Genomic DNA, 57,237 nt, shown 5'->3' with positions numbered 1-57,237 from the left:
AATTCTTGATCTGTTTCATTTTCATTCTGATTTGTACCCACCTCACACCTCCTTCAAACCTTATCAAAGTGTTTCTGGGGTTGACTTTTTCTATTTAGCGTTTACTATAATAATATGCTGAAGAAATGAAGATCTGTCGTTTCTTACTGTAATTTATATGGAGGCAAGATTATATGAAAAAAATCGTTTTGACCGGCGGCGGAACTGCCGGCCATGTTACCCCGAACCTGGCTCTGCTCCCTTCCCTCCGCGCAGAGGGGTTTGAAATCCGCTATATCGGTTCCTATAACGGTATTGAGCGCAGACTCATCGAGGATGCCAAAATTCCCTATGACGGTATATCCTCTGGTAAATTACGCCGCTATTTTGATCTGAAAAACTTTTCTGACCCCCTCAGAGTTCTAAAGGGTTATTCTCAGGCCAGAAAACTGATTAAAAAATACAGACCGGACATTGTATTTTCAAAGGGCGGTTTTGTCGCTGTCCCCGTTGTTCTGGCTGCAAAACACTATAAAGTTCCTGTTATCATCCATGAGTCTGATATGACCCCGGGACTGGCAAATAAAATCTGTATCCCAGCCGCAAAAAAAGTCTGCTGCAATTTTCCCGAAACACTCAGCTTCCTTCCCAAGGAGAAGGCTGTGCTTACCGGTTCCCCTATCAGGAAAGAGCTGCTCACCGGTGACCGCCTTGCAGGACTTCAGTATGCGGGTCTTTCTGCTAACCGCCCCGTCATTCTGGTCATCGGCGGAAGTCTGGGCTCTGTCACCGTAAATCATGCAGTCCGCAGTATTCTGCCCCGGCTTTTATCCCAGTTTCAGGTGATACATATATGCGGAAAAGGTAATCTCGACGAAAGCCTGACAGGATTATCCGGATATGTTCAGTATGAATACGTCGATAAACCTCTGCGCCATCTGTTCGCTGCCTCGGATCTGGTTATATCCAGGGCAGGTGCAAACTCTATCTGCGAAATTCTGGCTCTGAGAAAACCTAACATTCTGATTCCTCTTTCTGCCGCTGCCAGCCGCGGAGATCAGATTCTGAATGCAAAATCTTTTGCCAAACAGGGCTTCAGCGCTGTTTTGGAAGAGGAGGTTCTGACACCTGATACACTCTTCCAGGCAGTTTCCGAAACCTATAAAAATCGTCAGTCCTTTATCAATGCGATGGAGACAAGCACATTAAACAATGCTGTAGAAACCATTATGGATCTGATTCATGACTGCATGAATTAGATTGAATGTCAAAGATCGCCTTATTCTCAAGGAGCCTTTTCAGCTCCTGCCTGGCCCGGAAGATGCGGGAACGGCATACCGTTTCCGCAATTCCCAGGATCTGACTCGTATCTTTGATTGTTCTGCCCTCCAGAACATAAAGAATGAGAACGTCACGCCAGTCCTTTTTCATCCCGTCCATCAGATCCCTGATTTGCCTGTAAATGTCATTTTCCATCACATAATGAAGCGTATCCTTATCCAGAAGCTTTTCAAGCGCTGATACTATTTCAATATGCTCGTAAGTGCCGAATGAGCTGCATCGTTTATTTTTTCTGCAATAGTCAATCCATCTGCACCTGAGTATCATGGTAAGAAGAACACGCTTCTGCCTGTCACCAAATTCCAGAGAATATCTGGCATAATATTCCAGAAATGTCTCGTGAACCATATCCTCAATATAATCACAGTCCACGCCAATCTTCACAGCATACTTCTTCAACGGTATCAGATAGTTTTCATATAGAGCCCGCAACAGTTCAGCATCCCTCTGTTGCATACGTTCTCCTATGCGTCCATCTCAGACTTGAGCATGCCGCTTATCTTCGTCAGCTCCTCCTGCTCCATCTTTCCAGGTTTCCAGGCTACCATTTCCGGCCCATTCTCATATCTTGGAATCACATGGACATGGAAATGAAAGACGGTCTGACCTGCGGCCTCTCCATTGTTCTGAACAACATTAAATCCGGCGCATCCCAGCGTCTTCATCATCGCCTTTCCAAGTCTTCCGGCAAGCGGAAGAATTTTTGCTGCAACTGCATCATCCAGCTCACACAGATCCCTGTAATGCTGCTTAGGAAGAATCAGGGAATGGCCCCTTGAGGCAGGACCGAGATCCAGTATCACCCTGAAATCACCATCCTCATAAACCGTAGCGGACGGAATCTCTCCATTCGCTATCTTGCAAAAAATACACTCTTTCTCTACCATTGGAACCACTCCTTTTCTGACTTACTTAATAATGTCTGTATATTTTTTCCTGGAAACCCAAACATAAAATGGTATTCCCAGCAAAATTCCAACTAACAGGCCTCCCACATGAGCCGCATTGTCCACACCGGAACTGGTAAATCCCAGGTACAGTGTAAAAAAAGCCATCACTGCAAGCTGTCCGCTGCTCAAATCTCCCAGCCTTCCTCTATTCATGAAAACAATCCACATCAGTCCGCCCACAACGCCAAAAATAGCGCCCGACGCACCTGCTGACATGGTATACCAATCACCCATCTTCAGATCAAATATCAGGGAAACAATATTAGCCCCTAATCCACAGAGCAGGTAAAATAAAAGATACCTGACCCCTCCCAAAATCTGCTCCAGCCTGTCACCCAATATGAACAGGACAAGCATATTATTCAGAAGATGCCTGATACTAAAATGCAGAAATACAGAGGTAATTAAACGGTAATATTCTCCATTTTCTACCACAAGAACAGGAATTACGGCTCCATTTTCATAAATCCATTCCTTGTCTGTCAGAAAGCTAAAAACATCCGGGAGGAGAAAAATAATGATATTAATTATGATAATAGCTCCATTTACCCGTGATATTCTTTCAAACCTATTCATCTATTAAAACATCCCTTTAAATTTCCTGATTACAGCCGCCATCCGTTCCATTAAAATTTTTATTCTCAACTTTAAACCTCAGCATCATTCAACATCAGCAGAGGCACGCCCGCCCCTTTCGTGTTTTTGACGCCTCCGGCGGAATCTAGCGCCCGGATTTCAGCAGTACATGCTGAAACCGGCATGCGCAGGTATAATGCCCGCCCTGCGGTCATTATACCATATATTTACTGTCAATTCCATGATTATTCCCCTAAAACAATAGAAAAATACTGAAAAATTATTCTCTCTGTCGTGTAACAGAACATTGCTGAAGATGGTTCAGCTCTCCCTAAATCGGTAACTGAGCCCTGCTATCTGGACGGTATCCCCCTCTTTTACGCTTACCGTTTCATTTGCTTCCATCTTGTATCCATTTACTGTAGTTCCATTGGTAGAATTCATATCTGTAAAAATGTAAACTTTTTCTTTTTTGTCAACTCTGAGGTGAAGGCGGCTGACTGTGGGATAATTGAGCACATAGTCATTCATCTCCTCATGTTTACCTATCAGAAAGGGAACATAGGGAATTTCAATATCCTCTCTGTCTTTAGAAGAGCTTTCGAGACATGCTCTGTGGCCTTCGTATGCAGATGCCAAATCATTTAATAGCTGTGTATCTTTCTCACACTGTTTTTCCTTCTGTCCAGAGCTCTCTATATCCGGAGAGCCTTCGTCAAAAGACTGAAACAGAATTTTCCACTCGTCCTGCTCCCTCTGTCTCTCTTTTCCGCCGCTTTTGAACTCCTTTTTCCCTTCTGGCTCTGTTTCTTTTAGGCTCCTGCTTCGTATGGACCTTTTTTCTCTCCCGCACGCCTCTGGACATTCTTCCCTGCCGCTCTCCCGTGAGCCCCAGTCAGGTTTTTTCTCCCTTTCCTGTTCCATAAAAAACAAATCAGACGGCTTCTGAGAAAGGGAAGGGTTTGTGCTTGTCTCTTCTGCTGCTGTCTCCGATTGTTTAAAATGAACAGATAAAACTCTCCCAACCAGATACAGCAGGGATACAATCACAAGTGGCAAAACCCCATAGTTTTTTAGCCCCGACATTCCTTTAAACAGGTAGATGAGTCCTTCCAGGAAAAGGATACCGAGAACCAGCCTAATGGGATGAAAAAATTCATTCTCTCGTTTTTTTACCTCACTGCTTTCGTTTCTTTCGGAAATCTGGTCAAACATAGGCTCCCTGTTCTTTTTCCATATCTTTCCCTGATGCTCTCTCCCGGTATCTGTACTTTTCCCCTGGCACTCTGCCCCGTCACGATTCCCGCTCTCACCATCCCCTTCTCTTTGAATATCTCTGAAAGACCTGCAGGAGCTGTCTCTGTTTCCTCGATCCATTCGTTCCCGGTTTTCAGGTGCATCCCATTTGTCCCAGGCTTCTTTCCTATCTTCTTTCGCTGAAGCCCCGGCCATCTCCCATCTGTTTTTTCCTCTCTCAACTCCTGACAGATATTTCAGAAGATCTTCCATCCCATAATTTTCTTTGAGGCTCTCATGGTAGAGCCCATAGGCCAGGACAACACTCCTGTGATCCTGATGGTTAACCTTCTCAAGAATATATTGGAGCAGTTGTGTAAAAGCATCCGGAAAGCTCTGGCTGTATCCCGGAAGCAGGCAGAAAAATACCGCGAAATCCTCCGGTTCTACGTAAATATAGTCTGGCTCCAGAAGAATCTGCTCTTCTTTCAGAAGATATTCCTCTGTACGGCGCAGCATTCCAGCTGCAGAGAGCAGGATGGCCCGAATTTCGTCATAGGATATAAGTCTTCCTTCCAGAAGCCTTGACAGAGGCTGCTTTGAAGTTATCTCATAGCAGTATACATCCCCTTCCTCCGTATGCTTCTGGCGGAATTTTAAGAGCCCCTCAATATTGTTTTCTGAAAGCATTTTTCCCACATAGCTGTCTGCCTGAAGCTCAGGATCACTTAAAATCATGTAATTGTGGTTCATTTCTCTTCGGTAGCTTACCCTCAACTGCTCCACATTTCCACCTCCCGCTCTGCACGCAGACAGAATCGTTTTCTGCTTTTTGCAGTTATTTTATTTTTCCCTCTCTTTATTATTTCGCTCTTTTTTCATTGGCATAAGAATCAGCATTTTCCTCCGTTTCGCTGACAATCTCCCTCACAGGAAAAATCATGCTACGGAACTGATTCGCAACCGTCGCAGAGTAAACACCCCTTATATACCGATCGCTCTCACGATTCTCAGAAACTTCTGAGGTTCAAATCGTTTAATACTCACTGTTCCTTCCTCCTGACCCTGTATATTTGTAAAGACTCCTGTCAAATTTTCTCCCTTTTTTTCTATACTGATAGAACTTCCCCCTAAGCGGTAATAAGAGCGGAGGGCCCTGTTTGCCCACTCCTCACACTCTCTTATGGAGCTTTCTCTATCTATACCTGTCTGTGCCATCTCTGCTGCATCCATAAGAATCAGCATACCGGCTGTCCTTTCATGCACCCGAAAGCCCTCTCCCAGAATAGCAGCACAGGTAAACAGTACCACCGCCATCACTATAGAAGCCTCCACTGTAACGGATGCCTGAAGTCCTGTTCTCCTCTTTCCTTCTGTTCCCTGTCTCTTTATCTTCTTCATCCCATTTCTCCTGTTCTGCGTTTCTTCATCCCAGAGATTCTCCTGTTTCCCATAAGGAAAAATCTCAAATCACAGCCATAAAAGCGAAAAGTCCCTTTTTTCTCATTTATACGAGCCCGGATGGAATAAATATTTGCAGGATCACTGCTGCCGGAATAAGAAACGGCAGAAAGGGAAGTCTTATATCCTTTACTTTTTTTCCAGCGCAGAATCCCCAGATGAGCATTCCAAGTCCCCATGCGCTGCAAAACAAAAGACCGCAGAACAGCAGCGCCAGGCACTTCCAGAATCCTAAATACAATCCTGAAACGAGAAAGAACAATCCGTCTCCCTTTCCAACCGCGCCTTTGGTACAATATGATATGATCAAAAGACCTGTCCCTGGAAGAAGTGAAGCCGCCTGACCGAACAGCTTTCTAAACACCTGTTCTCCCTCTTTCCATCCCCCTGTCCCGAGATCTCCTGCCGCCCATATAACTCCTGCCGCTGCAGCGACCACAAAAAAGATCAGCGGTATTTCCTTTTCTTTTAAATCTTTCCATGCGCATGCGCACAGAAAAACAGCAAATACTGCCTTCATGTCTTATTTCCTCCACAGTAGGAGCAGGCTCCCAGATGTTCTGCCTGGCTCAGGGGAACTTCTCTCACATAGCTTACCACAGACGGGCAGTCCGTCCGGCTGTGATAATGGGAGCCGTTTGGCATAATATAAACGGTATCTCCCGCGCCGCAGGCTTTTCCACACACGCTGCACGAGTAATATTTCCCTCCCGACTGATTTCTCAGGTTTTCTATACTTTCATAGGAGACAGCACGAAACTCATTAGTCAGATAATGGCATTTTCTCGAGAGATGATAGCGCCCCATGGAAGAGCCGATATATACCATCACTTCCTCTGCTTTTTCTGTTTCCTTCCCGCGGTTTCTGTCACCCTCACTGCCAATCCATGCTCTTCTGGCTGTCCTGGACGACGCCTGTATTCTGCTGATATGAAAGACAGAAAATGGAATTTTTAAATCGTATTCTGCCGCAAGGATGATATTTTCCCCGTCTTCCATCAGGGATGCCTCTGTGATCCTCAGATTTTCAATTCTTCCTTTTCCTGCAATCCCCTCTATTTTTTCTCTTAAATACGCTCTGACAGCCATTCCGGCTAAAAGGCCGGAAAGCTCTTTTTCCCAGTTTTCACTCTCCTCTAAAACCGTGTCATCTCCCTGATCCAGCCTGTAGAGAATATAGGCATACTGACTCATCTCTCTGGCTGTCACTTCAAGAACAGTCTGAACCTTCTGCCTGGTTCTCAGCATTTCCATTGGCATCATCATACACACTGAAAAAAGTACAAACAGGGTAAGTCCCAGAGCGGCTTCTACTGTAAGGCTCCCTGATACAGTTTTTCTTCTCTTTCCCATCTTAAATGTCATTCTCCATACCCCCTCCTGCTCTCTGCACGCCCGGATTTCTGCAATCACTGCAGTCAGACTGTTTAAATGAAAATTATCTGTATCTGAACCATTGTACCTGGAGAGGTCTTACAAACATTCAAAGAGGGAGGGGGTATGGAGAATAACCTCTAACTGCTTGCTCCTAATATTTTTTTGCTGCTCTCTTTCTGACTGTGGAAACTGTACCCTTAGCTGTACACTCTGCCTCCACACTGACTGCACATCGATTCATTCTGAAACTCTCCTGGGTACCTGACAGATTATACTGGATGAGATCCATCATGCGTTCATTTCTCTGAATTCTGTCCTGAATCAGCAGAAATCCTTTTAGATAATCTCCATAATCAGGACCGTCTTTTCCACCGCCTTCTGAAATTTTTTCCTTTTTATCCACAAAATTGAAAATCTCATCCAGATTCAGCCTCCAGTCTTCTTTTCCCTTAATCAGCGGAACTCCTTCCCCCTGAAGCAGCGCTCTCACATCCTCCACTGACTCAGCAAATGCCCATACTCCCATAATAAAAAATGCCGCTATATCTGCAATGGGTGTCACACCGGCAGCCCCTGTCAGCGCCAAGGCCAAAAGTCTTGCCTCTTCCCGTTTTTCACTGTCACCTAAAATATGAATCAAGTTCATTCCCTCTCTGACCGCCAGAAGTTTTTTGACTGTCTGGCTCAAATTCTCCCTATCCTTCCTTTTTCCGTTAATGATATATTCCTGTTCATAGAAAAGCTGTCTTTTCTGTTCTCCTTCCTGCTGCTCGTTTTCATATCTCGGAAAATGGACCTCCACATATTTATTTATGAGAGCTCTGTCAATAAGCCCTTTGGCACTTACAGAATCAAGTCCCATTTTATATCCGTCTTTTCCTCCTGAGGGCAGTTCTCCCATTTTCATTTCTCTTTCAGATATCTCTGCTCCTTTCGGAAGCACAAAGTCAAGCAGATCCATTTTTGCCATATTGTTTATTTTTTGGAGGATTCCCAGTCTCTGTCTGTCCTCAATTCCTGCCTGGTAACCTGGGGTGGGAATGCGGCATCGATTCAGGCTGCTGCGCACATTCTTCCAGAGTTTCTCCTCATCCAGCTCGTCGTCCTCGTCATCCCCTTCCCATGAATCAATGTACTCCTTAACTTCCACAGCTCTCTCTATGGACTCCTCCACAATCTCCCTGTTTTTCTGTGTCTCTTCCGCAATCCGCTCTACTTCCAGTCTCCTCTCCCCTTCTGCATCTGTATAAGAGCGATAGGAATCCATCTGGCCTTTCAGGGCCTCCCACGCTGTCTCGCCTATCTCTTCCCGCTTCTGCTCTGCCTTCCGTTCTGATTCATCCAGCTCTTTTTTGAAAAGTTCCGCTGTCAGCTCATATTTTTCCATCAGAGCAGGGATCCGCTCCATCTCCCCGGCCATTTTTTCTGCTGTCTTTATAAAAGCAGTCCCCCGGCACTCGCCAAGCTCGTCTCTGCACTCATCTAACATCTCCTGCTGCCTCCCAAGGGAATTTTGAATCTCCTCCAAGATCTCCTCCAGCCGAAATGCCTGTTCTGAGTGAATCTGGTAGCTTTCCTTTACGGCATGAATCCCATCAGACGCTCGCATCACCTCTGAAAACTCTGTCAGCGATGCCTCATCTCCCAGATCTGTGAAAATACCGAATTTCATATAATCGAGAATTTCCTCCTCCAGCGGACTTCCTCCGTCCTCTGTCACCAGTACCTCGTCTTTGATCTGCGTATTCTCATTTCTCAGCCCATAGACCGAATCACATTCCAGATATTGATTCAGATACTCAGAAAATTCATCTGCCAGGGCTTCTTTCCCCTCTGTTTCAAGAAGCAGCAGATGGTACCTCTCCCAGGCTTCTCTGTGATATTTGCTCATAAGAGAATCGAGAGAGGAGTTCATGGCAGTCTGAAGATACCAGCCGGAACCTGCCAGACGGGCAGAATGGAGAAGTGCGCACATAATCGATATCATGCAGAGCAGAATCATGCTCAAAAACACTGTGACGCTTCCATTCAGAGCTCTGGGGCTTTGTTTTCCGACACCCTTATCCGATCTGTTTTCCTTCCTCTCTCCCATAATTCTCATACTGAATCTGGAATCTCCCTCCTGCCTAATCACTTATACACTTCTTTTGACTGACTGTTGATTTCTTTAAAAATTGTCTCCAGAAGCTTATTAATCTGCTCTTTAAAAATGATCACCAAACCGATCAGAACCACCATAAAATACACCCCTCTCTCGGAAATGCTTGATTTTATTGGCTCTAACAGAATGTAAGCACCGTTCATTGTGTTTATTTTCAGTTTTTACTAAAATAGCAGGCCCCTTTTATTGGAGCCTGCTTTATTATCGATTAAGAAACCTTTTTCAATTATTACGCAGAATTTCTAATTCTTTTTTTAATGACCTGTTTTCTTCCTGCAATTCCTGATTTTGTATTTCTAACTGTTTAATAGTCTTTTTTTGTAAACTGAGCATCTTCTTCAACGTGGTTATCTTTCCTGACATTACTTGATCTACAATAACCTGTTTGGGATTATAACATGCCCCTTGTTGTAGTAATGCTTTATTCACAGCATCTCGTACTTCAGAATTGCTGTAAAAAAATCCTTTAGATAACCCTGTATATTTCGCTAAAGCAGCAATTGTGACTTTTTCTTTTCTCTCAAGCATTTCATCAATAGTTCTTTTTGCAAAAGCGATTTTTTCTTGGCTTTTCTCTCGATTAATAGATACCATTTTATCATACTTCATAGCCATTATCCCTCAATATTTCTCTCAATTTAGAATTTGTATAACTAAAATCTCAACTTTCCTTATTTTATGCGACTTGGCGGTATGCCTTGCCACTCTATATGTATCCTTTTCCCTTGTTTTTGCCCTTATGAGGTATCTACAAGGGAAAGTTTTTCTTATTCGATTTTATTCTCCAACCACCTTATCAAGTAGTCGGGCTGAGTTTCGCTTACCTTCTCGGTTAGCGTGTGCATAGACATTCATAGTGGTACTTACATCCGAGTGTCCAAGTAATTCCTGTACATCCTTTGGTGCTGCTCCATTTGAGAGCAGGTTTGTGGTATAAGTGTGTCGCAGGGTGTGGAAGTGGAAATTATCATCAAGCTCCGACAATCGTTTCCTTGCTGTCCTTAAAGCTGTCTCAACCGTTGCAGGGGCTTCGTATGCTCCGTCCGGTCTGATACATACAAGGTCAATCTCGTTGTAATCAAGCGGAATGTCCTCTGTGCCATCCAAATGATAAAGCTCATAGTAGATACGATTCTTTTCCTTAACTTCCCTGTAGTAGTTCCTCTGATAGAGTTCTCCGTAACTGAATACCTGCTTTCTCTGTTCCTTTTTCGCTTTCTTTAAGATGTCAGCGAGCGTATCACAGAAATCCACGATACGGACTTTCTTTCGCTTTGTCGGACCAATCTCGGTCTTGTGCCTTGCTCCGTTGTAACGGACACTTCTTCGTACTGTCAGATACTGTTCCTCAAAGTTAATGTCACTCCAAGACAGTCCGCATACCTCTCCAAGTCTAAGACCTGTGTAGTACGCTATCTGTACCGGCAGGACAGCAGGCTTGTTTCTTTCTTCCAGATACTCCATAAGCGTTTGATACTGCTCTGGTGTAATCGGGTTGATAACCTCTGCATCCTCATCATTATCAGAAAACAAATCCACATCTTCCTCGGCTTTCCTACGCATTACCACATACTGCATTGGATTGAATGTGATGTACTGCTTTGGAAAGACTGCAAATCGGAAGGACTGTTGCAGGACTGCGTGGAAAGAACGGATATAGTCGATGGTGTAACCCTTTGACTTAAAATTTCCTTCCTCACCGCCAAATGCAAGTAAATCCATAAACTTCTGCAAATGCTCCGAAGTGACTGTCTTTAGTTTTCTGTTTCCGATTGGGTGTTGTTTAATCCTGTTTACTGCCTGTAAATAGTTACCGACTGTACCGTTGCTAAGTGAACCCGTTTTCAAATCTTCCTCTGCCCATACATCTAGCATCTGTCCGAGTGTGAGGTTGTCCGCTTTGGCTAGAAATTTCTTTGCGTCATAATCCTCCATAGCCTTGCGTAACATTTTCTCTGTCTCTGATTTGCTCTCCGTACCTGCAAATTCTTTCTGAACCAAGTTACCACTTGCATCCTCCACATAAAAGCGGTAGTACCATTTCTTGCCTTTCTTCCTTACAGAACCTTTTGCCATAATCGTTTCTCCTTTCGATATCGGCAATCGGAACTGGTGAAATGCTTCTTGCGTGTAAGTATATCATAGCTCCGTCTGCCTATCTATACCGAATCGGGATCTTTTTCTGATAAAAGATTGGCTAGTCGATTTTTCGCTGTCTCAGGATTCTTAGAATACAGTCTTACAATATCGCCCATATCGTTCAATGCGTTGACGGTGTGGGTGATTTCTCTAAGGAACATAATCTCATTGTATTCCTTATTGGATTCAAACCCCATTGTCTGGGCGAGCATTTTGTTATCTGTATTTCCTTTGAAATTCTTACAAGCGAACTGGAACGAATCCACGAACAGCTCGTATTCCCGTAACATCAGTAGTAGCAGGTCTTTGGAAAAATCACTTTCGGACTGTTCCATATCATAAGGGAGCTTATTCAGAATGGAAGTCATCACATCACGAATCTGTAATTCTCTTTTATCCGTAATGTCTGTTTCGTATTCGTCCGTCTCACCTTTCAGCCATTCCACAGATACATGAAGTGCATCTGCCAGACCTTCTAAGGTCATTTTCTTGGTGTTATCAATCGTTCCTGCTTCGTATCTCTGAATGGTTGAGGCTGTCACGCCCATTTTTTCAGCGACATAAGGCTGGTTCAATCCTAACTCCTGTCTACGGCTTTTTGCTCTGCTACCGATTGTCTTTCGCAATTCTTTATCTTTTAACATACTTGCGAACCTCCTTTTTCGGTATGTCATTACTATACCACATAACACGATATATTGCAATACGCAATTCTATAAAAGATGATAGAATTTCGTAAGGCTTGACATAGCGTTATAAAAGATATATACTTTAATCAGAATTGCGTAACGCAAGTTTTAAAAAAGGCTAATCCTTTCTTCAAAAAGGAACATCCTCTGATATACAAGACTTGTAATCCTACGCAGGAATGAGGTGATCGAATGACAGAATTAAAGTTTGCTCTCTCCATTGAAGAAGCTGCCGACTATACAGGTATCGGAAGAAACACTCTTAGAAATCTTGTGGAATGGGAAAAGCTGCCTATCCTTAGAGTGGGAAGAAAAATCTTAATCCGCAGGGAACGATTAGACGAGTTTCTGATTCTCAATGAGGGGAAGGATTTACGAGACAGACACGCAGTAAAAGCGGTCAAGGGAACAATGAAAAATGAATAAGGGACAGTCCTAAGACCATCCCTCTGGTATGTATCTGACTAAAAGCCATGATATACCTACACGCAAATAGATTATATCACGGACAAGTCCTCAGATACAACCAGAACTTTTGGAAAATGAGGACAAGATGGATGTGAATGGGTGCAATCGTCCACCCAGTTATAGCTTGTTGGTAGGACAAGTCCACCCAAGATGCAAAAGGTGTTATGAATAGTCCACCCAAGCCAGAAAATGAAGTGGGTGCAACCATCCACCCAAGTGAAGCCGACTGGTAGGACAAGTCCACCCAACTTACAAAAAGTGCTGTGAGAAGTCATACCAAGTGTAGCTATGAAAAAAGCTGTCCGACCTATGACAAAAAGTGTACGCTACTATGATTTTGAGTGTCCAATCTATGGGGTACATTTTCAAAGAGTTAATAGTAAAAAGCTCTATTAAAATCAAAATGTAATAAAACAATGCACTATTAAAAATGAAATTTAATAGGAACTTTTACTACCACTTCCTTGCCAGACACAGTTTAAAAGTAAGCGAAGTAACACAATGCTATTGTCAGGGCAAAAATGCTAACGAATCGTGCTATTGTTTTTTCGATTTTAATAGCAGACTTCTACTGTTTCTACGGTTTTTGCTAAAAAGTCTGAATAATAGAACAATGCTATTGTTAAGGCAAAAGTGCTAACGGATTCGTCTATTGTTTCGCTGATTTTCATAGCAATCTTCTAGCATTTCTGTTAAGAAAAGGGAGTGCCGGATACGGCACATAAAAAGTGTGCCATTAAAGGCACAAAATTAGGTGCTGAGGGAACAGTTACAGCTAAAAGTGAACTTCATAAGCAAGCCCTCGGCGTTTGAGAGCGAAATACACCCATCGCACAAAACTTCGTTTTGTACTCTGTGTATTTCGCTCTGCGAGGCTTAGCCGCCACAAGGCGGATGTGTTCGCAAGACGAGTGCCTATGCACTCGCTCACAGGGAAAGTTTACTACTCACATCTCATCTATCTTATCTGTCCTCTTTTCCAAAATCAAAACTGGGAAAGGAGGAAATCGCTATGCCAAGAAATTCATTTGTGCAGATGTCAAAGCTCCATAATGTTCGTGGAAGAATCTATTATATCTCCAGTGACAAAAAACAGGAAAATCTCTATGCGGTATATGAAACCACAGACCGAAAATTTTGGACAGAACTTGCCAAGTGCAATCAGGCAGAATTTAAGAAAAGCGGTACAGAGGGAAAATGTATCGAAGCAAGAGAATTTATCATTGCCCTGCCGGAATCCTTTGTGGATTATCCGCCAGACGGACTATTAAAATATATGACGGATAAATTCAAAAGTCGGTATGGTGTTGATTGTATTGCAGCACTCCATCATAACAAACGAAAGACGAATTATCATATCCATCTTATCTTTGCAGAACGAAATTATCTTGACGAACCGATAGAAAAGATTGCCACCAGAAATATGTTCTATGATGAGAAAGGTAATCATGTTCGTACCAAGAAAGAAATCCTAGACGAGAATGGAACTATCCGTAAAAGGTGTAAGGTGATCAAGAAAGGTGAGGTCTACGAAAGACAGATGTTTACCATCAAGGACGCTCGCTTTAAGCAGGAACATTTCTTAGATGAGGTCAAGGTATTTTATACCGATGTCATCAACGGACTTGTCAAAGATGAGAAAGAAAAGCTGTCTGCATTCAAGCGTGGGGATGTCTATCTTGCCACTAAGAAAATCGGTAAGAACAATCCAAAGGCAGATAAGATTACACTCAATAATAAGGTCATACAGGACTGGAATCGTACTGTGGATCACGCTTTGGTATCGGGGATGGAGCGAAAGGAAATCTTAAAGGTAAAGCAGGAACAGATTTCAACTCCGATTAAGGAATCCATTCACAAGTATGGCAATCATCCGGAGCTTTTGTTTATGATTATCTTTCGGGCAATCGAGCTGTTAAAAGAACTCATAAAGTTGCTGATACAGAAACAGGAACAACAGAAAGCCAGAATCTCCGACCTTATGGAGCGAAGAAATGAAAAACAAGAGAAACAACCAGCTCCATCCGTTACACAGACAGACAATCAGACAATTCCTGCTGTGACCCAACCATTCAAAGCACCTGCTACTACTACCGCAGAAAAGACCGTTATTCCGCCAAGACCAAGAATGTCTGAGCTGGCACACGATTATGAGATGCGACTTGAAGAGATTATGGAGAAACTTAAACGACAAAACAGAGCCATTCATACGCAGGAAGTGAAAAAAGACCTTATTGACGAGGATTTGAAGAACTGTACAGGATTATTCCAAGGAAAGAAACGAAAGGAATTGCAGGCACAGTCTAACAAATACGCAGAAACGATTAAGATTATGAAGCAGGGATTATCCCATATCGTGCAGGATTACAAATATCCAACGGTAGATGCGTTCCTGCAAGTCTATAAACAAGGCAAGTCCGAGTATGAATCCTATGTCAAAGCAAACAAGGAATGGAACTCCAAGTATGGAGAAAACTCAATCCATCGAAAGCTGGCAGAAAAACAGGCAGAAGTTCAGAAACGGGAACAGGACAGAGATTTTAACTATCGTTCGCCATCAGACAGAGGAGCTAGATAATCTAATTAAATTCAAAAAAGATAAAGACCATCAAATTCTTTATCTTTTTTGAATATTTATGAAAAGTCATCCTGCTATTTAAAGTGTCTCATTAGATTTTTAATTGTTTCGACTATCATAAGAATGATTACGCAGAAAAAGGAATAAAACAATGTGGTATTCATCTTCGTGTTTCCAATTTTATAAAACAGCAGAAATCCAATGCTAACAATTATCACAGAAATAAGTTTATGTATCCATTTTTGTTTGGTGGTTAAACATATTTTATGGTTACTTATAGGTGCAAATAATATACACATAAGGACAAGTATCAAATATCCTAGTACAGTTGGCTTTAAATAGATTATAGCCCACTTATCAAGACAACCGAGAAAAAAGCTGCCTAAGATACATGTTAACTGCGTTGGAGCATGGGCACCTCCGGTATAATGTCGTAACAATGAAAAGGTAATTACCCAAATTAGGGTATAGCCGAGTGTATGTGATAAAACTCCCCATACGAACAATAACACTATGGTTATAAAAGTATTCAAAAAACATTCTAAGCCATATATGTATATTTCTAATTGATCCGCAGAAACATCCTCCCCGGATAGTTCTGCTAACTTATTAGCAATAGATGTAGCCCACTTCGTAATCATTCAAAATCCCCGCTTGTATCAAATCTTGTTGTATATTTGGCAAAAGCACTTATCACGTCTTTGGAATAAGAACGTGCGATTTGTGTAGTTAGATGATTTGACAATTCAATCGTTCCTGATGTAATACGATAGATATGTGCCATATTTACAATATAAGAACGATGGGTTCGGATAAATTCACTTGGCAAATGGACAATAATCTTATTTAGGGTAGACATTTGTTCATAGCATTTGCCGTCTACGGTCAATATATCCACATAATGTAATCTGCTCGAAAATGTCAATATATCTGCATAGGGAATACTTACAATTTCCTGCTTGTTTCGGTATATGTAGGTATTATTAGATAACCCCTTCGCGATTTCATCCAAACACAGAAAAAGAGTATTTTCCTTGACGGGTTTTAGCAAGTAGTTTAAAGCTCTGACTTCATATCCTCGGAATACATATTCTCTAAAAGCTGTTAAAAATACAATAATACCTTGATAACCAGATTCACGAAGGCGTTTAGCAACCTCAATTCCATTCATTTGCCCCATTTGTATGTCAAGGAAAAATGCTGAAGCCTGTATAGTTGTGCCTTCAGAATTTTTTGAAAAATATTCTTCGCCCGATTCGTATTCGTCAATTTCAATATCCCAATCATATTGCTGCCCGTATTTTCTTATTCCATTTTTCAGCCGTTCTGATTCGATCACAGAATCTTCAAGTATGGTTATTTTCATTTTCATAGTAGTTTGTTATTCTCCTTATCCGGTATCATAATATGTACGGAAAAAATTTTGTTATCAGATGTAATCTGCAATACGCCATCTGCCTTTTCTACAAGCTCTTTTACTCGTCTTATCCCAAGTCCATGTTCTTTTCCTTGTTTAACACTCAAAATGTCTCCATCAATGCTACCTTTTATCACACCATCATAATTATTTTCAATGTGAATCAGTATCATATTCTGGTAAGGTTTAATATAAAAATAAATGTATGGATGCTCGGTTGGATCAGAGATTATAAGTCTTTCTCCTGCTTCAATGGAATTATTCCATATATTTCCAAGTATGGATGAAAGCTCAACAGAATCAAGCGGAAAATTTTCAGGAGCCATAATAGAATATTCTGTCTTAATTCCGTGTTTTTCAGCATAATCAAGTTTTGCGGTAAGTATGCAGTCAATAGCAATATTTCCCGTTGCTATGGCACTTTGCGTAGTTGCAAGAGTGTTATGGTATTGCTCTGTATATGCTATAAGTTCATCCCATTTCTTGTCTTTTGCTAATACGTTGATTGCATCCACATAAATCTGCATATCATGTTTCATTTTTCGTAATCGTTCAGTTGTCTCAGATAAGCTATTGAACTCAGTCCTTTCCAGCTCATAAATCTTTTGTTCTTCCAGTAATCGTATGTTTTCTTCTTTTGAATAACCTAGCTGGTATATGTATAGCATCAATACTAAAAATAAAATAATAAAAAACAAGTCAACCAATGATAGCCTAGCTGAAAAGGATGAATCACCAAATTTATCAACAGATTCCAAAGTCAGCCTTAATATGTAGTGCCCGATTGCAAGTCCAGAAATTGCGATGAAAATATATGCAACTTTTTGGAACGGTGAAAGAGATATGTCTTTGTTTCCAATAGAATGAAATAACAAGACAAAAACAGCTATCATTGCCAAATATAACATGGTATATGGCTTCCGTAATGTTCCACCTAATAATAGCTCCAGAGACGCTCCTTTATAAAGAGTAACGGGAATAAAGAACGAAATCTGTTCTGCAACTAAGCAAATGATGGAATACGAAAAGCCCCAAAAGATACGGCGAATTATACTATCACGATAGAACAATACTGCATATCCAATGTCCAAAACACAAGATGACATCAAAGTGCTGTAGGATGATATTCCCATTTTATTCAGCGTGCATAACACAGCAAACTGAAATGATACGAAAAGAAACATCAAAACTGCTTGATGTTTATAATTTGCTCGAATACGCAATTTTTTATGGATAAATATTATAAACAATGCCAGTTCTAAGAAATTAACAATATATTCCCATATTGAGTCAATATATAGCATAGCTACCACTTCCTTTAATCATTCTCCGTCATATTTTATCATCAATAAAGTAGGTACACAACATAATATGCTACCGTTTGTGCATAGTGAGCTACCATTCATGCATAGAGGTATTGAAAAGTATAAAGATTTTGTTATATTCAAGGTATACTACTACATCTTAAGTATTCTGAGAATCTATAATATGGAGTGGAGATGATAAGATGTCGTACTTTAGGAATATTAACAGGATATATAATGTGTACTAGTATGTGTTGCGTTTCAATTTTCATAAAGATAACCTTTAAGAATAATTGAAGATAACCGTTGTTACATGATTGAAAAGGAGTGAAGGAGTATGCATTTTAAAAAATCTGTTTTAAAAAATCATTTATTGTATAGCATTATAACTTTAATGGCTATAGCAATGCTATTTCCTATTACGGCATTTGCACAAGCTTATGTACAAACATGGGATCTTGTTGATTCTGGCAAACATCTAGACTATGACGGAAACAGCACTTACATGAGTTATATTAACACTGGGGCTGCCACATGGAATGCATATAAATCTGGAGTAATCAGAAAAGACAGTGCTTTTGTTGTAGAAGATGTATACGTAAGCGATGTCAATGCTTCGAATGGATGGGCAGGCATGACATATTCTAGTGGTAAAATTGAACTCAATACCTATTATATGAGCGGTTATAGTAATAGTAAAAAACAGAATGTAGCGACACATGAATTGGGACATGCATTAGGGTTGGATCACAGTACTTCAACAGATGTTATGGATGCAGCAATTACGGGACATACTAGTACGCAGGCATTATCTCAAAATGATAAAGATTCATATGATGCCGCATATAATAATTATTAGGGGAGGGAGAACGCTATGAAAAAATCAAGTATCTATGGTATTTTGTCTATTGTTCTTATCGTAGGAATGTTTTTTACAGGATGTGCATCCAAAAATAATGCAAGTCAACTGAATACAAATGTATCTAACTTGCCAATCCACCAGATGCACGCATCTTTTGTATATGATACTGATAACATTCGCGAAGCTGTTGGTATCTGTGATTACGTATTTGTAGCAAAGGTTGTCAGTTGCGATGGAACCGAGTATCGAAATGTTATAACGACTGAAGATGAAAAAGGAAATCCTAAGGAGGTCGGTTCGCCTTACACTAATTATACTATTCAGGTTCTCGAAAATATAAAAGGTGAACTTATTACAGATAAACCTATTCCTATTGTTAAACAAGGCGGAATTTCAGAAAAACAAGATGCTATTTATCTGTTTGAGAATGATTCACTGCCTTCCGAAAATTCCATTTATATCTTTTTGGCATATGCACAAGAGGATGGTTCGTTACTAATTTCTGGTCCAAATTCAAATGTAATGTGTAACGATTCGAATATGTATTCTATTAATTCTGTCTCAGAGGAAAAATCAGTTACAGAATACGATGAGTTTATTACATATAAAGATGCTAATGATAATGAGATTATTCCAGTTGATCGAGAGCGTTATAAATCTATATATGAGACTGACAATAATTAATCATTATTTCTGAAATATATAGATTAAAGATGGCAGGTAGGTGCTTAACCTATCTGCCATCTTTTCGGTTTTATACCTATATGTAGAACAGTTCGTGCATGTTGGGCTACCATTCGTGCATAGAGGGATTGAAAAAATTAAATACTCTGTTATATTAAGCACATACCATGGTAAACAAATAAAGTTGTCTGTAATTGTCAGACAATTAAGGAGGGGGGGGGTGAAAACGATGGACAATAAGCAAGTAAACAAGGCACCCCAGAAAAGTGCCCGTCTCGTACTTCAGGCAGTGACTGCTATTGCTCGAAGTAATGCAAATTCATTGTGCCGTGGTTTGTTGTATGAACCAAAAGTACCAACGCAGTTAAAAAAATAAGATTGGGAGGAATTGACTATGATGTTAAAAAGTTTAAAACAGAAGATTGCAAAAGTAGGTATTGGTTTGTTTTGTGCAGGATGTGTATTTCTTTCTTCAGCAGCATATTCTCAGGCGGCATCTTACACCGCTTATGCACTTAAACTGAATAAGACTAATAACTTTACCTCTATGCATGCAAAAACAACATCCGATGATTACATCACAAATGAGGTAACAGCAATTACCAATACCTCTTACGCAAATTTCTGGGCTGTCAATAACAGCAAGAGTAAAATATCTAATAAGTATAAGCAGGGTGTTGGAACAGGATCTTGTAATTTAATCTTTACCAAGAGCGGTTATAATTCTACTAACACACAGGTCGGTATGGGAATGGAAAATTATCAATCTCAATTATCAACTGCATTTGTAAGTGGAAATGTAGATTTTAGATAACAGAAGGGATGGGCATAAACCTCTTCGTGGGTTTATGCCCTTTTGGTAAAGATTATGAAAAAAATGGTTCTTATAGAAATCAAACATTGTATTGATCGTGCAGAATATAAAGTTGTTTTTATTGCTCTAATGATTTTAAATATTGCTTCGTATATTTTATGTGTAAAAAATGATATAGGAAAAAGTTATCAATTTATTCGTTCAGCAAATGAAAATTTCGTATTACAGGGCACTGAAGCGGCATATATTCCATATATAATGTATCTGTTATTGCCTGTTTATGCAACAATTATTGCATCACTTTCCTTAATAAGAGAAGAAAAAAGCAATAGTTCAATCCTACTTATTCAAAGAATCGGGAAAAAGAAATATTTAGCAGGAAAATTATTTGGCATTCTGATTGTAACCTTTTTGACAATAACAATACCAATGCTCATAAATTTATTATTATGCCACTTGACATATCCAATACATGGATATGACAGTGCTTGGGGAGAACCTGATTACGCTATAGGTTTGGTATCATATAACGCTGACAATTTTCTTGATATGGTGAGATTGCAACATCCAACTTTATATAATCTAATATACATTTTTAATTACGGAATTTTTGGCTCGGGATTAGCTATCTTAGCTTATGCTCTTTCATATTATAACAAAATGAAAGTTCTATATTTCGCAAAGATACCTGGTGCTTTGTTTATATTCTATATTGTTTTTAATTTGATTGTTTCTGTCTTTGGGCTAAATGAATTCTCTATACAAGGTTATATTATGCCTAATGTTCATGGAAATATAATAGGAGAAATTGTTCTGATATTGCTTATTTTTGGATTAAGTATTGGCATTATACAGAGAAAAATAAAAAATTATGAAGTTATATAAGAAAAAAATTTTGAATGTTAATGTTGGAAAATGCTTACTAGTATCACTTATAACATTTGTAATTAGATATTTTTATGCTAATGTGTACTTGGGGTTTCATAATAGTCTGGTTACAATAACAGAAGGAGTACGTTCACAAATATATTTTGGGGGAATACTAATAGATCATTCGTTTGACCTTATATCTTTATCATTTTTTGCGATTTTGTTTATCCTTGAGATTTGTTATCTTACAATGGACTTATTTAATGATGCAAATGATAACATGGTAATTCTACTTCCTCGTTATGGGAAAAAACACATAATTTATAAGGATATATTAATAAAAATGATATTACGTGACTGTATTGTAGTTGTTTCCGATTATTTGTTTTTTCTTTTTGTAGAGCATACCTCTAATGGCTTAGAAGATTTCAAAGTTATTTTTATGCTATTGATAGAGATTTTTCATTTGCAAATGATTAGTTATTTGTTTTCATTTTGGAAAGATTCAATTATAGGATACATCGTTGCATTTATTGTATTTTTTATTCCAGTAATGGTGTGTGGATTTTATTTTTCAATGGGAAATGTTATATGGAAAATTTGGCATTATTCCTTGCTACATATTCCTTTATTTAATTGGCATAACAAGCTTATTATATATTATGTCGAAGAAAATTACGAATGGACTACAAGCAATATAGATTTATTGAATTTTAAGTCAAGCTGTCTCATTTCAGTTATATCATCCGCTGTTTTGGTGTGGATAGGTAAATTTCTTTGCGAAAAAAAACAAATATTGTGAGGTGAATGATATCCATGAATTTATATGTAAAATCTATTTCAAAGTCAATTAAAGGTGAAAAAGTGCTTGATGATATCAGTTATACATTTGAATCTGGTAAAATATATGGAATATATGGTAAAAATGGTTCAGGTAAAACAATGCTACTCAGAGCCATTGCAGGTTTTATAAATACAGACAAAGGATACATAAAATATAATCACAAGGCATTACATAAAGATATGGATGTTTTACCAGATTTAGGAGCTGTTATTGAAAATATTTCTTTTTGGAGTATGTATTCAGGATTTGAAAATTTGAAAATGCTTTCCAATATAAAAGGAATTGTATCAGATGAAGAAATATATGAAATAATGATATACTTTGGTCTTGATCCCAAATCAAAGAAAAAAGTAAATAAATATTCATTAGGAATGCGTCAAAAACTAGCTCTTTGTCAAGCACTGATGGAACATCCAAAAATTTTGCTTTTGGATGAGCCAACTAACGCATTGGATCAGCATAGCATTGATTTATTTCGTGAACGTATATTGGAAGAAAAAAAGAATGATACCATTACTATACTGACAAGCCATAATAAAGAAGATATTGAAATATTAGCGGATGAGAAGATATGCATGGAATTTGGTAAAATTAAGGAGTTGATGTAATGAAGAAATTTGTATTAACTATCTGTGTTGTAATCATTTGTATGGTGACAGCCTTATTCTATGGAAAGACTGGGATAAAAACAACTACAGGGGTTCATGATCCTGATATTGCTTTATCAGAAAATACAGCTATGGAAATTTTCTATACAGGAGGGCAGAAAACTTCTTACTTTAACAATGAAAGTAATTACTCATTGGATGATATGGAAAAAGATTCTTCTTTAATAGCTCGTATAACTGTAACAAATTCTCGTGAAATGAGTTTACGATCAACAAAAACAATGGTAAAAATAGAGGAAATCTATAAGGATAATTCTGCTAATCTTTCAGTAGGTGACTGTATTTACATTATAGAACCTGTATCATTTGTTAGAGGTGAAGAATTTTACACTAACGGATGGCAATATCTGAAGACCGAAGATACTTATTTAATATTTTTAAAAAATCTAGGATGTATTGATGGGTATAAATACACCAAAGAGGAAGAAAATTCATTTATGCCTGTATCGGAAATATATTCAAAGAGAAATCTAACTCATGATGAAAGTTGTGTGGTTTTTGATTCGGCGGAAACTCTCTATTCAAGTATATCTATGTTTGCATTTTTGACCTCAGAAAAAACTATAGTAGATAATTATGAGAAAATATGGAAAAACATTACAAATTCAGGTAAGTATGAATGATTTAATTATTTATGAATGAATCTCTCCTATTCTATTTCCTGTGAGAAGCGTATCAATGTTAGAAATTCATGGAGATACTGAATTAAGCAATATGGAATCATTCAATCTTAAAGAAACTAAAAATGGAGATAATAGAAATTGAATAAAAAGAAATTGGCAAAGAGTGTTGTAGGCATTGCTTTAATTGTAAGTGTAGCTATACTTATCGTTGTATGTGTTGGAAAAATAAAGCACATTCAGAATAAAAAAAATATTATTGGTACATGGAAGAATGCAAATGCAGAGGAAGTGTTTACCTTTCAAGAAAATGGAGGACTTGTTGTAAACAAAGATATGCCCGAATTGGGTATTACCTGTGGCAATGCATTATATAGCATATCTTCCTCAAATATGATTTTTGTGGAACAGAGAGATAATAGCGTGAATTTTGAGATAGAAGTAGATCAAAACGAATTAACAATCTTCTTTATGGGTCATAAATATTGGGAATTAACAAAATAGCAATTGCATATAAAGCGATACTCATGATATCCATAACCATAAAATATAGAGCCGATGAATCACTCGTTATTTCGATTGTGAGTTATCGGCTCTATTTCATTATTTATGGAAGGGCTAAAGAAATATCGTATTTTATAGAAATACTTTTGACAGATTTCTTCTCATTTTTATGTTCTTTTATCAAGTGCTATACCATTCCATATTCATCGCATTCACCCAATCTTGCATTTCTGAATCAAGATACAAACGGGCATATTCTAGTGGATTGTCAATCGCCAGTGCATCCAACATTCGTTGAGAGTTAGGAGTAGTAATCAATCCATCTTCTGCCTTGCCACAGTCAATCCGAAGTATGTAGCCATTGTAATAATTGATGTCTATGATGTTGTGATATTTATTATATTCTGCATGAACGATATTCATATTGCAAAGTCCTTTCTCTTATCTGTTTCAGTTGTAGAAGCATCTTGACCAGTTCCAGCCGATTATGTGATTTATATAATGTTATTAGCTGTTACCGGATTTTGCTTCCCTTGTTTTTGCCCTTATGAGGTGTCGTAACACAAGGGAAAAGGATATAACATAAGGGAAAGTCTAAGGGAAAGCTCACTTGCCAAAACTGTAGTAAAATCAAGGCATTGCGGATTTTATCGTAACACTTTATAATACCAGTTAGGTGTTAAAGAATTGTAGGTATCAAAATTGTAATTTTCACTCTCAAGTCTCATAATTTCTATTCGCAAATCAATCATCTTTTCTTCAATATCTTCCGGGATATGTACAACACCTGCGTGCTCTTTTAAAATATGTTCTTCTTTTTTTAATGCTTGATTTACCAATTGAGCCGCTTCTTTATTTCTGTAAAAATAGCTTCTTGAAACTCCAGCCCTTTTAGCTAAAGCTGTTACATTGATGCTCTCACCAGATTTAAGCATATTTTCAATCTCTATTCTGACTATTTCTAAATTCTGCTTTGCCTTCTGTTTCTTCATCCGAACTATTTTATCATACTTCAATTTTAGCTCCTCCTATATTTTTTTCAGTAAAGCAATTTCTTTTCGATCCAACCGTTTTTTCAATGCATCTACCTCTTTTTGAAGATCAGTACACCTTTGAGCAAGCTGCGCATTTTCAAGTTTCAGCCTCTGGTTTTCAGCTTCAGACTTTCCAAAATCTTCCCTGATAGCCTGTAGTTTGCTATCTCTTACAAACTGATTCCGTGCCGTTTGCCCTTCTCTAATTGGTGAAATTTGCTTAGTAACCTCGTCCAACTTCTGGCGTACTAACATATTTTTATAAAAGAAACCTCTGGATAAGCCCGTACAACGAGTTAGTTCCGTCACAGAAACTTGAACACCTCTGGACTTCATATCCTCTATCGCCTGTATGGCCTTTTCAACTTTCTTCTCACTCTCTGCTCTGTTCACGGCTATCATCTTGTCATATTTCATAGCCATCCCACTCCTTCACAATATCCAGCAAAATCATATCAATCCTTTCTCTGGCTGCCCGTGTTTCATCTGCCATCATTTTGTTCCCGATTTTGCGGTAATAAGACACACTTTGCAAAGTTTTATGCCCAAGGAGCCTTGCGATCATCCAGTCATCGATATGCATCTCTGTTAATTTTTTTCCATAGCAATGCCTGAACATATGGGTCCCAAAGTTTAGCAGCTCCCCGTTCTCATCCCGTATATCGTTTCTCCTAATCAGTTTCATAACCTGATTCTGAAGCATGCTATATTGAAATGGCTTTGATGGGTCATCCTTCTTTACAAAAATATATTCTGTTTTTCCATACTGCTGTTCCGTGTAGTCAATAGCTTTTATAATAAGTCGGGCCACTTCATCACTAATAGCTTTTTTGTATGTGATTGATTTTACCTGCTCAATCCTTATAAAATACCGGTTTTCTCTAATACTCAAACAGTCTGTTTTCAGCGTAAGCGTATCTGAGATCCTTGTTCCCAGCAGTTGGTGAAGAATCAGAGCTCTGGCTATTTGCTCATCCATCTGGAAGATATACTCATTCAATCGCTTTATGGTTTCATCCGAGTAGAAGCGAAACAGGTATCTCGGCGTACTTGGGAAATCATTGCTTATAAATAAACATTTAATGTCCTGTCTGTCATAATGATTACCAACATCTTCTATTACCCGCCTTAAGCTATATAAATCGGTACGATAATTTTTCCTGTCTTTTGCCTCGGTCTGGAGATAGATCAAATACTTTTCTATGATATCCCGTGTTAAATCCAGTAAGGATTGTATATCCGTGTGCCTTAAAGCCAGGTATTTGCAAAACCTCTTGGTCGCTGTCATTTCAGCAATAATGGTTCCTAATGCTTCATATTTTAAATGCATAAAAATTGCCGCTTTGACTTCCTTACGGATAACCTCTTGATTGATTGGCTTAAAACTTATAGTCTTTACATTCTTTATTGGATTTATCCGAAGGGGGAAGTCGAACTTATCCAGCCGCCAGATGTCCCTGTCCTGTTCTGAGCATTCTTCATTCTTTTGGGAATACTCCAGAATTTTTTTCATATGTTTAACCATATTTGGAGTTTCTATAGCTGTAATTCCAGAAATTTCCCGATACTTCTTACTCGTAAGAGCGTATCCTTCTTCAAGCATCCAGCTTTTTAACTGCAGAATGATTTTGTTCTCATCTTTATACCTAAGCGCCTTAATATCTTTATCAATCAGGAAGTGACAGATATTATTATAATAAAGGATTTCAGAAGCCAAGCTGCTTGGTGCAAGCCTCTTTCCTCTTTCCCAAATGAAATCCTCCAGCAGGCTCTTTACCTCTTCCGAGGGGAGTCCATCTAAATCAAAGTAACGTTCTTTTCGAATCCGCATTTTTGATTTCTGTTCTTCTGTAGCATTGATATAACAATCCAGCTCATAGATATGTATCTTATTTTCCAGTTTTCTCACCTCTCTTTTTCGGTATAATCCCAGCTGCAAGGGCGTTACCAGGCTGTCTAAAATAGTCCGTATTGGCTTGTTCTATCCTCTTTGGCATATAGTCTATATACTGCTTCGTCATATCTTCATTGTTATGACCCAAATAATCGCGTATTGTCTGAATAGATACTCCATTATCATAAAGACCGCTTGCCATAGTATGCCGGTAATCATGAGTTTTAAATTTATCTCCGGAAAGGCACACGCCATATTTCTTACAGTTTGATCTAAAGCCTTTGAGGAATGTTCCTGTCCGATATGCACCTCCATCTTGTGCTTTAAAAAGGAATTCCGTAGTTTTAATCTGATGCTTTTTTATATAAATCTTCATGATCCGATAAAGTACCAACGATATTGGAATCATCTTCTCCGCTTTCATCTTAATCTGATATACTTTGAGCCAGGCATCTTCTCCATCCCAATAATAAGCACCCCCTTTCAGAGTACAAACCTCGCTGATTCGCAATCCGGTTGCCCATAGGTTTAAGAAAATCAAACGTTGGACTTCCGGAAAATATTTCAGCTTGTTTAAAATCTCCATGTACTTATCTTCTTGAACGCTCCGGTCATGATGATAAGGATGGGCTTTTAAACTATAGTAGCCAGGATCAAAGACTTGCTTCTTAATATATCCTTTGACATTCAGATATTGGAAAAACTTATAAACATCAAATATCTGTCTGTTTACTGTCTCCGCCTTATTTCCCTCATCTATAATTAAAGTAAAGTATTCGCCTATCTGCTCATCTGTAACTCGGCATATAGATTCCATCCCATCAAAATAGATTAAGAACCTTTTTATATAGCTAAGCTGGCTTCGAATATTATTGATTGTCAGGTTACCGATACCCACTTGATACCTCATATATTCCTGCAGCAGTTCCCGATTCTTCAAATTCAACACTTCATAAAATGTAAAACGATACACAGGATTGCTTGGATTGATTCGTTCCGGTGCGAAATTGAACCGTTCCAGATACCAAACATTCGCATGCCAATGAATTTCCTGTCCACTCATAAATAATATTTTGCGGCTGTTATCCACAATCTGCATGCTGTTTTTCACATTGACAACTTTGCCTGCAACAATTGTTTCTAACCCTTGTATCTGAGCTATCTCAAGGCATTCGATATCTCCGATTTCTTTCTCTATACAAAATTCGTACAGCCACTTTAAAGGAAGCAGATACCGAACCCTACGGTCCTTGCCGTCTTTTATATTTTCCAGTGCATAACATAACACTTGAAAGACCTGCCTCTTTAGCTTTTCTGATGCATTCCGGCTAAAGTCCCACACCAATTCGCTCTTATCATGAATATACTCAAACTCTGCAGCCAGATCCTGATCTGGAATATAGGGCAGGAAAATCACTTGTTTTTCATATTTAAGCTGCATTCGGTTTCTTCCTGAAACAGTTGTCATCTCTTTTCTGATATCAAATTGTTTGATTCGATCCAGTGCTTTTAAATACTCAAAAGTTTTAGATGAAGATTTTGTTTTCTTTAATTCACTTTCATACAGTTTCCGGATACCATAATCCACTTCTCTGATATGATGTATCCCTTGGCGTATCAAAAAGTTCCTGACATTCCCTTTCAGCTTACTTTGGGCTGTATCACACTGCTCAATTTCATTTATCAGTTCTCCGTATTCATTTTGGATAAGTTCCTGCTTAAGTCTCCGTAAAGATCCTGATAATTGAAAAACCTGATTTTTTGTAAAGCGGCCTGTTTTTATCAAAAAGGATTTATAGTTACAGAAATCTTTTTCTTCTATTAGCAGAACATCATATATTCCTGCCTCTGCCAGGTAGTACTCTGCATATTCCCAGCCTATACTCGGTGCTTCATTTCCTTTTGTCAGTTGAGTGCGAAGGTAGTCCAACTTTTCTTGAAGTTCCGTATTTAATATTCTTAATGCAGGCACATAGTTCCCTCCTTAAAGCAACTTATCAACTCCATATATGGATTGATGCTGTCCATAAAATTTTTCACTGACTTCAATCAGCTCTTCATCTGAAATATTCAGATATCTCATCGTTGTCTCTATATTTCGATGTCCCAGTGCTTGGCTTATAAGTTCCAGTTTCCATCCCGCTTTTCTTCTGGCGTTTGCAAAATAGTGACGAAGCATATGAGGAGTTACCTTTATCCCTGTTTTCTTTTGCAAACGTTCCATTAAGGCATACACACCTGTATCTTGCATAGGCTTTCCCGCATAGTCCCCGGCAATGTTAATAATCAAATACTCCTGTTGAAAGATAAGGTCTTGATATTCCTCCATATAGAATTGCAAGATTTCAAATGTTGCATCACTGATTTTAACCTTCCGATACTCTGCATTTTTTGCTCTGGCCTCATTTTCATTATCTTCACGGAAGTTGACATATAATAAATGCCTCTCATAATCAATATCTGTCGCATACCTGACTCCTAAGAGTTCACCGATGCGAAACCCTGTTTCCGCTAATAATAAAAGCAGGATTTGATCGCGGCAATTGGCACATGCCTTTAATAGCCTCACAATCTTATCCTGCTCGATGGTTTTTCCTATATGCCCTTTTTCCTGTAAATACCCGTGAAAACTATTTCGATGGATGGTTCTTCTTACTCCCACAGAATTATTTACAATAATTCTCATATCTGAAAGAACCTTCAATTGCTTCACAGGCTCATCCTGTCGTCCCGCAAATCCATAAAATCGGAATACCTCTTTCAAATATGCATTACATGTTTCATTACACGGATTCTTTTTGAGATTATCCCCACTATGTAGTCCAGCTTGCAGCCATATTAAATAATCTGTAAAATGTTCCTGCTGTTTGTCATATTTCATTTCCCATATATCATCCAGTCTAAGAGAATATTCGTCCAGATAATTCAGATAATAAGAAATTGCTCCAGCACTTCTTCTGACTGTATTTGGGGATAGCCTTGATCTCTTTTTATGCATCAAGTACTTGGTGGGTAATAGTACGATATCCTGGCTTTCCACTTCACGAATAAAGTAATATTTTTCGTGGTTTTCCATCTGCGAATCTACGATATATCTTGCCACATTACCCTCTCCTTTCCTCTAACGCTATACACAGTATATTGCGTAAACGTCCATATAGCTATTCACAAAGACCACTGAAATTAGGCCCTTTCTATTCCCTTTATCCAAGCACTACCAACAAAGCCCTTCAGTCTATCTGGTAGCTTCCAGCAATACGAAATGCTATCGACAGAAGTACAATAAATCCAACTGTCAACCCCAGCAATATTCCCAGTACCCACACCATATTGTCACCTCTTCATTTCAATAATTTATTACATCCCCATCTCTGCCGTTATTACCATCTGATCTTCCTCTTGAAAGTATTCATCTGCAGTATTACGGCTTATCGCAAGAATAGATCCGGCTTCTTTTTCTCCCATCTGAATAGGTGCCAGATAACCAATTATCTTTCGACACAGTTTTTGGTCTGGACAGGTATCAAGAAAGACCATGCTGGTATTCACTACCAGGCGATCCAATACATCCGTAATAACTATTTTTTCTGCGTCATATCCCTTTTTACCAATAAAATTTGCCATATTCTCTGGTGCCAAGGAAATCAGGTATTCCTTCCTGGGACCGCCATCCAATGGATACACATAGGCATAACCCATACTTTCAGAATCCATAATGTCCTGAATCATTTTTCTACTATCTGATGTCATAGCCCTATCCCCTTTCTAACAGTATCTCAAAATATCCTGCCTTCCTGGGGCGACCATATCTCTACGTTTAGAGATTCTGCCATAGCCTGTATCTGTGCCAGCTGCATAGACGAATAGGACAAGGGATTTCTGTTTATAACCAGCATAACATTTGCTCTCCCCTTTTTTGCCACCTCTATGAAATGTCTGAATCCCGGACGATCCATAAGCGGTCTGCTTCCGCAGTCACTGGAACTTCCAATGGTTTCGAATTCCCCCTGTTCTGCATAATCATAAAGGCGTTTAAACTGCTCTTTCAGTCTGCCATGAGTATCTTCTGGTGCATCAATGGCACAGTAGATCCATGCTTGTTTTATCTTCTCCACTTAATCCCTCCCCCGTCTCTCTCCTCTATTACCATAAGCACCATCCCGTCTCAAAATTTCATTAAGCCCAAAGCTTACCGCAATGGCATGGTCGATCTCATGCATGGTGCTGACATTCAATCGCCCTATGTATTCCCGCAGTCGTGTTCTGTCTATTGTCCGTATCTGCTCCAACAAAACCATGGAATTGTTATGCAGTCCTTGCAGATCATCTTCTAAGCGAATATGCGTGGGAAGGATACGCTTCCCTTGACGGCTGGTGATCGCCGCCGCGATCACAGTAGGGCTGAATCGGTTACCCACATCATTTTGAATGATCAATACCGGGCGTACTCCTCCTTGTTCGGAGCCGACAACAGGTGTCAGATCCGCATAGTAGATATCACCTTTTCTAATACCCACATCAGAACCTCCTTTCCGGCTTCATATCACAAGGACGGCGACAGGTGGAATCGGACTGTAAAAATCTTTGCCTCCATGTATGGACACCTGCTGCCGTAGTTTCTAATATGAAAACTTACTTGTTCTTCGCTTCGCGTGGCTCCTATTCGACACTACTCCCCGGAGCCGGATGCACTTTATGCACCCTTGGGCGGTAAACACAGACCGGCCTCGGCTTAAGGCCGTCATGGGCATTTCACCCCTCCGAGGATCTCTCCGAGCCGTCCTCATTGCGTGATCCCGCTTCTTGCGGGGCTGTGACTGGACGGAAGTATCATGATAGGCTGTTCAGGTCATGGCAGGCAGCCGGCCGAGGCTGCTTTGGGATGGATAGTTGCCGCTCTGCACCTTTGATGCTTTTCTTTTAACAAGTACTCTGACTACCTGCAGGTGGTCCTCGCGTATCCTCCGCAATGCTTTCCCTTTTGGGCTTGAACAGCTAAAGTATCTGTGTTTCCGGATATGACCGTCATGAACGGTATTTTTCAAGGAGCGGATGAGGGAAATTGACCCTCTCAATTACTTCCACGTTGGCAGACCGGTTTGACAACCCACGAGAACAAATTTTTTTAAAAATTTTCCATCAGATGACGCAATCTCTTTAAAATGTTTTGTCTCCGCTTATTGACAGCATTCTGGGAACATCCTAATTCTTTTGCCAGACACCGCTCCGTCCGTTCCTCAAAATAGAGCTGAACGATCAGATATCGGTCATCCTCAGACAGGCAGAGGATCGCACTGTACAGTTGCTCGATCTCCATACGGAGGATGGCCTGTTCCTCCGGTCCGGGTCCTTCGTCCCTGAACTGTACATCCGCTTCTTTCATCCGCTCGTAGGAATCTTCCCTACTCGGAATAACGGTCACGGTCTGCTTTTCCATGTCTATCACGATCTGTTCATTTTTTAAGTCATACTCCTGATACTGCATTTTTCTTTCCGATATCTTCAACACAGCAATAATTTCATTTTTTGCTTCCGGATAAACCTTTTTAAAGTCCGGAAGCCTATATGGCTTTGCCATTGCTTGTCCTCCTTCATTCTCGAATTGCGCGAAAACGAAGGACAAGCGGCGGGCCACGGCACCGTGGTTCCTGCTGTAGGCAACAAAAAAGAACGACTATACAGTTTTCTTTCGCTGTACAGTCGTTCTTTTCCTGTTTTACATGTTCTGTTGGTTCGCTTCTGTCGCCGCAAAAATCAGCGGAAGAAGCATCAATTTTTTTGGCTGTTCACCGTTCAGCCTGTTTAGGTGAGTCGCAATAGAATGTCGCTGCTTTTGATCAGCAGCGGCGCGGAATTAATCCAACGCATAAAAATGTCCCTCCTGATATCAACGATATCCGAGGGTTCTCTTATAAGCATGGCATATGTACCCGTCAAAATACCGTTTTTTTTGACGGGCTTCCATCTGGTATCAGGATACCAAGGAATAGGGAATTTTCAGGGGTGCAAACAGAGAAATCTTAGGGAATTTTAAAGCAGCCGCAGCAAACTTGCTACGACTGCTCTTTATTCTCATCTGTTGAGAATCGATACCCGATTCCCCACACATTTTTTATATACTCGGCTCCCGAAGGTGTCAACTTTTTCCTGAGCGATTTTATATGGGCCTTTACTGTTTCATCTACATTATAAACGGAATTTTCATCCCACACCATCTGATACAGCTGCTCACGGCTCAGTACCTGACCCACATGACTTGCCAGGCAAAACAGAAGATCAAATTCCTTTCTTGTAAGCTGAAGCTCTTCTCCGTTTAATGATACCTGTCTGCCAATTGGATCAATAACAAGATTTCCACCAAAAATCAGTGTATAGCCTCTCTGGCAGTCCTTACAGCTTCTCATATAATTTTGCATCAGGCACTCGGCTCTATCCCATGAAGCGGACAGACCATCCGGCTTGTCAAGGAAGTTATCCGAAACGATCCCTAAAGCATCATGATTATGCTTATCATTGACCATTCCTGACAATATCAAAATCGGTACCTGATGACTACTATGTATCTTGGATAAAAAAGCAATGCTTTCCTTCCGTGAAAATGAGCTGTCCAAAATTACCAAAAAGAATTGTTTTTCAAGAAATAGATACAATCCTTCATTTATGGAATGAACTATAAATAGTTTGGTATTATCCGTTTCAAGCCTCTTTTGGATGTCTTTAAAAGAAAGCGGATTCTTTGTAATGATTAAAATCTTTTTCCCCATAAATCATAACCCACCTCCATCGTAAAAAAGATAGCCCTCAAAACCTATTAATGAATAAAATTGGTATATTCAGCAATTTCCTGGACAGGAACAGGTATCCTTCCTTCACTCAGTTCAATACATTTTAAAAAAAATGCCATATTATTTCCCAGTGTTCTCATCGTCTGCATTCCCTCCAGATCCTTTCGTACCTCATCTGGATTTGTCCCATGAACCATATTCCAATATTGCGAAGTTATAATTGGCATTTGCATAAGGCCAAAATATTTATTCATCTGATCCCATGTAGCCGTAGTACCGGCACGCCGTGCTGACAATACCGCAGCCGTGGGTTTCAGATAAAATCTTCTGCCTCCGCTCTGCAGATCTGAATAGAATGCCCGATCCAAAAATGAAGTGATTGCCCCTGTTGCGCCTGCGAAATATACAGGTGAACCAAATACAAATCCATCATAATCTCCAGCTATCTCAAGAAACTCATTGACTGTATCGCTGAAAACACATTTGCCGAGCTTCCTGCATTGGTGACAGGCAATACACCCTGAAATCGATTTATTGCCGATCCAGAACAGATCCGTATCAATCTCATTTTTATTAAGCGCATCTGATACCTCACAAAGAGCTGTATATGTGCAGCCTTCTTTATGTGGGCTCCCATTTACAAGCAAAATTTTCATGCCATATTCCCCTTTATTCGTCAATTTATTGTAGTTTCAATCTCGTTTTTGTAATGCCCGACTACCCATTTAAGGATATCATCCTCCTCGAAAACCACATTGCCTCCTCCATGATAATTGCTTGTAACACCATGTTCTGCAAACCATTCATCGTCCGGAGTCCGGATCTGGAGCATCTGAGAAATATCATCATCACTCCAGCCAGCCTTCCTATAAGCGTCATAAAGATGCTCGTAAGCCTCCCTCGCACGCCTTGATCCATAATATTCATCATTTTCAGCCATAAAAATATAAACTGATACAGTATTTTCTGCTATTGGGGCATACTCTCCATCCCACTGAGATGCACCATGGAGATATGCAGCATAGATATCCGGCCGCATAGAGACAGCCTGAGACATAGTTTCTCCCCCTGCGGAATAACCCGAAGCATAGACCCTGTCCGTATCCACGGAATAATGATTTATGAAATATTCCGTAAGCTCTATCGCCTGCCTTGCTGACGTCTCTCCCCAGTCCTCAAGCTGGGCGGAAACCACAATCATGTCCTCCGGAAGCTCTGTCCAACATAAAAATCCTCGCCAGTTGAGGTTATTTCCTGAGGAATCCTCACCAAACCACATCATGTCATAGCCGGGCATGGTCATCATGAGGGGATATTTCCTGCTTTCATCATAGTCCTCCGGAAGATAATAGCTGTAATGAATGATTCCTGTTTTCCCCTCAAGGATCTGTTCCGCTATCAGTCCAGTTTTGATACTGCTCTCAGTTGCTACAGGCACTTCCTCTGATACCGTCCCTTCATTTAAAGCAGCAGTGTCAATTACCTGACTTACCCCCGCCGTTTCAGCTGAAGCCTCCACTGTCTTCCCGCAACCGGAAACCAGAAGCATCAGACTCAGACAAAGTGAAATAAAACATGAGCTTTTGCTGAAAGCAATTATCTGATAGCCTCTCTTATGTTTTCGATCCAGTGCTCTGCTCATCTCATGCTCTCCTATTACACGCTCCTTGTCTTTCCCATGTTTGTAAGCATTTCCACAGTGGCAGGATCATAGTGGTCAAAAAACAGGCTCTTACCCTCGTCCAGAGCCCGGATCGCATTCATATCATCCTCTGTGAGCTTAAAATCAAAGACATCTATGTTCTGCTCCATGCGCTCCTTGTGCGTGGACTTTGGGATGGCCACCACATCCGACTGGATCAGGAAACGAAGGGCGATCTGAGCTGCGCTCTTTCCATACTTTTCACCGATCCCGACCAGTACCGGATTTGTAAAACAGCTCTTTTTGCCCTCGGCAAAGGGGCCCCAGGCCTCGTGCTGCACTCCGTACTTCTTCATATATTCATGGGCGATCTTCTGCTGTTGGAACACATGTGTCTCCACCTGGTTTACCATGGGGCTGATCTCCGCAAACTGACACAGGTCAATCAGCCTGTCAGGATAAAAGTTAGATACGCCTATGGCTCTCAACTTTCCGGCCTTATAGGCCTCCTCCATGGCACGATATGCGCCATAGTAGTCCCCGAAGGGCTGATGGATCAGCATCAGGTCAAGATAATCGGTCCTGAGATTTCTAAGGGACTTATCTATGGAAGCCTTTGCTTTCTCATAGCTGGCATTGGACATCCAGATCTTCGTGGTGAGGAAGAGTTTCTCTCTTTGCACGTTACACTTTGCTATAGCCTCTCCCACAGCCTCCTCATTGCCATAGGACTGAGCAGTGTCGATGGAACGATAACCCACCGAAACAGCCTCCAGCACGCAGCGCTCACACTCTGCATTTGAAACCTGAAAAACTCCGTATCCAATCCGCGGCATTCTCACGCCATTACTTAATGTTGTATATTCCATAATATGTGTCTTCCTTCCTGAGTAAGAGTATTGATGTCTCTCTAAAATACAAATCCTTACATATTATTAAAAATATCCTCCAGCCAGTCAGCATAGTCCCTAACCCAGCCCCCATCTGCTCCGAAGCCGTGGGGCCAGCCATTCAGTACGATACGGCCGGTAGGAATATCCATACTGCTGATAACACCGTATTGCTGTTCAAACTGGCGGTAAAACGGATCCTCCGTACCATAGACATAAAATGTGGGCGGAAGTTCTCCTTCCGACAGCCACTGTGGATCCATATTGCCGACGCTGAGCCTGCCGTAAAACGAATATATCATACCTGCTGCACTTGCATGGGCAGGGAAAGCGTCCAGTTCATCAGGCACATAATCTGCATCAAGGGAGCTTCCATTTACCATCTCATCATAATGCATCAGAAATTCTCCAGCCTGAATGCCTCCCGCAGAAAAGCCCATGACCGCTATATCATCAGGATCTATCCTGTAAATGTCTGCATTTTTTCGGATAAACCTTACTGCTCTGGCCACATCCAGAGCGCCCTCCTCCTGGCTATAGGGACTCAGCCTGTAATCCACGATAAAGGTCTGAAAGCCAAATTGTCTCAGGGCCGCTGCGGTCGGAAGAGAATCGGTGTAGTTTCCACGAAACTGATAGGCACCTCCTGCCATCAGTACTACCGCACCTCTGGGCTCCGTGCCCTCCTCTACTGGGATCGAGGTTACAAACGGCCTAAAATCCCAGTCATCAAAGTAACCCCTCATATCTTCGGTAAACCTTGTTACCGCAGGCATATTTCCCTCTTCCCATAGGTAAAATGCCTCTATCCTGTCAGCCTTTGGAACTGCATTCAGTACCGTGATCTCAGTTTCCGGTTCCGGCATCCTCCTGAGCATAGCGGTCCTTCCCATATCGCTTATGCGTCCGCTTCCATAGTTATAAGCTTCTGGGAAATCCTCAGGTGTTGCTACCGTATCCTCCGATGTACCCTCCCTAAGATCCTGTCTCTGTTCTAAGCTTATCCCTGTACTTTCATCTGTACTCTGTCCTTTTAACATTGCTTCTTCCACTGCCGAAAGGCCCTCCATCAGCTTTTCTCCTTCCGAAGCATCATTTTCCTCCTGGTATAATACCTGCTCAGTCGAGGTCTGTCGGAAGCTCCCATTTTCAGATCTACATCCTGTAAGACATGCTACTGCAACGAAGAATACGGCAATGATTGATCGTTTTCTCATGTTTTAAGGTGTTCCCTTTCAGTATTATTTTTGCTATAAGATGACAGTAGACATATCTGCCATCCTTTTTCGGTCACGATCTACAATATCTAAGCCAAAGTGCATCCCCATTTAAAGCCTTAGCTTCCTTCAGGTGTAATGCCACAGGGATTCTTTCAGGAGAAAATGCTGAGTGCTCAAAGATAGAAACCGAATCCGTACCACCATCAGCTACCGGCGCAATAACCAGGCTCAGCTCATCAATAATCCCCTCAGAAGCAAACGACCAGTTGATAATACCTCCGCCCGCCACCATCAGTTTCTCTATGTCAAATAAATTGCGCAGTTTCTGTAAAAGAAGGGGGCAGTCCAGCCGGTCTTTCCCTGCGAACACATAGGAGACCCCTTGCTTTTGCAGATAGGCGAGATATGCCGGCGACGCCTGCTCAGTCAGTGCCTCGATCACATGGGTGGCGGGGCGTCCCTTCTTCTCAATGGTGGAGGAGGAAAACGCCAGCTCTCCCACAGGATCTACGGATACAATGAAATTGCCAAGAACTTTTCCTGCGGGGTTTACCCAGTCCTTTGGGGACGGTAAAGTATCACCGACAGAAAGCGCGCCGACCCGTCCGTCGACATAACCGCCCAGCATGGTAGTTGTGCCGTACAGGGTGGCCTGACAGCTATAAAAGCCACGCAGCTCGCCATAGGCTTTGAGTGCCGGAGCTGCCTCCGGCGCACCGAAGAAAGCCCCGTCAATTTTCCCGTCAAGGGAAGCGAGCATATGGCATACAACAAAAGGCCGCTCCATCTTATTCTTCTCCATAAACATCTTTCGCCATCCGCAGGGCTGCCCACGCCTTGGGCCATCCGGCATAAAAAGCGAGCTGCGTCAGAGCTTCGCTCATTTCCGTGGCAGTCACGCCGTTTGCCTTTGCCCGTTCGATATGATGGAGAAGCGAAGTATCCAGAATCCCGCTGGCCATCAGGGCAGATACTGTAATCAGGCTGCGATCGCGGGGAGAGAGCTTATCCTCCCGTGACCAGACCTCTCCAAAAAGGACGTCATCATTTAACTCCGCAAATTTCGGGGCAAATTTGCTCATGGCATCTCTGCCTGCTGTTACTTTATCCATAAGAATCCATTCCTTTCGATTAGACTTATTTTAGTTTCGCATATTCCGTTTCGTCCACCGGTTCCAGCCACTCTGCTTTGGAGCCGGGAATAGAAATCGCCACATGAGCAAACCAGCTGTCCGGAGCAGCTCCGTGCCAGTGCTTTACTTCCGGCGGGATGTTGACTACATCGCCGGGATGCAGTTCCTGAGCGGGCTTTCCCCACTCCTGATAATATCCGCGCCCTGCTGTGCAAAGCAGGATCTGGCCGTCATTATGATGGATATGCCAGTTATTCCGGCAGGCCGGTTCAAAGGTAACATTGGAAACAGAAACACCCATATCGCTTAAAGGGCAGAGATAGCTGGCCCCGCTGAAATACTTCCCGGCCACCGTGTTGGGGCCGCCCTGCGGGAACAGATTGTGAAATTCACCGCTCATATCCTTCGCCTCCTTACTTCAACTTGCCGCCATCGCTGAATGCATTTCCCACACGTTCACCCAGCACATGATAACCATTGTTTGCGGGTTCAAAAGAAATCGGATGGAATTTGCTCATATCCAGTTTTCCCTCGCTGTTCAGGACGTTTTCGTCAATGCTTACGTTCACGATCTGGCCGATGATGTTGCCGTCCTCGTTTACTTTCAACAATTTACATTCCAGCGTCACCGGCAGCTCATCAATAAGAGGAGCGTCCACAAGTTCACTTCTGGTGGTATGGAAGCCGGACTTCTCCAGCTTTTTCGGCTCGTTATTGGCAGATACCATCCCCACATAATCTGCAGGGACCGCATGAGCAGCGTCGGCAAAGCTGACGGTAAAAGCGCCTTTAGTCTGGATATTCTTTGTGGTCTTGTGACTGGCGCTCAGACAGAGCACCACCTTATTAGCATCATAGAGGCCGCCCCATGCGGCATTCATGGCGTCAGGAGCGCCGTTTTCATCATAGGTGCCGATGATAAGCACCGGCAGCGGGTAAAACCATGATTTTGTTCCGAAATTCTTACGCATTACAAATCCCTCCTTATTTCTGCCCGTCTACATCCGGTACCATTTCCACATACTTTTTCAGCATTTCCGGGGTGCTGGTGTAGTAACGCTTCTGCTTGTCCAGAGCAGTGATTTTCGCCATTTCCTCATCGGTCAAGGCAAAGTCAAAGAGATCGAAATTATCTTTGATATGCGCCGGATTTTTTGAGCCAGGGATCACGATGTTGCCATCCTGAATGTGCCAGCGTAGGATGATCTGGGCATTGCTCTTGCCATACTTTTTACCCAGTTCAGTGAATAGCGACTCCTGGATCAGCGCCTTGTCTCCATGTCCCAGGGGATACCACGCCTGAATCACGATGCCCTCCTTATCCAGGAACTCCTTCAGCTTCTTTTCCTGCGAATAGGGATGTACTTCCGTCTGAAGAATTGCGGGCTTTACTTCGCAAATATCCAGGATTTCCTGAATCTGCTTTTCGTTGAAGTTGGAGAGGCCGATAGCTTTTACTTTGCCTTCCTTATAAGCCTTCTCCATCTGCTGGTAACCGGCAACATAATTGCCCGCAGGCTGGTGGATCAACAGCAGATCAATATAGTCGATGTCCAGGCGCTTCAGCGTCTTTTCCACCGCATCCTCCTGCTCATAAAAGCTGGGCCACAGCTTGGTTTCCAGGAAAATTTCCTCACGGGGAACGCCGGATTTCTTCATCGCTCTGCCGACGGCCTTCTCATTTACATAGGCGTTGGCGGTATCAATCAGGCGATAGCCGCACTGGAGGGCGGAGAGCACAGAAGCCTCCGCTTCATCTGGCGTCAGCAAAAAAGTGCCGATACCCGCCATAGGCATTTTTACTTCGTTGTTCAAAGTTGCGTATTTCATCATTCATCCTTTCTGATTGAAAATCAATCGTTATAAATCACCGGCTTAATCAGGCTCCGGTCATGGTTCAGGAACAGGTTCATCGCTTCTGGGATTTGTTCCATGCCATGGTATCGGTGGGTAATAAGTTTCTCCGGCTCAACCCGGCCGGTCGCGATTAGCTGCGCCATTCTGGACATCAGCAGCCGTCCGCCGCCGCATCCAACGCCTTTGATGGTTTTGTCCCCATAGCCAAAGCCCCACACGGCTGGTTGGATGGGGATAGACGCATTACTGAAGTAGGCGCTTAAGTTTACCAGGGTGCCGCCATTTTTCAGCATCTGCAATCCCAAACTTAATTCTTTTTCACTGCCGCCGCACAGCACTACATTGTCCACCGGACCTCCGTTCTCCTGAACAATCCGATCAATATAATCCTGTTCGTGGTAGTCGATCAGATGGGTTGCGCCATATTCTTTCGCCACATCAAAACACACCTTGCGGGAACCAATGGCAAAGATATTACCCGCCCCCTGGAGAACCGCTGCGCGGACAACCATCAATCCCACCGGTCCAATGCCCAGCACAGCAACCGACTGGCCGAATTTCATCCCGAGCGCCTGAACGCCTTCAAAAGCGGTACACATCATGTCGGGCACCATGACTGCCTGTTCCAGCGAGACGCCCTCCGGGATTTTAGCCAGATTCATATCTGCATCCCGGATATAATAGGTTTCCACAAAGGAGCCACCGCGATCCAGATAATCCACGCCGGCATACATATTGTCCTGATGTTGTTTGGCCCGACCGTCCTGTGCCTCCATGCTTCTCCAGACCGGCATAACAGAGCAGACAATGACCTTATCGCCCACCTTAAAATCATGCACATCTGCGCCAATCTTAATGATTTCGCCGCACATCTCATGGCCTACCGCCTTGCCAAGCAGATAGGGCAGGGATGCGCAGCCGGTAGTACATAGATGCGCATCGCTTGTACATGGCGACCAGATGAGCGGTTTGATAAATGCACCCGTAGAACATGGTTCTTCCGGAAGCGGGCAATCCTCACTGATAGCCATAGCGTTTTGACCGGTAATAACAACGCCCTTCATATGGTTCATTATGATCATCTCCTTTACTTATCTGAACCTTTTTCTGCTGCATGGAGAGAAGCAGGTGTTCCCCCAAACACGGCAGACATTTCCATCGAATCCAGCGCCTTGTCGAGTGCATCGACCTCATCGGACGATAACTTGATCCTGGCAGCTCCGGCGTTTTCCGCCATCCGTTCTTCTTTCCGTGTGCCGGGAATAGGCACGATCCAGGGCTGCTTGCAGAGCATCCAAGCCATGGAGATCTGCGCAGGCGTTGCGTTTTTCTCTGCCGCCATGTCATGAAGCAGCTTCAAAAGGGCAGCGTTCTGGTCTACCGCCTCATCGGTAAACTGCGGCATAGCGGCGCGGTAATCGGTTTTCGGGTCAAACGTCTGTCCCTTTCCATATTTTCCGGTAAGAAATCCGTTCGCCATGGGGGAAAAGGCTACCAGGCCAACGCCAAGCTTCTCCAGCACGGGGAATAGGTTCTCATAATGGCGGGCCATCATGGAATATCGGTTCTGCACCGCAGTCACAGGACAAACCGCATTTGCGCGGCGCAGGTATTCTTCGTTTGCTTCTGAAATGCCCCAGTGAGTGATCTTACCCTCCTTTATGAGATCTGCCATCACACCAGCCACCACCTCGGCCTCTACGGAAGAGTCAATGCGATGCTGAAAATAAAGATCGATATGATCGGTACCGAGACGCCTGAGAGAACCCTCCACCGATCTGCGGATCGTTTCCGGTCGAGAGTCCGGAATCAGGGGGACCGGTACCTTACCGCTTTCAAAGTCAAACCGCAGGCCAAATTTTGTAGCGATGACAACCTGGTCCCGCACCGGAGCAAGGGCTTTCCCCACCAGAACTTCGTTGATATGCGGATCATCCGGCGTGCCGTAAACCTCTGCTGTATCAAAAAACGTATATCCCAGATCGAACGCCTGGCGCAGCAGGCGAATGGTTTCTTTTTCGTCTGTCGGCGCACCGTAAGCATGGGAAAAACCCATGCAGCCAAGTCCAACAGCGGATACTGATAAATCTTTTCCTAAAACGCGGGTTACCATCTTTCCACCTCTTCTTTTTATCTTCTTTTTTCTAATTTTATATCCGCAGAAGAGCATAAAGAAGTCTCTCTTTGTTATGTAGTATGAACTTACAGGTTATAAGTTTATGACTGATTCCTTTTAAGCCCCTGAAATACATGAAAATACATTCCAAGAGATACCGGAAGCATGATGATCTCCACCAAAAGCTGGGTCCAGATCATTCCATAGAGCCCCACATAATAATTCATAGCCAAAAGCAGCGGTATGTTAAGGAGCCCCTGTCGGCTGAAAGTAAGCGCTGCGGACTGAGCGCCCTTTCCCATGGCCTGAAGCGTATAGCTTATCAGAAAATTAACGCTTGTAAGAGGCACTGCCAGGCAGGCAATGCGAAGGAAAGCTGCTCCCAGCGTACTTGTCTGTTCCTCCGGTATAAACAGATGCAGGATCTGGGGTGCAAAGGCTGCAAAACAGGTAATAAAGCAGGCCGACATGATGATGGCTGTCTTCCACGAAAATGTCGATATCTTCTTCATACGGTCATAATTCTTTGCCGCAAAATTGTAACCCACAAGGGGCATGAAGCCCTGACAAAGCCCCATGGAGACATTCAGCGGGAACTGATCGATACGCTTTACCACTCCGTATGCCGCCACAGGGATATCACCGTAGCCTGAGGCAAGATGTACCATAACCATGTTGGAGGCATTCCCAAGGGTTGTCGCAAGAGCCGATGCCAGCCCTACCGAAAACACATCTCTTACATATCGAAACGAAAAAGAGCCAATATTTAGTGAGATTGAGGTCTTTTTTCGAAGACGCATGAACTGTATCACAAAATAAACTACCGAAGCTGTATTGGAAAGAGCCGTTGCCATCGCCGCCCCCGCTACATTTAGATCAAACCCAAATATAAATACCGGATCCAGTATAACATTGAGGATTCCGCCGAACATCATGCCTGTACTGGCCTCCTTTGCATGGCCCTCACTTCGGAGAAGATGTCCAAGCGCAAGTCCGGTCATAGTAGGCACTCCCCCTATGACGACTACCCAATTCAGGTAATCCATGGCATATCTCATGGTATCCGTACTTGCTCCCAGAAATGTAAGAAGCGGAACTCTGAATATATACGTAAGTACAGAAAATATAAGTGTAGTGAATGCGCCTCCCCATACGCAGAATGAAGAAACGTATTTAATATTTTCCTGCTTCTGCATACCCATAAGCCTTGATATCAGGCTGCTGCCGCCAAGGCCGAACAGATTTCCCAATGCCGTAAGCAGATTAAACCAGGGCGATACCAGCGATACTGCAGCCACCATAAGCGGATCTCCTATTTGTCCCACAAAAAACGTATCAGCCAGGTTGTATATCATGGTTACGACCTGACTGATCACGGTAGGTATTGCAAGGATTGCCACTGCCCTTGCCACCGGCATCTCTTCAAAAAGTTCTTTCTCCGATATTTCTTTCTTTTTAGCCGCTAACATACTCTACCCTTCTTTTTTGACCTGCCGGAGTATCTTGCATTCCGGCAGGTCTGTCTAAAACTAATTTCTGAAATCACTGCTCAACATTTGTTTCGATCCATGTCTCGATATGGTCTGCGATCACATCGTTATTAAGATCCTGGAACATGAAGTGGTCGTTGCCAGTAATGCCCTCTTCAGGAAGGTCCACTACCGTACAGTTTCCTCCCTGCTCATTATAGGCAGTCTCAAAGTCGTAGCATGCCTGGCGCATTGCCTGCCATGCGGCAGTCGCCTGAATAGCTGGATCGCCGTTATCGATATAATCGCCGAAATACATAGTCACAGGGATATTTTTCTCAAGCACGGCATTGAAATCCTCTGAATCAGGTGCAGGAGCTCCGCCGGGCTCAATAGCAACAATCGCTGCAATATGGTCCGTGTATTTTGCCGCCGTCCAACCGGGACCTCCTCCCTGGGAATGAGTCACAAGGATGGAATCCTTGCCCGTGCGCTCATAGACTTCATCGATAGTCGCTGCCACCGCCTGTGCCACAAGATCATTGTCAAAATCTGCGCCCATATCGCTGGTCATGCCGGTGTCAGGCGTCATCTGCCGGAAGAACTGATCCACTGATTCCAGGTCATTTGGGAACTGTGAGCCTTCGTTGGCTACTGACTCGCCATTTTCCCATCTCCCAATACGGAACTGTGTGTACCAACGCTGGTCAAGGGTCTTGGTACTGATATCACCACTAACGGAGGTAGCTCCGGCCTCTCCTCTGTGGGGCTCATCGATCAGCCATACGCTGTGTCCCATGTGCAGGAACATATCCGACCAGCCCTCACGCCCGTCAGGAGTCGTCATCCATCCCATACGGGACTGTCCGTAACCATGCAGGAATACCATCGGAAGTCCGGTTTCCTCTGCGGGGATCTGAAAAAGCACATTTGCATGATCTACATGGGCAGTCTGGCCTGCGCCTGTCTCCTCCCAATGGTCCTCAGGGTTAAAGGTCCCATCAGAGGTGATGGTGGTGCCGCCTGCAGAGAAAATGCCCTGGTCTGCGATCATCAGCACATCGCTGTCTTCTGAAGCAGCTACAGCCGCCTCAGCTTCGCTTTCAGTCTCAGACTCTGCTTCGGTAGTCTCTGCCTCTGGAGCTGCGGCTGCTTCAGTTGCCGCCTCTGTCTGCGTGCTTCCGGATGAATTAGAGCATCCCGAAAGAGCTGCCGCCGATATTGCCGCCGCAATCATCAGTGCGGCAGTTTTATATTTCTTTCTCATATGGTTTTTTCCTTCCATTCTTTTTTACTTTTTATCAAAACTTAAACCAAAATTCCGTTTCCGGAAAGCCAGCTTCTTATAGCGGCTTCGTCTATATAATTTGCCGTAAGTCCGTTTCCGACTCTTGCGCCTCTCGCACCCGCTACCGCAGTCAGATCAGGGATGCTTTCACTGATATCGCTTCCGCCGCTGGTACAGAAGGGAATGATAAGCTTTCCATTAAGATCATAGCTTTCAAGGAAGGTATTGATGATCATAGGCTCTGTATGCCACCAAATAGGATACCCAAGAAGGATTACATCATAATCCTGCATATCACTTACTTCCGATGCAAGCGCTGGACGTGTATTGGTATCAAGCTCGGTCCTTGCCCTGTCCACAGTTTCCTGATAACTCTGCGGATATGCGTCTGCTGCAATAATTTCAAAAATATCCGCACCAGTGATGTCCTGTATCATGCGTGCCGCTTCTTCTGTATTGCCTGTCTTGGAGAAATATGCGATAAGTATCCAGCCTTCCTGTGCAGGCTCGGTATCTGCTGTGGAGGTATCAAAAGCAGTCTGCCTTCCTGTTCCGGCATAACCGGCTGCTACCGCCAGCGTCTGTACCGCACCATTTATGGTCCATGCTCCGTTAAAATCAACCGTATATCCGTCAGGTGTAGTCGTATCTGCATACATCCATCCCTGACTGTCAAATGCATAGCATTCTGCCGTTCCGTCAGCATTTCCATCCAGCCACTGCCATTCTACTTCCTGACCGGGCTGTCCGTAATACTGTCCGTTTCCGAGGTCATACCACCATCTTCCGCTGTTTTCTTCCTGTCCGAGAGTCCAGCCTTGGGCAAATACTGTCATAGACATAGCTGCAGTGATCATAATGATTGCAGAGATAAGTCTTAAAAATATCTTCTTCATCCTTAATTTCACCTCTTTTATCTTTTAATTTTTAAAAATCTATCCGAATAATATCCGAACCACATAAACAGGATCATGATCATAACATGGTCAAACAAATAGTGAGCCAATGTTTCATTAAAATCAAGCATCAAGAAATGGGTCTGTAAAAGCAGGTAGGAAATGATACGATGCCGATAAAATGCGCAAGCTCCGTAAAGTGCCGCAGCAAATCCTCCCAGATTTGGCAAGAAACTATTTTTATCTTTTGCATTACCTGCGCCAAGCATTCCTTTAACCATTCCCAAATGAAGTCCTGCGTGATAGCTCATAAGTACAAATCCCCAGAATCCGCAGAACAAATGAACTGCTCTTCCAAGCTCATCGATCTCACTGTTAACCGGAAGGAAATCGAAGATATACCTCGATATCAGTATCCCGCTTGTCATGGAACCAAGCATTGTAAGAAGGATAAGGGTATCTATAATCGTTCCGATCAAACGGGCTATCGTGTACCTCCCATGTCTCAGATTTATGATCCATGCGCGGTTCATTTTGTGATGAAGGATAAAGAGAAGGAACATAATGATCCCGATCCACTCGTGAGCATTCTCTCCAAGAAGCGAGTAAGGCATCAGAAGGAGCAGCGCTGCCACCATTGAAAGGTCTGTTATGAGCCTCAGCTTTACTTTAAACGGCATGTTTCCCTTTATCCTTTCATCGTTATACTTCTGCATTATAGGTTTATTTCCGGAATAATTATTCTGCAGGAAGCGATGCGTACTCCTCATCCGTGATACGATCACCCCAAATAAGGCCTGTCAGTTCCGGGTTGGTATTGATAGCTATATGAGCAAAGGATGTACCTGCGCTTCCTCCATGCCAATGCTCCTCTCCCGGAGGACAGAATGCCACATCGCCTGGATGCATAACCTGTACCTCACCGCCTCTGATCTGATGATAGCCAATGCCATCTGTAGCAATCAGAATCTGTCCACCTTCGTGCGTATGCCAGTTATTAATGGCACCGGGATCAAATACTACATAGTGAAGTCCCGGAGCGCCTGCGGCATTATCCTCGCCTATAATCTCAGAAACATATACAGGGCCACTGAAGGTATCGGAGGTCATAGGCTCCGCCGCACGGGCAAACATAAACTCATCTCCCGCAGAATGCGAAGGTACATACTCCGCTGCTTCAAGATTCTGATATTCATCGGATGTTACTTCCCTGCTTTCAGGAGCATCCCCTGCGGGAACATATTGGGAATCAAAGATCACGATCTGTGAAAACCAGTTTTCAGGCGCTGCGCCGTGCCAGTGCATCACTCCCTCAGGGCATTGAACCACATCGCCTTTTTTAATGATCTGTGCAGGCTTTCCTTCTTCCTGATAATAACCGACCCCTCCGGTACCAATAATCGTCATTCCTCCGTGAGAATGCCAAAAGCTTCTTGCTCCGGGTTCAAAAATGATATTGTTTGTCGCAGGAAAGTTATAAGTATCATCGAGAGGAATAAGCGGCTCCAGCCATACATTTCCCGTAAATTCTCCTGAGACCTGCTGCCCTCTTTCAAAGGGAAGGCCTTCTGCTGATGTGACTATTCCGTCAGCTGATCCTCCGGCCTCCTGAGACTCAGCACTGCTTAAGGTCTGCCATGTGGGAGTATATCCGGGTACCAACAGCGAGAGGAGTGCATCATCATGGTGATAAGCCATATACGAATCTGTATCCAGAATCATGGTTGCTCCTTCATCCAAGGTATAAGGATCCCATTCGGGAAGGCCCTCTGCGGAAGGAACGCCGTTTCTCGCGAAGTTGATCCATGCCTCACTGATCTGATCAGCAAGAACCTGCTGCTCATCCGTAGCATTTTCCACGTTGTTAAACACATAAGGTATTTCCGCTGTATGATACGAATCTCCGTATGTAAACATATATGCATATACAGGAGCTCCGCCCTGAGCAACCTTATGATCCATGATATTCAGGATCGGGATCCTGATCGTAGTCGTATCCACCATATCTGCAGTAAGCTCAGGCTTGTTTGGATAAGCTTCTCTCAGAGCTTCGGTAAGCTCATCCGATCCCTCAATCGGATCAGCTTCAAAATATCCGCTCCATTCGTTTAAATTGCTTCCGATCAGAAGCGGTATATCTCTGCCTGCATCCGCAAAGGAATCTCCATTTACCGGATCAGTCGGGAGGAAATCTCCGTCAATTACAGGCTGCCAATCCATAGAATATCCTCCACCAAGTGCAGCAGGGATCTGAAGCTCATTTCCAGTCTCAGAAAGTGCCTCCGCAGCAGCCGCCTGAAGCTCATCAACCGGTACTTCCTGTATCTCATCCACATTTTCAGGATCTATATCGAGCTTATCGAGAATATGTTCCGCGAGTCTTGTGCTTGCCTCCTGAGAATTAAAGACAGGTCCCATCGTTGCGGTAGCGCCGCTCTCCACGATCCCCCTTTCAAATAAGCCTTCTGCATAAGGAGAGCTCATCAATGCAAGCACCTTTGCTCCGCCTCCGGACTGTCCGAATATCGTCACATTATCGGGGTCTCCGCCAAAAGCTTCAATATTATCCTGTATCCATTGCAGCGCATCCACAATGTCCATGATTCCCACATTTGACGAGTATTGATATTTATCATCATAAGCGGAAAGATCCAGGAAACCAAAGGTATTGAGCCTGTGGTTGACTCCTACGACTACCACATCTCCCTTACGGCTCAAGTTTTCTCCGTCATACCCTGCCTCATTGGCAGAGCCTGTGGAAAAGCCGCCGCCATGGAGCCATACCATGACCGGACGTTTCTCGTCGTCATTGATTCCGGGTGTCCAGATATTCAGATTCTGGCAGTTATTGTCCGTGCCATCCTGATTCGAATCGCCTCCCACGCCTGATATAGATCCCTGAGGGGACATGGGCCCATAGCTGTCGGCTACAAATACGTCGTCCCAAGGCTCCACATCTTCTGCAGGGACAAAGCGTTCTTTTGCCTCTGCATAAGGGATCCCCAGATAACGATATATTCCGTCCTCATTCGATCCCTGTATCATCCCTTCTGTTGTTTCTACCACGCCATCAGGAAGTTCATCCGCTTCCGTCTCCTGTGCAGCAGTCTCAGCAGCAGTTGTTTCGGAATTGCTGCTTCCGCAAGCTGCCAGCAGGAACATTGCTGCTCCCGCTATAGCAACGAAAGGAAGCTTTTTTACGTTATTATTTTTCATGTCTCGTCTAAGCATCCTTTTTCTGATCACATTCCAAGGCTGTCAAGCCACTCCTGCACATCCTCTTCGGCAACGCGAGAGCTGAATCTCATGCCCTCCTGCCAGTCTCCGGTGCCTGCCATCTCTGCAAGGAGATTTCCGCTGTCTCCAATGCCGGAGCTTGAAGATGTACAGAACGGGATGACAGTCTTTCCGGTAAAGTCATTTGCTTCCACGAATGTATCAACAGGCCATGCCGCTATGCCCCACCAGATAGGATACCCGATAAATACCGTATCATAGCTGTCCCAGTTATCTACCGTATCAGCTACCAGTTCCACATCTCTCAGGCTCTCATCCTCATGTTCAAGAGTAACTCTGCTGTTATCATCGGTCCAGTTAAGGTCATCATCCGTATAAGGCTCTACCGGCTCCAGCTCAAACAAATCCCCGCCTGTGATATCTGCGATGTAATTTGCCGCCGCCTCGGTATTTCCTGTAGCAGAATAATATACGACCAACGTGCCGCTGCCTGCTTCAGAATCAGCTTCTTCAGAAGTGCCAGTTTCAGTGTTTTCTTCCGATGCTTCACTCTCTGTCTCCCCTGCTGTAGTTTCCTCCGCAGCCACTTCCGTCTCCTGTGCTGCTGTCGTCGCTTCAGTCTCGGCTTCAGAGCGATTGCTGCAGCCTGCAAGTCCCATTAAAACTGCAAGGCTCAAAATGATCGTCAGTCTCTTTTTCATAATTCAGTATTCTCCTCTCTAAGTCTGTAGTTTTATTTATTCATAGCACTCTTCAAATATCTGAAGGATTTCTTCGTGCGTCATGACCTTATAGCTACCCTGAGAGATGCCGCAGGAATCAGCGATTTCCTTAAGCTGCTCTTTTTTTACTCCAATCTCCTTAAGTTTAGTGGGAAGTCCGATCTCCTTAATAAATTCCGCAAGCGCACTGATCCCTGCCACCGCAAGAGCATCTTCATCTCTGCCTTCATCACTGATTTCCCATACATTCTTTGCAAATCTTACGAACTTAGACAGTCCTTCCTTATAGATATGTCTGTAATATACAGGGTGGATGACAGCAAGGCCCTGTCCGTGATTACAGTTTGAGTATGCTCCCAGCTGGTGTTCCATGTTATGACATTCAAAGTCGCACTTTTTTCCCATCTTTATGACTCTGTTTTCAGCCATGGTTGAATCCCACATAAGGTTGGAACGAGCTGTATAATCTTCGGAGTTCTTCATGGCCTCCCTCAGATTTCTTATTACGCTTCTCATCAATGCTTCCATGATATCGTCAGATACGTTATCCTCATCAGGCTCACTGAAATAAGTCTCCATGATATGGCTCAAAATATCAAAGCTGCCGGATACCATCTGTCCCATAGGTACTGAATAAGTATAGGTAGGATCCATCAGTGCAAATGTCGGATTCAGTTTCGGGTAATCCCTGCCCATCTTGATCTTCTTCTCTTCATTTGTGATGACTGCGCCGCCGTTGCACTCACTCCCAGTACCTGCTACAGTAACGATCACTCCAAGAGGAAGCGGAGCAAAGTCAATAACACCCTGATGTGCCCAGAAATCCTCCCAAATGTCTCCGTCATATCCTGCCTGAAGGGAAACTGCTTTGCAGCAGTCCATGGTGCTTCCGCCCCCTACCGCAAGGATCATATCCGCATGATTATCTCTTGCGAGCTTTGCTCCCTCCTGTACCTTGGCATATGTAGGATTTGACATGATGCCGGAGAATTCAACTATGGTCTTTCCCTCCTTTTTGAGGATGTCGGTAATCTCATCGTAAACTCCGTTTCTCTTGATGCTTCCTCCGCCATAGGCAAGCAAGATCGTATCCGCATCTTTTGTAAGGCATGCAAGATACTCCTTTACGCATCCTTTGCCAAAATAAACCTTCGTTGCATTTTGAAAAATAAAGTTGTTCATATCACTGCTTCCTTTCTTTGTTCATCTGTTTATCTATGTCAATCAGTCGGCATCTGTGCCTCCCAAAATGCTGTAGCTTCATTAAGCCATCCTTCCGCAGCTGTACCTGTTCCCAGTCCGAAACCATGGGGCAGGCCCGGATAATGGTGGAATTCCGTTGAGATTCCCGCTGCACTCATGGCCTCAAGCCTTCTCTGCATAATGTGCCAGTCTGCAATGCCATCTCTTTCTCCCACGCAGGCAAAGGTAGGCGGATCCTGCTCCGAATATTCACTGTGCCCAGTGTACTGCATGATGACTGCGCCTGGTCTTGGAAGATCGTCACCTCCAAAGGCTTTCGGGCCGTAGGTTCCAAGCCATGCCGCCATGCGCCCTCCCGCAGAACCGCCCCACAGGGAATAGCAGTCTGTATCCACTTCCAGCTCATCTGCATGTTCAAAAATAAAGCTGATGGCTCTTGCAAGATCTTCACAGGCAGTCTGTGCTCCTGGGCGGTAGATCAATGCAAATGCGTTATATCCAAGTTTTGACAGTTCCAGAGCATGCGGAAAGCTGTCCTGCATGGCTCCCACATATGCAAATCCTCCGCCGGCATTGCATACTGCAAATTTTGCTCCCGGATCGCCTTTAAAGAAAAACAAGCCTGTATCCTCCTTAGCAGGATCTGCTGTTTTTTCTTCATCCGTATAGATATCATAAAACACCGTTTCTCCGGCATTTGCCCGCTGCCAGAGTGTATTTACGATCTCTACTGTCTCCTTGGGATCGATATTGTTGTACCAGGTAAGCCTCAATTCTCCCAAAGTATCTCCATTCATGTACCAGTCATCAACAGGAAATAAAAGACGCCCATAGTCACCGAACACGGAATCGCTTGCCACAGTATTGATCGGTGTATCTTCAGCGAACGGTGTTATCATCATATCCTTTTTTACGGAAGCTGTTACATATTCATCTTCTTCGCCTTCTGAAAATTCAGAGGCCTGCACCGAAGCCTGACTTTGAGTGCTGCAGCCATTCAGGCTAAGCTGGATGCATAAGAGTCCCAAAAATACTTTCCCGATGTTCATGTTTCACTTCCCTTGCTCTTTGATGGTTTTATTATAAAAAAAAGGAGACTTCCAAAGAAGTCTCGATTGGTTATGCAGTATAAACTTAAAGGTTATCAGTTACTTGATGCTATTGATGAGTCACTTTTTCCACCGCATTTAAAAATTTACGCACAACAGGCGAAGGTTTTGTCGCATAGAGGAGTCCATATGGTATGGAAAAGCTCCAGTCCACAGGCACGATCTTCAAAAATGGGTGTACATACTGCCATTTTTGTATCGCCATTAAAATATAATTATTGTTTTCGCATTCATTAAACACATCTGTATTATAAAAATCAAAATCTACGATCTGGATCTGCGGGTGGTTTTTCCAGATCTCATCCCGTAAAAGATCTACATGATGGCTCCAGTTACGTCTTATGAGCATCAGTTTTTCTCCATAAAGGTCCTTAACGGTAAGCGAGTCTTTCTCTGCCAAACGATGGTGAATGGGCACGGCACAGCAGATCGGTTCCCTGGATATCTCAAGACCTGCACACTTGCGCAGTTCCAGCATCGTTTCATCAAAGATTCCTGGCACGACATCGATATTTTCCCCCAGATTCGCAAGGATCTCCCTGGCATTTTCAGGGGTATTATAATACGGGATCAACTGGAACTTAATGTCCGGGCATTCATCCTTGATCTTCGGCCACAAATTAACAATAGCCTCCGCAGGAGTCATAGGAGAGTTACCTATGCGGATAACTTCTTTATCCTTTTGCATTGCATTCTTAGCCCGTGTAACCGATGCATTACAGTACTGAATGATATATCGGGTATCTTTTTCCAGTGATTTCCCTGCAGCCGTGAGTTTAAGGCCCCGATGAGTACGGACAAAAAGCTGAAGGTCAAGGCTTTCCTCCAGAAGATTAATCTGCTTAATTACAGCGGGCGGAGAGATAAATAATTTTTCTGCAGCTTTATTGAAGCTCCCACACTCGGCAACACAAAGAAATGTTTCTAATTGTGGATTATACATATATCCTTTCACCTCTTTAAATATTAAGACTATTTCTGAATTATGCGCCGTCGTTTATCAGCAGGCTTTTCCTCCCCTTTCGGAATCATCCACGATCTTCCAAACCGAAGCACACCTTCTATTCGCCCCGACTCACAAAGCTTTTGAACACGTCTTTCAGAAATATTCCATTTAATTGCTGCATCTTTAACCGATATGTAATCCATAGTTTTTTCGTTTTCTAAATTTAAATTCTATACTGAATATTATTCGTTTATTCGCACTATTGTCAAGTCTTTTGTATATTTAGTTCGTGTTTTTAACGAACTTTGCAAACGTTCTCCAATCCTTACCCGAACTGTACAATGGTGTTGGAGGTGAACTGATAGTGGATAGACTGGAAAAGTTGGATATTTCCTACATGGGACCTATATTTAAAAAATATCGGCTGGACGCCAAGCGTACACAGGATGAGGTCGCTGAAAAAGTCGGCATTACCACCCGCTTCCTTATGGCCTTGGAAAATGAAGAGAAACGCCCCAGTCTGGATATTCTTCTCCGCCTGGTAGATGTGCTTAATATACCGGGAGATGCCATCCTCCACCCACAGTTACAGACCATTGACGGCGAGGATGAACAGCTGATCCGTATGATGATGCGGTTAAACAGCAGAGACAAACAGGTAATCCGCAGCACGATCCTGTCCATGCTGGAAACGTATCGTGCAGACTGTTGAAACGACTATTCTTTTTCTCTGATCTTAAACGATTTCTTCAGGTGTTCCCTTCCCTGCATACGTCATGGTGCCATATTCCATACGCCACCAAGAGAGCAAAGCATCCCCTTGGCGGCGTATTTTTTTCTTCTTAACTGCTGTCGGTCAGTGTATAAAGCAGGCTGCTCCTTCCACCATTTTCCCGCCACCGCTGCTCCTTTTTAAGAAGGCCGGCGCGAATCAGATCTTCAATCGCCCGCTCCACCGTCCTGCGTGACAGATGCAGCTCCTTTGCGATTGTCCCAATTGCCGGATAGCACTGCCCCTTTTTGTCGCTGCGGTCTTTCAAGTACATATACACCGCTTTTGCCCGATGCGGCAGTTCCTCAGCGTATATCTTAGAAAAATATCCTATGGGCTTCACCGCCTTTCTAATCCGTGCGAAGGGGCGGACGCCTGGCCGTTCTCCTGTGCTTTCCCGGTAATTCTCCCGGCTGCGGAACCGCGGCATGGATTTGCCCTCCTTCGCCTGATGCATTTTCTCCTTCCAGCATATCATCCCATCCGTTATCTTCCTCTTCATCCCTTCGGCGCACGATCTCCTGCTCCAGCTCAAACCGATCCGCATAAGCCACCGACCTCGCCGACTGCTCAGGGACTTCATAAGGCTTTCCAAATCGAATCCCCCATTTCAAAAACAAGGGAAGCTGCGTCTGCATCGGAAAACATCCGGTCTTTGCCAAAATGAACCGGCCTTTCGGCAGAGTTTTTAATTCATCCGGCGACATCAGGGGTCGGCTCATCATCTGCAGGCTCTGGCTGGGGTCATTCTTCCCTCTGGATATGGAACCGGACAACACCGTGCGGTTGCCGAGTGCCTTTGATAAGATCTCCGCGCTTTCCGAATTGGGTGCAAAGCCTCCGAACAGGATATCCTGGCAGTTGTCAATAATAATGCTTGCCCCTTCCTTCCCATAATTTTTCTCCAGCTGTGCAAAGGACTGAATGATCGGCACCATACTGATGCGGCGGGAACGCCCTGCGGAAAACATCATCTCCATGGATTCAATCTTGGGGATCGTCCCGATCTCATCCGCAAACATCATCACACGGTTCGGGAGCTTTCCTCCATGCTCATCCGCAATGGTCAGCATCTCCCGGTAGAGCTGCTGGAGGAACAGGGATACCATAAAATATTTTGTATTATCTTCCTCCGGCAGGACAATAAATATGGCTGACTTCGTGGAACAAAAGGTTTCCGTATCCAGGGAACTGTCAAAACACAGGATCTGTTCCATCTCACTGTCCAGAAAGGCATTGAGACGGCTCATAGCGGTTGACAGCACGGACGCCATGGCCTGATCCGCAGAATTGAGCGCAGCGCCGGCAAACCATTTTGCCTTATGGGTAGGCGGAAGCTTATCCATCAAAAGCTGGAACAGGCTCCGGTTCTTTACCGGGGACGGGGCCAGCAGATCCTGGATCAGTTTAAACACCGAAATGATATGCCTTTTCTCCGGCGGGCAGTATTCCGCAATCAGCAGGATCACCGATGCCAGAAGCCCTTCCGCCGCATCATAGAAAAATGCATTTTGTCCGTAGCTGCTGGCGGATGCACCATCCGAACTGATGATGGTCTTTGCTGTGATCTTCGCGTATTTTTCCGCCTTGGCCTTTGCCGCCAGATTCTTCGGATCCAGCAGATATTCATCCATATATTTGTTGACCAGCATCAAAATGTTGTTTCCATCCGAGCGGGTAGGATTTCTGAGATCCAGGATGGAAATATGATAGCCGTAGCACTCCTTTGCGATTCCCGCATAATTTCGGAACAGGTCACCCTTGGTATCGGTTGTCAGAAAGCTCATTCCTGATGCGCAGGCATATTCAATATTCGGGTATAAAAAGTTAGCAGTCTTGCCGACACCAGCCGCCCCGATCATCAAACAGTGGATATCTCCGCTGTCTACCAGGGCTGTAATGGAGTTCCCTTTCTTTTTATATCCCACCACCAGTCCCTGCTCCGTAGGAAGAGCTTCCCCGCGCCTCCATTTTTCCGGTTCATAGGAGACATGAGCGTATGTCTCCCGGATCTCTTTCTCCGTGGCAAACCTTGCGGTCCCATGCTGGCCGTCTCCGACCGTCCGTGACTTGATTCCGTTTAACGTATAGTAATTGGACAGCATCGCAAGACCGCCGATCACCGCAAACATCCCAAGTCCGATGCAGACAAACAGGATAATGTTCTCTGCTTCCATTTCATTCCTCCCTTCAGTCCATCCGCATAGCAAATCCTTGCTCCTCCTGCTTTGGAGGTGGCTTTGTAAGTGCCTGCAGATCCTCATTCCAGTCTTTTTGCTGTGAAAAGAGCGGGAATACATCCCGGTATCCCCGCTCCGATAACCTCTGTTTGATTCTCTCCCGCGCCTGTATCCCCGCTTTATCATTATCAAGGCACAATGCAATTCTTTTTACCTGAGATACATCGGATAGAAGCTGCAAAAGCGCATGTTCCGCCACACCGCAGAGAGCCACATAGCTGTGTATCCGCCAGTCCTTTTGATAAAGGGAAATAAAGGAAAGCAGATCAATAGGCGCCTCAAACACATAGACCATATCGCTCTTTCCGATCCAGTGAAAGCTGTATCTCGGATCGCATCCGTCCACATTTCCTTTGAACGGTTCCCCTTTCGTATAAGTTCCCCGCTTATGCGCATGACGGGGAACACCGTCTGAGTCATAGCCGACAAACACCGCATTGTGGTACACCGCATCCTCATAGATCATCTTTGCTTTTACAAATACTTTTACCACACTTCGGTCCAAGCAGCGTGTTCCGGTAAGGTATGCAAATACCCGGCGCATATCCGGATTGGCTTCGGGAAGCAGAAACGGTTTTTGTGGCTCCGGTTCCACTTTTCTGCTTTCACGGTAAGTTTGTCCCTGCTCTCCGCCCAGCAACATCGTTACCGCATCGGGGAAGCTCTGCCCGTAGAACATCTTCACAAAGTCAATCGGATATCCGCCTTTTTCTGTGGCATGGTCATACCAGCGGTTTCCCCGCACAGTGATACTGTGATCGCTGGACAGACGCTTCTCCCTGCCGGAGCGCAGCAGTTTCTCCCCCTGGCGGGACAGGAAATCTTCCAGATCTACTTGGTTGGCCCGCTGTTTCTGCTCTTCTGTGAAATAAACATACCCGGCCATACATCCACCTCCCTTAATAAACTTGTTGTACCGGCTCATGGTCATCCCGTTTATGCCCCTGTGCCTGCTTTTTCTCCGCCAGTTTCCTTCTGCGCTTTCGGTCGATGTGATAGGAAACACCTCCTGTGCCTTTCCAGTAATCCTCCTGAAACAGTTTTTCCAAATGGTGCAAAAGCCGAGTTGCTGCAAGAAAGGTGAACGGATTGTGAAATGACCCCATATGTTCCAGAAGAATCTGTGCATACATATTTCCCTGCTCGGCAGATGCCTGCAGATAAAAAACAGCTTTCTCTTTATCGTATGGGACATCCTTCCCGCAGAGATACAGCTTGCCGAGAGCATACAGGGCATAGGAA

65 protein-coding genes (2 of these 65 only partly in view) are annotated in these 57,237 nt (G+C 43.2%); 13 read left to right on the top strand and 52 right to left on the bottom strand.

The window, feature by feature from the left end; genetic code table 11:
* A protein-coding gene (locus LK436_RS02915) for a hypothetical protein (protein ID WP_008396980.1) crosses the window boundary here: on the bottom strand, positions 1-41 show its 5' end (the start). Its footprint begins 325 nt before the window's first position; only the first 41 of its 366 coding nucleotides appear in the window; it begins with the start codon at positions 39-41; its stop codon lies beyond the left edge, outside the window.
* Between the two features lie 132 nt (positions 42-173).
* Between LK436_RS02915 and LK436_RS02910 the strand changes: the two genes are divergently transcribed.
* Positions 174-1,238 carry an undecaprenyldiphospho-muramoylpentapeptide beta-N-acetylglucosaminyltransferase gene (locus tag LK436_RS02910; protein ID WP_008396981.1) on the top strand — a complete coding sequence of 355 codons (1,065 nt, stop codon included), beginning with the start codon at positions 174-176 and terminating at the stop codon, positions 1,236-1,238.
* On the opposite strand, the gene LK436_RS02905 is transcribed toward LK436_RS02910, so the two are convergent.
* From LK436_RS02905 to LK436_RS02850, 12 genes are all read right to left on the bottom strand, one after another.
* Positions 1,207-1,776 carry an RNA polymerase sigma factor gene (locus tag LK436_RS02905; RefSeq protein ID WP_008396982.1) on the bottom strand — a complete coding sequence of 190 codons (570 nt, stop codon included), beginning with the start codon at positions 1,774-1,776 and terminating at the stop codon, positions 1,207-1,209. The two genes, LK436_RS02910 and LK436_RS02905, sit on opposite strands and share 32 nt — an antisense overlap.
* 8 nt (positions 1,777-1,784) lie before the next feature.
* Positions 1,785-2,207 carry an HIT family protein gene (locus tag LK436_RS02900; RefSeq protein WP_008396983.1) on the bottom strand — a complete coding sequence of 141 codons (423 nt, stop codon included), beginning with the start codon at positions 2,205-2,207 and terminating at the stop codon, positions 1,785-1,787.
* Between the two features lie 21 nt (positions 2,208-2,228).
* Complete coding sequence (locus LK436_RS02895) at positions 2,229-2,846, bottom strand: rhomboid family intramembrane serine protease (protein ID WP_008396984.1); 618 nt, start codon at positions 2,844-2,846, stop codon at positions 2,229-2,231.
* A gap of 321 nt (positions 2,847-3,167) precedes the next feature.
* The gene (locus LK436_RS02890) at positions 3,168-4,868 is read right to left on the bottom strand and encodes a DUF6382 domain-containing protein (RefSeq protein ID WP_044930877.1); all 1,701 of its coding nucleotides are present in this window, start codon (positions 4,866-4,868) and stop codon (positions 3,168-3,170) included.
* A 198-nt stretch (positions 4,869-5,066) separates the two neighbouring features.
* Positions 5,067-5,483, bottom strand: a complete 417-nt coding sequence (locus tag LK436_RS02885; protein WP_008396986.1) for a hypothetical protein — start codon at positions 5,481-5,483, stop codon at positions 5,067-5,069.
* Positions 5,484-5,589: 106 nt separating this feature from the next.
* Positions 5,590-6,063, bottom strand: a complete 474-nt coding sequence (locus tag LK436_RS02880; RefSeq protein ID WP_008396987.1) for a prepilin peptidase — start codon at positions 6,061-6,063, stop codon at positions 5,590-5,592.
* Complete coding sequence (locus LK436_RS02875) at positions 6,060-6,908, bottom strand: TadE/TadG family type IV pilus assembly protein (RefSeq protein WP_015544543.1); 849 nt, start codon at positions 6,906-6,908, stop codon at positions 6,060-6,062. Before LK436_RS02875 ends, LK436_RS02880 begins: the two co-directional genes overlap by 4 nt.
* Before the next feature lie 163 nt (positions 6,909-7,071).
* A complete protein-coding gene (locus LK436_RS02870) occupies positions 7,072-9,021 on the bottom strand; it encodes a DUF5702 domain-containing protein (RefSeq protein ID WP_049932065.1) in 1,950 nt (649 codons plus the stop codon).
* 29 nt (positions 9,022-9,050) lie between these two features.
* Positions 9,051-9,158: a Flp1 family type IVb pilin gene (locus tag LK436_RS02865; protein WP_416207818.1), complete on the bottom strand. Its 108-nt coding sequence runs from the start codon at positions 9,156-9,158 to the stop codon at positions 9,051-9,053.
* Between the two features lie 145 nt (positions 9,159-9,303).
* On the bottom strand, positions 9,304-9,690 hold the full coding sequence (locus LK436_RS02860) for a DUF6262 family protein (protein WP_044930976.1): 387 nt from the start codon (positions 9,688-9,690) through the stop codon (positions 9,304-9,306).
* Positions 9,691-9,858: 168 nt separating this feature from the next.
* Positions 9,859-11,157 (bottom strand): tyrosine-type recombinase/integrase, encoded by a 1,299-nt coding sequence (locus LK436_RS02855; RefSeq protein WP_008396995.1) that lies wholly within the window; start codon positions 11,155-11,157, stop codon positions 9,859-9,861.
* Between the two features lie 83 nt (positions 11,158-11,240).
* Positions 11,241-11,864 carry a helix-turn-helix domain-containing protein gene (locus LK436_RS02850; protein WP_008396996.1) on the bottom strand — a complete coding sequence of 208 codons (624 nt, stop codon included), beginning with the start codon at positions 11,862-11,864 and terminating at the stop codon, positions 11,241-11,243.
* Positions 11,865-12,101: 237 nt separating this feature from the next.
* Between LK436_RS02850 and LK436_RS02845 the strand changes: the two genes are divergently transcribed.
* Positions 12,102-12,335, top strand: a complete 234-nt coding sequence (locus tag LK436_RS02845) for a helix-turn-helix domain-containing protein (RefSeq protein ID WP_008396997.1) — start codon at positions 12,102-12,104, stop codon at positions 12,333-12,335.
* Positions 12,336-13,389: 1,054 nt separating this feature from the next.
* Positions 13,390-14,955 (top strand): MobA/MobL family, encoded by a 1,566-nt coding sequence (locus LK436_RS02840; protein WP_015559481.1) that lies wholly within the window; start codon positions 13,390-13,392, stop codon positions 14,953-14,955.
* A gap of 74 nt (positions 14,956-15,029) precedes the next feature.
* Here the strand turns inward: LK436_RS02840 and LK436_RS02835 are convergent, their stop codons facing one another.
* From LK436_RS02835 to LK436_RS02825, 3 genes are read right to left on the bottom strand one after another with little or no spacing between them, the layout of a single operon-like run.
* Positions 15,030-15,596 (bottom strand): accessory gene regulator B family protein, encoded by a 567-nt coding sequence (locus LK436_RS02835; protein ID WP_008397001.1) that lies wholly within the window; start codon positions 15,594-15,596, stop codon positions 15,030-15,032.
* Positions 15,593-16,327: a LytR/AlgR family response regulator transcription factor gene (locus LK436_RS02830; RefSeq protein WP_008397003.1), complete on the bottom strand. Its 735-nt coding sequence runs from the start codon at positions 16,325-16,327 to the stop codon at positions 15,593-15,595. Before LK436_RS02830 ends, LK436_RS02835 begins: the two co-directional genes overlap by 4 nt.
* Positions 16,324-17,676 carry an ATP-binding protein gene (locus LK436_RS02825; protein ID WP_008397004.1) on the bottom strand — a complete coding sequence of 451 codons (1,353 nt, stop codon included), beginning with the start codon at positions 17,674-17,676 and terminating at the stop codon, positions 16,324-16,326. The genes LK436_RS02830 and LK436_RS02825 overlap by 4 nt, the downstream gene beginning before the upstream one ends.
* Positions 17,677-18,013: 337 nt before the next feature.
* On the opposite strand from LK436_RS02825, the gene LK436_RS02820 reads away from it, so the two are divergent.
* The 9 genes from LK436_RS02820 (at position 18,014) to LK436_RS02780 (ending at position 23,542) form a co-directional block, all read left to right on the top strand.
* A complete protein-coding gene (locus tag LK436_RS02820; RefSeq protein WP_008397006.1) occupies positions 18,014-18,535 on the top strand; it encodes a matrixin family metalloprotease in 522 nt (173 codons plus the stop codon).
* Positions 18,536-18,550: 15 nt separating this feature from the next.
* Complete coding sequence (locus LK436_RS02815; protein ID WP_008397007.1) at positions 18,551-19,222, top strand: hypothetical protein; 672 nt, start codon at positions 18,551-18,553, stop codon at positions 19,220-19,222.
* Between the two features lie 229 nt (positions 19,223-19,451).
* Complete coding sequence (locus LK436_RS02810) at positions 19,452-19,598, top strand: cyclic lactone autoinducer peptide (protein WP_015568874.1); 147 nt, start codon at positions 19,452-19,454, stop codon at positions 19,596-19,598.
* Between the two features lie 18 nt (positions 19,599-19,616).
* Positions 19,617-20,036 carry a hypothetical protein gene (locus LK436_RS02805; RefSeq protein ID WP_008397010.1) on the top strand — a complete coding sequence of 140 codons (420 nt, stop codon included), beginning with the start codon at positions 19,617-19,619 and terminating at the stop codon, positions 20,034-20,036.
* A 54-nt stretch (positions 20,037-20,090) separates the two neighbouring features.
* Positions 20,091-20,921: an ABC transporter permease subunit gene (locus tag LK436_RS02800; protein ID WP_008397012.1), complete on the top strand. Its 831-nt coding sequence runs from the start codon at positions 20,091-20,093 to the stop codon at positions 20,919-20,921.
* Entirely contained in the window at positions 20,908-21,708 is an 801-nt protein-coding gene (locus tag LK436_RS02795; protein WP_008397014.1) for a hypothetical protein, read from the top strand. The genes LK436_RS02800 and LK436_RS02795 overlap by 14 nt, the downstream gene beginning before the upstream one ends.
* A 14-nt stretch (positions 21,709-21,722) precedes the next feature.
* Positions 21,723-22,358 carry an ABC transporter ATP-binding protein gene (locus LK436_RS02790; RefSeq protein WP_015559483.1) on the top strand — a complete coding sequence of 212 codons (636 nt, stop codon included), beginning with the start codon at positions 21,723-21,725 and terminating at the stop codon, positions 22,356-22,358.
* Positions 22,358-23,041 carry a hypothetical protein gene (locus tag LK436_RS02785; protein WP_008397017.1) on the top strand — a complete coding sequence of 228 codons (684 nt, stop codon included), beginning with the start codon at positions 22,358-22,360 and terminating at the stop codon, positions 23,039-23,041. The genes LK436_RS02790 and LK436_RS02785 overlap by 1 nt, the downstream gene beginning before the upstream one ends.
* 138 nt (positions 23,042-23,179) lie before the next feature.
* Positions 23,180-23,542 carry a hypothetical protein gene (locus tag LK436_RS02780; protein ID WP_008397018.1) on the top strand — a complete coding sequence of 121 codons (363 nt, stop codon included), beginning with the start codon at positions 23,180-23,182 and terminating at the stop codon, positions 23,540-23,542.
* Between the two features lie 180 nt (positions 23,543-23,722).
* On the opposite strand, the gene LK436_RS02775 is transcribed toward LK436_RS02780, so the two are convergent.
* From LK436_RS02775 to LK436_RS02620, 32 genes are all read right to left on the bottom strand, one after another.
* A complete protein-coding gene (locus LK436_RS02775; protein ID WP_008397019.1) occupies positions 23,723-23,965 on the bottom strand; it encodes a DUF6061 family protein in 243 nt (80 codons plus the stop codon).
* Positions 23,966-24,189: 224 nt separating this feature from the next.
* Entirely contained in the window at positions 24,190-24,558 is a 369-nt protein-coding gene (locus LK436_RS02770; RefSeq protein ID WP_049932074.1) for a DUF6262 family protein, read from the bottom strand.
* A 12-nt stretch (positions 24,559-24,570) separates the two neighbouring features.
* Positions 24,571-24,993 (bottom strand): DUF6262 family protein, encoded by a 423-nt coding sequence (locus LK436_RS02765; RefSeq protein ID WP_227910160.1) that lies wholly within the window; start codon positions 24,991-24,993, stop codon positions 24,571-24,573.
* Positions 24,983-26,485 carry a tyrosine-type recombinase/integrase gene (locus LK436_RS02760; RefSeq protein ID WP_008397023.1) on the bottom strand — a complete coding sequence of 501 codons (1,503 nt, stop codon included), beginning with the start codon at positions 26,483-26,485 and terminating at the stop codon, positions 24,983-24,985. The genes LK436_RS02765 and LK436_RS02760 overlap by 11 nt, the downstream gene beginning before the upstream one ends.
* The gene (locus LK436_RS02755; protein ID WP_008397024.1) at positions 26,466-28,442 is read right to left on the bottom strand and encodes a tyrosine-type recombinase/integrase; all 1,977 of its coding nucleotides are present in this window, start codon (positions 28,440-28,442) and stop codon (positions 26,466-26,468) included. The genes LK436_RS02760 and LK436_RS02755 overlap by 20 nt, the downstream gene beginning before the upstream one ends.
* A gap of 12 nt (positions 28,443-28,454) precedes the next feature.
* Positions 28,455-29,573: a tyrosine-type recombinase/integrase gene (locus LK436_RS02750; protein WP_044930881.1), complete on the bottom strand. Its 1,119-nt coding sequence runs from the start codon at positions 29,571-29,573 to the stop codon at positions 28,455-28,457.
* A gap of 254 nt (positions 29,574-29,827) precedes the next feature.
* Complete coding sequence (locus LK436_RS02745; protein ID WP_044930883.1) at positions 29,828-30,220, bottom strand: hypothetical protein; 393 nt, start codon at positions 30,218-30,220, stop codon at positions 29,828-29,830.
* A gap of 26 nt (positions 30,221-30,246) precedes the next feature.
* Positions 30,247-30,585 carry a recombinase family protein gene (locus LK436_RS02740; protein WP_008397027.1) on the bottom strand — a complete coding sequence of 113 codons (339 nt, stop codon included), beginning with the start codon at positions 30,583-30,585 and terminating at the stop codon, positions 30,247-30,249.
* Positions 30,586-30,987: a type II toxin-antitoxin system PemK/MazF family toxin gene (locus tag LK436_RS02735; RefSeq protein WP_008397028.1), complete on the bottom strand. Its 402-nt coding sequence runs from the start codon at positions 30,985-30,987 to the stop codon at positions 30,586-30,588.
* A gap of 608 nt (positions 30,988-31,595) precedes the next feature.
* Positions 31,596-32,048 (bottom strand): sigma-70 family RNA polymerase sigma factor, encoded by a 453-nt coding sequence (locus LK436_RS02730; protein WP_044930884.1) that lies wholly within the window; start codon positions 32,046-32,048, stop codon positions 31,596-31,598.
* A 475-nt stretch (positions 32,049-32,523) separates the two neighbouring features.
* On the bottom strand, positions 32,524-33,234 hold the full coding sequence (locus LK436_RS02725) for a winged helix-turn-helix transcriptional regulator (RefSeq protein WP_008397031.1): 711 nt from the start codon (positions 33,232-33,234) through the stop codon (positions 32,524-32,526).
* 47 nt (positions 33,235-33,281) lie between these two features.
* On the bottom strand, positions 33,282-33,911 hold the full coding sequence (locus tag LK436_RS02720; protein ID WP_044930886.1) for a flavodoxin family protein: 630 nt from the start codon (positions 33,909-33,911) through the stop codon (positions 33,282-33,284).
* Between the two features lie 20 nt (positions 33,912-33,931).
* Positions 33,932-34,897 (bottom strand): prolyl oligopeptidase family serine peptidase, encoded by a 966-nt coding sequence (locus LK436_RS02715; protein ID WP_227910159.1) that lies wholly within the window; start codon positions 34,895-34,897, stop codon positions 33,932-33,934.
* A 14-nt stretch (positions 34,898-34,911) separates the two neighbouring features.
* Entirely contained in the window at positions 34,912-35,766 is an 855-nt protein-coding gene (locus LK436_RS02710; protein ID WP_044930888.1) for an aldo/keto reductase, read from the bottom strand.
* A gap of 56 nt (positions 35,767-35,822) precedes the next feature.
* The gene (locus tag LK436_RS02705) at positions 35,823-37,004 is read right to left on the bottom strand and encodes an alpha/beta hydrolase (RefSeq protein WP_008397035.1); all 1,182 of its coding nucleotides are present in this window, start codon (positions 37,002-37,004) and stop codon (positions 35,823-35,825) included.
* Between the two features lie 73 nt (positions 37,005-37,077).
* Positions 37,078-37,794 carry a dihydrofolate reductase family protein gene (locus LK436_RS02700; RefSeq protein ID WP_044930890.1) on the bottom strand — a complete coding sequence of 239 codons (717 nt, stop codon included), beginning with the start codon at positions 37,792-37,794 and terminating at the stop codon, positions 37,078-37,080.
* A gap of 1 nt (position 37,795) precedes the next feature.
* Positions 37,796-38,119: a carboxymuconolactone decarboxylase family protein gene (locus LK436_RS02695; RefSeq protein WP_008397039.1), complete on the bottom strand. Its 324-nt coding sequence runs from the start codon at positions 38,117-38,119 to the stop codon at positions 37,796-37,798.
* Between the two features lie 25 nt (positions 38,120-38,144).
* A complete protein-coding gene (locus tag LK436_RS02690) occupies positions 38,145-38,540 on the bottom strand; it encodes a cupin domain-containing protein (RefSeq protein ID WP_008397042.1) in 396 nt (131 codons plus the stop codon).
* A 13-nt stretch (positions 38,541-38,553) separates the two neighbouring features.
* The gene (locus LK436_RS02685) at positions 38,554-39,111 is read right to left on the bottom strand and encodes a flavin reductase family protein (protein ID WP_008397043.1); all 558 of its coding nucleotides are present in this window, start codon (positions 39,109-39,111) and stop codon (positions 38,554-38,556) included.
* A gap of 13 nt (positions 39,112-39,124) precedes the next feature.
* Complete coding sequence (locus tag LK436_RS02680) at positions 39,125-39,970, bottom strand: aldo/keto reductase (protein ID WP_147594765.1); 846 nt, start codon at positions 39,968-39,970, stop codon at positions 39,125-39,127.
* Positions 39,971-39,993: 23 nt separating this feature from the next.
* The gene (locus LK436_RS02675) at positions 39,994-41,028 is read right to left on the bottom strand and encodes a zinc-binding dehydrogenase (RefSeq protein WP_044930985.1); all 1,035 of its coding nucleotides are present in this window, start codon (positions 41,026-41,028) and stop codon (positions 39,994-39,996) included.
* A gap of 56 nt (positions 41,029-41,084) precedes the next feature.
* Complete coding sequence (locus LK436_RS02670; RefSeq protein ID WP_044930987.1) at positions 41,085-42,110, bottom strand: aldo/keto reductase; 1,026 nt, start codon at positions 42,108-42,110, stop codon at positions 41,085-41,087.
* Between the two features lie 104 nt (positions 42,111-42,214).
* Positions 42,215-43,582 carry an MATE family efflux transporter gene (locus LK436_RS02665; RefSeq protein WP_008397049.1) on the bottom strand — a complete coding sequence of 456 codons (1,368 nt, stop codon included), beginning with the start codon at positions 43,580-43,582 and terminating at the stop codon, positions 42,215-42,217.
* Between the two features lie 73 nt (positions 43,583-43,655).
* Complete coding sequence (locus tag LK436_RS02660) at positions 43,656-44,849, bottom strand: alpha/beta hydrolase (protein ID WP_227910158.1); 1,194 nt, start codon at positions 44,847-44,849, stop codon at positions 43,656-43,658.
* Positions 44,850-44,890: 41 nt separating this feature from the next.
* On the bottom strand, positions 44,891-45,766 hold the full coding sequence (locus LK436_RS02655) for a flavodoxin (protein WP_008397051.1): 876 nt from the start codon (positions 45,764-45,766) through the stop codon (positions 44,891-44,893).
* 17 nt (positions 45,767-45,783) lie between these two features.
* Positions 45,784-46,482, bottom strand: a complete 699-nt coding sequence (locus LK436_RS02650) for a DUF4405 domain-containing protein (protein WP_008397052.1) — start codon at positions 46,480-46,482, stop codon at positions 45,784-45,786.
* Positions 46,483-46,504: 22 nt separating this feature from the next.
* Complete coding sequence (locus LK436_RS02645) at positions 46,505-48,982, bottom strand: carboxylesterase family protein (RefSeq protein WP_147594751.1); 2,478 nt, start codon at positions 48,980-48,982, stop codon at positions 46,505-46,507.
* A 26-nt stretch (positions 48,983-49,008) separates the two neighbouring features.
* Positions 49,009-49,704 (bottom strand): flavodoxin, encoded by a 696-nt coding sequence (locus tag LK436_RS02640; RefSeq protein WP_008397055.1) that lies wholly within the window; start codon positions 49,702-49,704, stop codon positions 49,009-49,011.
* A gap of 36 nt (positions 49,705-49,740) precedes the next feature.
* Positions 49,741-50,907: an iron-containing alcohol dehydrogenase gene (locus LK436_RS02635; protein ID WP_008397056.1), complete on the bottom strand. Its 1,167-nt coding sequence runs from the start codon at positions 50,905-50,907 to the stop codon at positions 49,741-49,743.
* 38 nt (positions 50,908-50,945) lie between these two features.
* Positions 50,946-51,977: an alpha/beta hydrolase gene (locus tag LK436_RS02630; protein WP_008397057.1), complete on the bottom strand. Its 1,032-nt coding sequence runs from the start codon at positions 51,975-51,977 to the stop codon at positions 50,946-50,948.
* A 109-nt stretch (positions 51,978-52,086) separates the two neighbouring features.
* Entirely contained in the window at positions 52,087-52,980 is an 894-nt protein-coding gene (locus LK436_RS02625; protein WP_008397059.1) for a LysR family transcriptional regulator, read from the bottom strand.
* 29 nt (positions 52,981-53,009) lie between these two features.
* Complete coding sequence (locus tag LK436_RS02620) at positions 53,010-53,186, bottom strand: helix-turn-helix domain-containing protein (RefSeq protein ID WP_008397060.1); 177 nt, start codon at positions 53,184-53,186, stop codon at positions 53,010-53,012.
* Between the two features lie 161 nt (positions 53,187-53,347).
* Here LK436_RS02620 and LK436_RS02615 point away from each other — a divergent pair, with 161 nt between their 5' ends.
* On the top strand, positions 53,348-53,695 hold the full coding sequence (locus tag LK436_RS02615; RefSeq protein ID WP_147594752.1) for a helix-turn-helix transcriptional regulator: 348 nt from the start codon (positions 53,348-53,350) through the stop codon (positions 53,693-53,695).
* Between the two features lie 130 nt (positions 53,696-53,825).
* Here the strand turns inward: LK436_RS02615 and LK436_RS02610 are convergent, their stop codons facing one another.
* The 4 genes in view from LK436_RS02610 to mobP3 are tightly spaced (at most 16 nt apart) and all read right to left on the bottom strand, a layout consistent with a single transcriptional unit that may run on beyond the window.
* Positions 53,826-54,089, bottom strand: coding sequence for a helix-turn-helix domain-containing protein (locus LK436_RS02610; protein ID WP_044930999.1), 264 nt, complete (start codon positions 54,087-54,089; stop codon positions 53,826-53,828).
* A 16-nt stretch (positions 54,090-54,105) separates the two neighbouring features.
* Positions 54,106-55,932, bottom strand: coding sequence for a VirD4-like conjugal transfer protein, CD1115 family (locus tag LK436_RS02605; protein WP_008397065.1), 1,827 nt, complete (start codon positions 55,930-55,932; stop codon positions 54,106-54,108).
* Positions 55,933-55,945: 13 nt separating this feature from the next.
* Positions 55,946-56,881: a DUF3991 and toprim domain-containing protein gene (locus LK436_RS02600; protein ID WP_044930892.1), complete on the bottom strand. Its 936-nt coding sequence runs from the start codon at positions 56,879-56,881 to the stop codon at positions 55,946-55,948.
* Between the two features lie 13 nt (positions 56,882-56,894).
* A protein-coding gene (gene mobP3, locus LK436_RS02595) for a MobP3 family relaxase (protein ID WP_008397067.1) crosses the window boundary here: on the bottom strand, positions 56,895-57,237 show its 3' end. The gene runs 2,351 nt beyond the window's last position; the window shows 343 of its 2,694 coding nt (coding positions 2,352-2,694); the start codon falls outside the window, past its right edge; its stop codon occupies positions 56,895-56,897.

This window comes from Clostridium sp. M62/1 (assembly GCF_020736365.1).
Taxonomy (GTDB): Bacteria; Bacillota; Clostridia; order Lachnospirales; family Lachnospiraceae; genus Otoolea; species Otoolea saccharolyticum_A.
Note: the sequence above shows the minus strand (reverse complement) of the source record. Positions and strands in the feature narration are given on the sequence as shown.

Bases quoted from the DNA above. Each gene is read 5' to 3' on its own strand.
- LK436_RS02910 (WP_008396981.1), top strand. From the start codon at position 174: ATGAAAAAAATCGTTTTGACCGGCGGCGGAACTGCCGGCCATGTTACC.
- LK436_RS02905 (WP_008396982.1), bottom strand. From the start codon at position 1,776: ATGCAACAGAGGGATGCTGAACTGTTGCGGGCTCTATATGAAAACTAT.
- LK436_RS02900 (WP_008396983.1), bottom strand. From the start codon at position 2,207: ATGGTAGAGAAAGAGTGTATTTTTTGCAAGATAGCGAATGGAGAGATT.
- LK436_RS02895 (WP_008396984.1), bottom strand. From the start codon at position 2,846: ATGAATAGGTTTGAAAGAATATCACGGGTAAATGGAGCTATTATCATA.
- LK436_RS02885 (WP_008396986.1), bottom strand. From the start codon at position 5,483: ATGAAGAAGATAAAGAGACAGGGAACAGAAGGAAAGAGGAGAACAGGA.
- LK436_RS02880 (WP_008396987.1), bottom strand. From the start codon at position 6,063: ATGAAGGCAGTATTTGCTGTTTTTCTGTGCGCATGCGCATGGAAAGAT.
- LK436_RS02875 (WP_015544543.1), bottom strand. From the start codon at position 6,908: ATGACATTTAAGATGGGAAAGAGAAGAAAAACTGTATCAGGGAGCCTT.
- LK436_RS02870 (WP_049932065.1), bottom strand. From the start codon at position 9,021: ATGAGAATTATGGGAGAGAGGAAGGAAAACAGATCGGATAAGGGTGTC.
- LK436_RS02865 (WP_416207818.1), bottom strand. From the start codon at position 9,158: ATGGTGGTTCTGATCGGTTTGGTGATCATTTTTAAAGAGCAGATTAAT.
- LK436_RS02860 (WP_044930976.1), bottom strand. From the start codon at position 9,690: ATGAAGTATGATAAAATGGTATCTATTAATCGAGAGAAAAGCCAAGAA.
- LK436_RS02855 (WP_008396995.1), bottom strand. From the start codon at position 11,157: ATGGCAAAAGGTTCTGTAAGGAAGAAAGGCAAGAAATGGTACTACCGC.
- LK436_RS02850 (WP_008396996.1), bottom strand. From the start codon at position 11,864: ATGTTAAAAGATAAAGAATTGCGAAAGACAATCGGTAGCAGAGCAAAA.
- LK436_RS02845 (WP_008396997.1), top strand. From the start codon at position 12,102: ATGACAGAATTAAAGTTTGCTCTCTCCATTGAAGAAGCTGCCGACTAT.
- LK436_RS02840 (WP_015559481.1), top strand. From the start codon at position 13,390: ATGCCAAGAAATTCATTTGTGCAGATGTCAAAGCTCCATAATGTTCGT.
- LK436_RS02835 (WP_008397001.1), bottom strand. From the start codon at position 15,596: ATGATTACGAAGTGGGCTACATCTATTGCTAATAAGTTAGCAGAACTA.
- LK436_RS02830 (WP_008397003.1), bottom strand. From the start codon at position 16,327: ATGAAAATGAAAATAACCATACTTGAAGATTCTGTGATCGAATCAGAA.
- LK436_RS02825 (WP_008397004.1), bottom strand. From the start codon at position 17,676: ATGCTATATATTGACTCAATATGGGAATATATTGTTAATTTCTTAGAA.
- LK436_RS02820 (WP_008397006.1), top strand. From the start codon at position 18,014: ATGCATTTTAAAAAATCTGTTTTAAAAAATCATTTATTGTATAGCATT.
- LK436_RS02815 (WP_008397007.1), top strand. From the start codon at position 18,551: ATGAAAAAATCAAGTATCTATGGTATTTTGTCTATTGTTCTTATCGTA.
- LK436_RS02810 (WP_015568874.1), top strand. From the start codon at position 19,452: ATGGACAATAAGCAAGTAAACAAGGCACCCCAGAAAAGTGCCCGTCTC.
- LK436_RS02805 (WP_008397010.1), top strand. From the start codon at position 19,617: ATGATGTTAAAAAGTTTAAAACAGAAGATTGCAAAAGTAGGTATTGGT.
- LK436_RS02800 (WP_008397012.1), top strand. From the start codon at position 20,091: ATGAAAAAAATGGTTCTTATAGAAATCAAACATTGTATTGATCGTGCA.
- LK436_RS02795 (WP_008397014.1), top strand. From the start codon at position 20,908: ATGAAGTTATATAAGAAAAAAATTTTGAATGTTAATGTTGGAAAATGC.
- LK436_RS02790 (WP_015559483.1), top strand. From the start codon at position 21,723: ATGAATTTATATGTAAAATCTATTTCAAAGTCAATTAAAGGTGAAAAA.
- LK436_RS02785 (WP_008397017.1), top strand. From the start codon at position 22,358: ATGAAGAAATTTGTATTAACTATCTGTGTTGTAATCATTTGTATGGTG.
- LK436_RS02775 (WP_008397019.1), bottom strand. From the start codon at position 23,965: ATGAATATCGTTCATGCAGAATATAATAAATATCACAACATCATAGAC.
- LK436_RS02765 (WP_227910160.1), bottom strand. From the start codon at position 24,993: ATGAAATATGACAAGATGATAGCCGTGAACAGAGCAGAGAGTGAGAAG.
- LK436_RS02745 (WP_044930883.1), bottom strand. From the start codon at position 30,220: ATGACATCAGATAGTAGAAAAATGATTCAGGACATTATGGATTCTGAA.
- LK436_RS02730 (WP_044930884.1), bottom strand. From the start codon at position 32,048: ATGGCAAAGCCATATAGGCTTCCGGACTTTAAAAAGGTTTATCCGGAA.
- LK436_RS02725 (WP_008397031.1), bottom strand. From the start codon at position 33,234: ATGGGGAAAAAGATTTTAATCATTACAAAGAATCCGCTTTCTTTTAAA.
- LK436_RS02720 (WP_044930886.1), bottom strand. From the start codon at position 33,911: ATGAAAATTTTGCTTGTAAATGGGAGCCCACATAAAGAAGGCTGCACA.
- LK436_RS02715 (WP_227910159.1), bottom strand. From the start codon at position 34,897: ATGAGCAGAGCACTGGATCGAAAACATAAGAGAGGCTATCAGATAATT.
- LK436_RS02710 (WP_044930888.1), bottom strand. From the start codon at position 35,766: ATGGAATATACAACATTAAGTAATGGCGTGAGAATGCCGCGGATTGGA.
- LK436_RS02705 (WP_008397035.1), bottom strand. From the start codon at position 37,004: ATGAGAAAACGATCAATCATTGCCGTATTCTTCGTTGCAGTAGCATGT.
- LK436_RS02700 (WP_044930890.1), bottom strand. From the start codon at position 37,794: ATGGAGCGGCCTTTTGTTGTATGCCATATGCTCGCTTCCCTTGACGGG.
- LK436_RS02695 (WP_008397039.1), bottom strand. From the start codon at position 38,119: ATGGATAAAGTAACAGCAGGCAGAGATGCCATGAGCAAATTTGCCCCG.
- LK436_RS02690 (WP_008397042.1), bottom strand. From the start codon at position 38,540: ATGAGCGGTGAATTTCACAATCTGTTCCCGCAGGGCGGCCCCAACACG.
- LK436_RS02685 (WP_008397043.1), bottom strand. From the start codon at position 39,111: ATGCGTAAGAATTTCGGAACAAAATCATGGTTTTACCCGCTGCCGGTG.
- LK436_RS02680 (WP_147594765.1), bottom strand. From the start codon at position 39,970: ATGAAATACGCAACTTTGAACAACGAAGTAAAAATGCCTATGGCGGGT.
- LK436_RS02675 (WP_044930985.1), bottom strand. From the start codon at position 41,028: ATGGCTATCAGTGAGGATTGCCCGCTTCCGGAAGAACCATGTTCTACG.
- LK436_RS02670 (WP_044930987.1), bottom strand. From the start codon at position 42,110: ATGGTAACCCGCGTTTTAGGAAAAGATTTATCAGTATCCGCTGTTGGA.
- LK436_RS02665 (WP_008397049.1), bottom strand. From the start codon at position 43,582: ATGTTAGCGGCTAAAAAGAAAGAAATATCGGAGAAAGAACTTTTTGAA.
- LK436_RS02660 (WP_227910158.1), bottom strand. From the start codon at position 44,849: ATGAGAAAGAAATATAAAACTGCCGCACTGATGATTGCGGCGGCAATA.
- LK436_RS02655 (WP_008397051.1), bottom strand. From the start codon at position 45,766: ATGAAGAAGATATTTTTAAGACTTATCTCTGCAATCATTATGATCACT.
- LK436_RS02650 (WP_008397052.1), bottom strand. From the start codon at position 46,482: ATGCAGAAGTATAACGATGAAAGGATAAAGGGAAACATGCCGTTTAAA.
- LK436_RS02645 (WP_147594751.1), bottom strand. From the start codon at position 48,982: ATGAAAAATAATAACGTAAAAAAGCTTCCTTTCGTTGCTATAGCGGGA.
- LK436_RS02640 (WP_008397055.1), bottom strand. From the start codon at position 49,704: ATGAAAAAGAGACTGACGATCATTTTGAGCCTTGCAGTTTTAATGGGA.
- LK436_RS02635 (WP_008397056.1), bottom strand. From the start codon at position 50,907: ATGAACAACTTTATTTTTCAAAATGCAACGAAGGTTTATTTTGGCAAA.
- LK436_RS02630 (WP_008397057.1), bottom strand. From the start codon at position 51,977: ATGAACATCGGGAAAGTATTTTTGGGACTCTTATGCATCCAGCTTAGC.
- LK436_RS02625 (WP_008397059.1), bottom strand. From the start codon at position 52,980: ATGTATAATCCACAATTAGAAACATTTCTTTGTGTTGCCGAGTGTGGG.
- LK436_RS02620 (WP_008397060.1), bottom strand. From the start codon at position 53,186: ATGGATTACATATCGGTTAAAGATGCAGCAATTAAATGGAATATTTCT.
- LK436_RS02605 (WP_008397065.1), bottom strand. From the start codon at position 55,932: ATGGAAGCAGAGAACATTATCCTGTTTGTCTGCATCGGACTTGGGATG.
- LK436_RS02600 (WP_044930892.1), bottom strand. From the start codon at position 56,881: ATGGCCGGGTATGTTTATTTCACAGAAGAGCAGAAACAGCGGGCCAAC.